The sequence below is a fragment of the Streptomyces netropsis genome, from assembly GCF_014203545.1.
Classification (GTDB): Bacteria; Actinomycetota; Actinomycetes; order Streptomycetales; family Streptomycetaceae; genus Streptomyces; species Streptomyces netropsis.
In genome coordinates, this window is sequence record NZ_JACHJG010000011.1 from 224,456 (window position 1) to 269,531 (window position 45,076).

Below are 45,076 nucleotides of genomic sequence, written 5' to 3' on the forward strand. Positions count from 1 at the left end.
CTGGACAACTTCAGCGGGCCCGGCCACGACGGCACGCCGCTGACCACCCGCCGGCGCAACGTCGGGGTCATCACCCAGCGATGGGACATCGAGTACGCCGGCAGCGGCGACAACCTCGTCCGTCTCAAGGGACGCGGCAGCGGAAGGTGCGTCGACCTCCTGAACGGTGACCGGCCCCGTCCCGGTGACCGTTCCGTGCTGCACGGCTGCACCGATCGCGGCAGCAAGATCGACGGCACGGGCCACCGCTGGCAGGTGGAGACCTACGCCGACGGCAGCCTCCGCTTCCGCAACGAGGCCGCGCACATGTGCCTGGTGGCACCACCGCGGGAGACGGGCTACGTGACGATCGACGCCTGCAGCGACGACGCGCGTCAGCGCTGGACGATCGTGCCGTGACTCCGTAGCCGCGAGGCGAACCGGGCCTGGGCCGACACGCGGCGGCCCAGGCCCGGGGAGAGGGGCTCCGCGACGATGTGCGCCGGCTCGACCAGGCCGACGACGACGTACAGAGGCAGCGGAGGAGCTCAGCCGGCGTTGGCGTGGTCGCGGCTCATGACTCCTCCATGTCCGGCACCGGCGAGAACTTTGCACCGGCCGACAGCAGTCTCTCCGCCAGCGCGCGACAGCGCCTTCCGAGCTCCGGAGGGTCGAGTACCTCGAAGTCGTGCCCCAGAAGGAGCACGTGCATGAGTACGAAGTCGAGGTTGTCGGCGCCACTGAGCACCTCGCAGAGCTCGCTCCCTCGCCGTCGCACGACGGCCGCCGACGCCGGGATCTGCTCGCGCACGGTGTCGGCCGACGCGTACACGAGGAAGCGCGCCTGGCGCGGGTAGACCCGACTCGCCACACCCTCCTGCACATATGGCGCCGCGTCGGGCGCCGCGCGCGGGCAAAAGCGCCAGGTCCGTGCAGACACATCGCTCATCCGGTCGACGCGGAAGCTGCGCCAGTCGTCGCGATCGAGGTCGAAGGCGAGGAGGTACCAGCGCCGGTCGGAGGCGACCAGGCGGTAGGGCTCGACCCGCCGCCGTCGTACCTCGCTCCCGGACGGGTAGTCGAAGCCGGCCTCGACCTCGTCGCGGCAGGCTCTGGCCAGCGTCATGAGCACCTCGGGGGCGACCGGCGTGCGGCCTCCGCCGAAGGACTCCACCGAGCCGGAGAGCACGCGCACCTCGTGCCGAAGCCGGGTGGGCAGCACCTGGTCGAGCTTGGTCAGCGCCTGGAGCGCGGCGTCGCCGGCGCCGGCGACCGCGCCACCCGCGCCGACGAGCAGCGAGACCGCGGTGGCGATCGCCTCCTGGTCGTCGAGAAGCAGTGGCGGCAGGTCCTGCCCCGGGCCGAGCCGGTAGCCGCCGCCGACACCCTGGCCGGCATGCACCGGATAGCCGAGCGTGCGGAGCCGCTCGACATCACGCCGCACCGTGCGCGGTGTGACCCCGAGCCGGTCGGCGAGCTCGGGTCCGGTCCAGACCCGGCGCTGCTGCAGCAGCCCGAGCAGGGTGAGCACCCGCTCCGTCGTGCCCCGCTCGTTACCGCTCGCCACGTCCATGTCGCCCACCCTGCCAGAGATAGCGGACCGATCCTGTCCGCCAGAGGTGTCAGGGTGGCGCCATGGACGCAAAGGAACTTGACTGGAACCGGACGCTGCGCGAGCAGTGGGAGGTCCACTGGAAACATCAGCTCCGAGGCCGGCTCGAGGGCCTCACCGACGACGAGTACTTCTGGTCACCCGTCCCGGACGCCTGGAGCGTGCGGCCGCGCGGCAGCTCGACGGCGCCCGTGCAGGTCGGTGCCGGGGAATTCACGATCGACTTCGCCTTCCCCCAGCCGGTCCCAGCGGCCTTCACCACGATCGCCTGGCGACTCGGTCACGTCATCGTCGGCGTGCTCGCCGCGCGCAACGCGGCGCACTTCGGCGCGTCGGCGGCGTCATACGAGAGCTGGGAGTACGCCGGCAGCGCGGCCACCGCGCTCGACCAGCTCGAGACCCAGCTCGACGTCTGGCTGGCCGGAGTGCGCAGCCTCGGCGACGCAGGGCTCCGGGGCCCGATGGGTGGGACAGAGCCCTTCCCCGAGGCGCCCATGGCCGATCTGGTGCTGCACATCCACCGCGAGCTGATCCACCATCTGTCCGAGGTCTGTCTGCTGCGCGACCTCTGCCTGCACATGAATCCCGCTACGAACGGAGCAACCCGATGAGCCGTCACATCCAGGTCACCTTCGACGCCCATGACCCGCGGGCGCTGTCGTCCTTCTGGCGCGAGGCACTGGGCTATGTCCACCCCGGCCCGCCCGGGGTCGACCTGCCCGAGGGCGCCGACCCGCTGGCAGCGTGGGACGACTTCCTCGCACGGATCGGTGTACCGGAGGAACAGCGCAACACGAGATCGGCCATCGAGGACCCGGACGGGCACGGCCCACGAGTGTTCTTCCAGCAGGTGCCGGAGGACAAGGTCGCCAAGAACCGCGTCCACCTCGACGTCCGTGCGGCTCCCGGACTGCAGGGAGAGGAGCGGATGGCGGCACTGGAGGCCGAGTGCGACCGGCTCGTCGCGCTGGGAGCGACGCGGGTACGTCGCGACGAGCCCGCTCCCCCGATGAGCACCGGCTACCTCGTGATGACCGACCCCGAGGGCAACGAGTTCTGCCTGGACTGACACCGCTCGGCTGTAGTCGCGCGGAGGTGATCGATGGAAGAAGCGTCGCCATAGCCGGGTATCGGCACGCCTGGAGGGCAGGCCACCCGGACCCCGTGGGTACGCCTACTCAGCCCGGCTTGAGCACGCCGCCCCTACCGACGCGTCACGTCCATACGGTGGGATCGCCTTTATGGAGACACACCCGCCCCAGGACCCGATCACCGACCCCGTGCCTGCCCCCACCGCCACGGTGAGCCGCAAGGTGGTCGTGCGGCGCTGGCTCATCGGTTTGGCCGCAGTCGGAGTGATCGGGTGGACGTGCTCGGCTGTGTCCGACTACTTCGAGAACCTCCAAGGCGGCCCCGTACGGTCCGCAGCGGACTACCGCAAGCAGGACATCAAGACCCGCGAGGCCGGAAGGCGGGCTGTCGGCGAACTACGGCCGGGCGCCGCCGACGCCAACCTGGAAAGCGAGGAAGACAGCACCTCATGTGCCGACGACCTGGGATATGACCGGGACGGCGTGACCCGGGAACAGCCCCGCTACGAGTGGGACCTCCGCTATGCCGGCAAGGCCGACTACCTGGCGGATCTGGGCAAAGTCCGTACCACCTGGGAACACCGCGGCTGGAAGACACACGACATACCGCCACCCGAGCCCACGAACCGCGAACGTCCCCTCCCGGACTGGCCGGGCATACGAACCACCGATGACGACGGCATCGCCATCAGGATCAGCGTCGACTGGTACTCAGGAAAGCCCACTCTGTCGACCGACGGCGGCTGCATCCGCTACGACCGCGATGACAAGGTCACCGCGCGCAAGCGCACCGGCGCCGCCGACGCGAAGCGACCCGGGGGGCGGGAGGGCACCATCACCTACGACGACGGCGTCCACGTCTCCATCGGTCCCGTCCAGCCCGTCACACCGACGCGGCAAATGACAGGCGACGCCCCACCGGCCGCGCACACCTACCGCGTCATCATCACCGTGACGAACCGAAGCGGGGCTCCGGTGGAGCTGAACAGTCACGACATCGGGAGCTACGAGGGGGCGAACCCGGGTGTCAAATGGCCTAGCGGCTACCCGGCAGAGCTCCACGGGGGCAGCCGGAACGAGGTGGCAGAAGGTGCGTCGACGCGCCTGGAGTTCGTATTCACCACCGCGCAGGCAAAGCCCGCACACCTGCAGATCACGTACGGACCCGGCGACCTCCACACGCAATACCTGTGGCTGCTCTCCATCCCGTAGCTCGCATGCGCGGTGAAAGGGGCGAGAAATTCCTCCCCCCGGCCCCGGACCCCAAGCAGCCCTGCACCGCGACCTCGGCCCCGAGCGCGATCAGCAGGGGACTTGCCGGCGCCGGAGTCCCGGTCAGGCAGAGCGGCTGTGGAGGACGAACAGCCGTCAGCAACGACGGCCTTGACAAGGTACGGGCGCCGGTTGCGCTTCGGTTCTCCCCTCACGCCGGGACAAGGCGACGAGAAAGGTCAGCGCGATCCCCGCTGCCACCACGAACAGGGTGGTGCTGATCCCCTGTGCCGTCTCGTTCTGCAGCCGCTCTCCAGCCAGGTCGTCCAAGCCGGCTGTCGCCACAAGCACCAGGATGGCGAGGCCCACAGCGGCACCCATCCCCGAGCCGGTGGACGCGATCCCTGAAGCGATGCCTTGCTCACGGTCGGACACACCCGTTCCAGCGGCGATGAACATGCTGGTGAACACGATCCCGTCGCCGATGCTGAGCGCGACGAGCCCCGGGATCAGCGAGCTGTACGAGCCGTCCGGGGCGATCGCCGAGCCGAGCAGGACGGCGCCGAGCGCACCGATGGCGAGGGCGCCGAGCAGCGTGCGCTGGAGACCGAATCGCGTCACCATCTGGCCGGCCGTGGTCGACCCCGCGACGACAACGGCTGTGGGAATCAGGAAGCCGGCCCCGGTTTTCAAGGCGTCATAGCCGAGGATCTCCTGGAAGTAGATCGAGAGGAAGTACAGAACGGAGCCGAATGTCGCCATGAACATGAACGCGATGACGAGGCTCGTGACGAGGTTGCGGTTGGCGAGCAGTCGCGGCGGCACGAGCGGGTCGCTGCTGTTCCGCTCGATGAGCGCGAAAACTCCCAACAGCAGGAGTCCCGCCGCCGCGCTGAAGAGAATGCCGGGCGAGAGCCAGCCCAGTCCCGGCCCCTGGACCAGTGCGAACACGATCAACGTAACCCCAAGGGTGACGCTGAGCGCACCGGGCAGGTCGAATGTGCGTCCTCTGTCGCGCTGCCGGTCCTTCGGGATCAGCACGAACGCGAGGAACAGGGCAGGACCTGCCAAAGCGACATTGACCAGGAACACCGCTTCCCAGCCGAATGCGTGGGTCAGCAGCCCCCCGAGGAGTACGCCGATCACCAGTCCGGCCGCACCGGCGCCGCCCCAGATCCCCAGCGCGCGGTTACGCACGCGGCCTTCGGCGAACGTGACGTTGATGAGCGCCAGCGTGGTGGGAAAGACCAGCGCGCCACCGAGGCCTTGAAACGCGCGAGCGGCGAGCAGCGTCCCGGGCGCGGTCGCCAGTCCGCCCGCAAGCGCCGCTCCGGCGAAGAGGCCAAGGCCGGTGGCCAGGACCCGGCGTCGTCCGATGAGGTCCGCGGCGCGTCCGCCGAACAGGAGAAAACCGGCGGAGGCGACTGCGTAGGCGCTGATCACCGATTGCAGTGTCTGCGCGGAATAGCCGAGGTCGCGTGCGATGTCAGGCAGCGCCACAACGACGATGTACTGGTCGAGCGAGACGATCAACATGGCGAACGACAGCAGCGCGAGTGTCGCTGTCTCACGGTTCCAGCCGAGCCCGCTTTGCGGAGACCCTCCGGCAGATGCCACAGCAGCACTCCTCGACGGGAGCCTTGAAAGTCTGATATTGCAAAGAATCTACCACTTTGCCCATCAGGAATGGGCGTGACGGCTCACCGGCTCTATGGGGTCGCGGTGATTTGACTGCCGATCAGTGGGCGGTGCTGGAGCCGTTGTTATCGCTGGGAAACCGCGCCGACCGCGCGAGGAAATGCCTAGACCTCGGGAAGGGAAGGATCGGGCGTCCAGGGAGATGGTGCGGTGATGGACCAACGTTCGTGGTCGCGCCAGGCCCCGTCGATATAGAGATAGGCGGTCGACATACCTTCGTAACGAAAGCCCAGGCGCCGGACCAAGGCCAAAGACGCCTTGTTTGCCGGCTGAATGTTCGCCTCCAGCCGGTGGAGCCGCAGGTCGTTGAAGGCGTGCTGCAGGGCGACGGTGAGCCCTTCGGCCATGTAACCCCGCCCCGCAGACGGGGCGAAAGCCGCATAGCCGAGGGACGCGCCCTGGTAACGGCCCCGGATGATCGAGTTGATGTTGACCATGCCGGCAGCTGCACCGGTCTCCTGAACGCGGATCACGAAGCCCCGGTTGGTGCCGTCGCTGAAGCGGCGCATCCACCCCTGGAACTCCTCCGCCGTCGCGGGCAGCTGCATCCACGGCGAATGGAGCTCGGTGCTGGCCCTCACGAGCGAGCAGAACTCATCCTGGTCGGCGAGGGTGAGCGGGCACAGTTCGACCCGTGACGGCGTATGGGGCATGGGCCAATGTTAGGGGCCCTCTTCTGAACAGAAGATCACATCCGAACGTGGCAGGCTGAGGGGACGGTGAGCAGGAACGACACACGAGTGAAGGAGCACGGACGCGGTGCAGGTCGAGGAGGCCATTTGGACCTGGGAGCGCGCGCTTCCGCTCAAGTACGTGCTGGTCAGCGAGGAGTGGGACGGTGAGCTGACCGTCTGGGCGCACTGCGCCGACGCCGAAGGCCTCTTCATCGACCCGGCCCCGCGCCGGGAACGGCTGACCTTCGTGGGCTGCGCCCCGACGGGGCGGCTGCGCAAAGCGGTCGAGCGTGCCCGCCACCAGTCGGTCGCACCGGACGGATCCATCGAGCCCGTCGACCTCGGGGAGCTCGCCGTCATCGTCGACTTCCCCGTGCCCGGGGTCGACCCCGAGGCCGCCTCCCACCACGCCTACGACTCGCACCACTGGGAGCTGCTCGCCCCCGTCCTGCTCGACTGCCGCCCCTCCGCCCTCGACGCCTCGCTGGTCGACGTGACCGTGGAGGCCGAGGTCGACGGCCGGGCATGGCAGCGCACCGAGCCCGCGGACGCCCGTTGGCTGCTGTTCAACGGCGCGGGCGGTGCCGACCTGGGCGACTGCCGTCGGATCGACGGCCTCTACGCCGAGCGCCCCCTTCGCGACGCGCCGCCGATGCGGCTGATCGGCTGCGAGCCCGGTGAGCGGCTGTTGCGCCGGCTGGTACGCCCGCGCGCCGACGGCGACTGGGTCACGCTGCTCGCCCTGGACCGGTCCGGTCGCGTGATGCGCCTCCAGGAGCACATGCCCCTGGAGGTCGTCGCCTCCCGCCCGTCGGCGCTCGGCGTGCCCCTCGTGGACCTCTGGCTGCGCAAGGGCCCGGCCGTGCGGCCCGTACCGGCGGTCCGCCCGGTGTGGGACGCCTGGTTCGAGGGGCCGCCGACCGAGCCCGGCTCGTGGGCCGCGTTCCCGCCCGAGGGCCGGGCCGAGTGGGCCGCCTTCGCCGCCGCCCGGCAGGGCGCCGGCCGGCCGCTGCCCGACCCCGTGCGGCACCTCGACGGCCGGCACGTCACGGATGTGTCGGCGCTGGCGTGCGCGCTGGGCGAGGCGGTCGCGGGCCCCGGCGGCCATTACCACCAGTGCTGGCGCGCGTTGCGCGGCTGCCAGTGCGGCGGGGAGTGGCCGCCCGCGCCGTTCACGCTGGTCTGGCACGACGCCGAAGTGGCCCGACGCGCGCTCGCCTCGGTGAGCGTGGACACGGCGGGCGAGACACCATACGTCGACGACGTCCTCCGACTGCTCGCACGGGTCGGCATCACCGTGGAACTCCGCTGATCCTCCCTCTGAACTCCTCACCCGATGACTTCAGGCGCCTCCGACGATGAGTGCGCATCCCAGTGGGTGTTCTGCGGGTGCTCGGCGGAGACGCAGTACTTGAGGGCGGTACCTTGATCGCCCGCTCGGGCAACACGTCGAGCGGGCGGGGTGCGGCGGTCGCCGGTCCGGGAGCGTGCTGCTCAGGAGAGGAAGTCGACGCGGTCGATAAGACCTCCGCGCACCCGGTAGGTCACCAGGACGGGGATCGGGTCGTCGGCCAGGCCGTGGGCGAGTTCGTGGTCGACCACCCAGTCGCCCTCGCTGAGCCGGCCCAGGATCTCCGCCCGGCAGCGGCCTTCGGCGAACTGGGGCGCGTACGAGTCACGCAGAGCGTGACGTCCCTGCAGTCGGCTGCCGTCACGCCGGCGGACCAGGACGTCCTCGGCATAAGTGGCAACGAAGGCGTCGATGTCGTGGCTGTTGTAGGCGGCGAGCTGCTGCTCGACCACTTCGCGAGGATCGGTCACGCGTGCGATCATGCCCTGCCCGAACTTCCCTGTCACGCCCGACCGCCGTCTCCGGTGAATCCCCCACGCCCCTGGAGAAGGCCTGCCTGCAGACCGTTGAGGGTCAGGTCGAGAGCCGCCAGGAATGCCCGAGGGTCAGTCGCCGGCCCCGTCGGACACGCCTCAGCAGGCCCCTCCTTCGACGGCGGGCGGGTTGGCTGAGCCGGCTCCTTGACTGAAATACACTCTCTCGGTGACCGACACCCTGCCGCCGTGCCCCGAGTGCTCCAGCACGTACACCTACGAGATGGGCGCGCTCCTGGTCTGCCCTGAGTGCGGCCACGAGTGGTCGCTCGCCTCCGCCGAACCCGCGGGCGGCACCGAGGCCGGGGTGATCCGGGATGCCGTCGGCAACGTACTCGCCGACGGCGACACGGTGACGGTGATCAAGAGCCTGAAGGTCAAGGGCAGCCCGACCGGGATCAAGGCGGGCACCAAGGTGCGCAACATCCGCCTCGTGGAGGGTGTGGACGGCCACGACATCGACTGCAAGGTCGACGGGTTCGGTCCCATGCAGCTCAAGTCCAGCGTGGTGAAGAAGGCCTGACCCGGCACATCGGCGTTCCGGAGGGTTCGCCGGGGCGGACCGACGGGCGGGGCCGCAGCCGGAGGGCCGGCCTCCCGCCCGACCCGTGGGCTCAGCGCTCCGACAGCTCCGCCGGGGCCTCCTGGACCACCCAGCCGTTGCCGTCCGGGTCCTCGAAGGACATGAACGAGTTCCAGGTCTCGCCCTTGCCGTCCTCCCAGCCCGTCGCGCCGACGTGGCGGACAGGGGAGACCTCGACACCTCGGCCCACCAGTTCCTCGCGGGCCGCCTCGATGTCCGTGACACAGAGTTGCAGACCCTGCAGAGTGCCCGGTGCCATCGACTTCATACCGGGCGCCTCGGGCATCCCCTGGAGCATCACGATCGAACAACGCGAGCCGGGCGGGGTCATCTGGATGATGCGCATACCGGGGGCGACCTCGTCGTCCAGGTCGACCTTGAAGCCGGCCTTGTCGGCGTAGAACTCCTTCGCCCGGTCCATGTCGGTGACAGGGACCGGGACGACTTCGAGTGTCCAGTTCATGGAGGGTCTCCTCACAACGCAGTGGGTCTGGCCGAGCGGATCGCCCGTGGCGAGGCCGAGGACCGCACGGGACGCGACCGCGAACACCAGGGCGGGTCCACCGTCACCCACGAAGAAGCCGCCGCGCACGTCGAAACGCCCGACCCGTCACGAACTCGTCCGTGTGCCTGCCGGCCAGGCCGTGCGGCCGCGTGCATCGCCTCTTCCGAACGGAACGCGACGGCGTCGCCCGCGCCTACCCCTGGCCGCTGCTCACCTCGACCAGACCCGTCTCGTACGCGGCGATCACCGCCTGGGCCCGGTCACGGGCGCCGAGCTTCCCGAAGACGCTGGTGATGTGGTTCTTCACGGTCGACACGCTGATGTCCATCGCCCCCGCGATCTCCGCGTTGTCGAGCCCCGTGGCCATCAGCCGCCACACCTCCAGCTCGCGCGGTGTGAGTTCGCCCGCGCTCACGACGGGCGGCTTCGGGCGGTGCGGGGCCCTGACGTAGGTGGAGATCAGCCGGGTCAGCAGCCGAGGCGCGACCGCGGCCTCCCCGGTGTGCACCACCCGGACCGCCGCGACCAGCTCTTCCGGCGAGATGTCCTTGGGCAGGAACCCGTAGGCGCCCGCGCGCAGCGCGGCCACCACGTACTCGTCCATGTCGAAGGTGCTCAGCGCCAGAACCCGGCACCCGGGCAGCTCCCGCGCCAGCTGACCCGTCGCGGCGACCCCGTCCAGCACCGGCATCCGGATGTCCATCACCACGACGTCGGGCCGCAGCCGGTGCGCGAGGGTCACCGCCTCCGCGCCGTCCCCCGCCTCGCCCACGACCTCGAAGGCCGGGTCGGGCCCGAGGATCAGCGCCAGGCCGCGCCGCACCAGCGGCTGGTCGTCCGCGATCAGCACCCTGATCGTCCGCCCGCCCATCGCGTCCCCCATCGCGTTCCCCGTCACTTCGCTCATCGCAGTGCCCCCTCATCTGCCTTCAGCGGCAGCCGGGCCGACACCAGGAACCCGCCCTCGTCCAACGGCCCCGTCTCCAGCGTCCCGCCGTGCAGCACGACCCGCTCCCGCATCCCGACCAGGCCGTAACCGGAACCCGACCCGAATCCCGAATCCGCACCCGCGCCGTCGTCCGTCACCTCCACCGCCACCTCGTCCGGCCCGTACGTCAGGCGTACGGACGCCCGCGCCCCGCCCGCGTACTTACGCGCGTTCGTCAGCGCCTCCTGGACGATCCGGAACACGGTCAAGCCCACGCTCGACGGCAGCGGACGCTCCTCGCCCCGCACGTCGAGTGCGGTGGGCAACCCGGCCCGGCACGACTCGGCGACGATCCGCTCCAGGTCCCCGACCCCGGGCTGCGGGGCGGTCGGCTCCTCCTCCACCTCGTCCCCGGCCCGCAGCACGTCCAGCAGTTGCCGCATCTCCCGCAGCGCCATCCGCCCGGACCCCTCCAGGGTGACCAGCGCCTCCCTGGCCACCTCCGGGTCACGGGCGAGGTTGGCCCGGGCACCCCCGGCCATCAACTGCATGGTGGTGATGTGGTGCGCCACGATGTCGTGCAACTCCCGTGCGATGCGCCGCCGTTCGTCGGCCACCGCGCGGTCGGCGAGCAGCCGGCGGTTGGCCTCGATCTCCCGGTGCCAGCGGTTCATCACGATCGCGGCGATGGCGACGAGCACCCCGGCGGACCCGTTGCCTGCCAGGTCCACGATCCTCGGCCGGGGCCACGACGTCTGCCCCACCAGCGGCATCGTCACGGCGACGAGCGTCGCCGACACCGCCACGGCCGCGCCCTTGGACCGTATGACCGTGTAGAGCGCGACCACGACCGTGGCGTTGAAGTGCTGCTCCACGGGCACGCTCAGATTCAGCACCAGGCCGAGCAGCAGGACGGCCGCGAGCGTCAGCACCGGGGCCCGGCGGCGGGCCAGCAGGGGCAGCGCGGACACCACCAGCAGCACGCAGCCGACTGCCGGGACGGAGCCCCGCTCGACCTGGCTGGTGAGGGTGAAGCCGATCAGGTCCACGGCCGCCGCCCCCACCGCGACCAAGGCGTCGTTGCGTGTCCACGGCAGCGCGTCGCCGCCCGACAGTGCCCCGGGTATCCCGGGTGTCCCGGAAACAGGGCGCGTCGTCGACATGATGGTTCCTCCCCCCAGCCGCCCCGCCGACCGGTGCCGGTGCGCCACGACTGTCATCTCTTGATCCATTCTGGCACCGGTCCCCGGCCCCGACCCGGGCCCCTGAGCCGATCCCCGAACCAGGACCACGGTCCTGGTCAGCGGCTCCTCCCGGCCCCCGCTCCCAGGCCCTTTCTCGTCCGGCACTCGGACGATTCGCACGTCCGGCGCTGATGAGCTGGACACCGGCCGGGAGAACCCGGCGCTCCACCCACTGCCGGAGGACGACGTGATCCGCGCCCTGACCGGGTTCTCCACCCGCAACCCATGGAAGGTCATCGCCCTCTGGGCGGTGCTGGGCATCTTCCTGACCATGCTCAGCCAGGCGCTGATCTACCGCGTCACCCAGACCCAGAGCGGTGACTTCCTGCCCGCGAAGTACGACTCGGCCGCCGCGCTGAAGATCGCCGAGGAGCGGTTCGGGGTGAAGCCCGACGCCAACGCCGTGACCGTGCTCGTCGCCCGCGCCGACGGCAAGCCCCTCACCGGCCCCGACCACCACCGCGTCGTCGCCGTCGCCGAGCAACTGGGCCACCGGCGCGTCCAGATGCCCGAGCCCAAGGAGGACGACGACCCCGCCTTCCTGCGCCGGGACCACTCCCAGACGCCCAAGGTCAGCCCCGCCATGGTCGCGCCCGATCGCAGCTTCGAGCTGCTCTCCGTACAGCTGACCGGCAACTCCACGGACCCCGCACTGCACGACCTCTACCGTGCCTTCCGCGACCAGGCGAAGGACGCGTTCGCCGGGGCCGGGATGCGCACCGGCTTCACCGGGGGACTGGCCGACCTCGTCGACACCGCGGAAGCCGAGGAGACCACCCAGATGGTCGTCGGCATCCTGATGGTCGGTCTCATCGTGCTGATCAACATCCTGGTGTTCCGCAGCGCGCTGGCCGCCTTCGTGCCGCTGTTCGCCGTCGTCATCATCGGCGGCGCGGCCGCTGGCGTGGTCGTCGGCACGGCGATGCTCACCGGCATCAAGCTCGACACCTCCACCCCGAGCATGATCAGCGTCGTGCTGATCGGCATCGGCGTCGACTACTTCCTCTTCCTCCTCTTCCGCTTCCGCGAACAACTGCGGGCCCGCCCCGACCTGCCCCCACGCGTCGTGTCGGCCGAAGTCAGCGCACGGGTCGGCACCGCGATCACCTCGGCCGCCCTCACCATCGTGGCCGCCTTCGCCACCCTCGGCGTCGCGACCTTCGGACAGTTCCGCGTGCTCGGCCCCGCCATCGCCGTCTCGGTACTCGTCATGCTGCTCGCCAGCCTGACCCTGATGCCCGCGCTGCTCGCGGTCACCGGACGCAAGATGTTCTGGCCCTCCCGCTCCCTCAAGCGCGAGCCCCGCCCCGGCACGGCCGCGCGCGTCGGCGACCTGGTCGCCCGCCGCCCGTTCACCCTCGTACTGGCCTCCGTCGCCCTGCTCGGCGCGCTGGCGGCCGGACTGGTCGGCATCCGGATGGACTTCGGCCAGACCGCCGGAACCCACGACACCCCGGCAGCCGCCACCTCCGCCGAGATCTCCCGCGCCCTGCCCGCCGGAGTGTCCGACCCGGCCACCGTCTACGTCACCGCCAAGGACGGCCGTACCCTCACCGTCGCAGGACTCGACGCCCTGCCCAAGGCCCTCGCCGAGGTCCAGGGCGTCGGCACGGTCGGCAAGACCACCCTCAACAACGACCGCACCGCCGCCCGCATCGACCTCTACCTCACCGCCGACACCCAGAGCCAGCAGGCCCGCGACCTCGTCTCGGGCCCCGTCCGTGACACCGTCGCCCGCCACACCCCGACCGGCGCGGAAGCCCACGTCGGCGGCACGGCCGCGATCTTCGCGGACATCTCCACCGCCGTCGACCACGATTTGAAGATCGTGTTCCCGGTCGCCGCCGTGCTGATCTCCCTCATCCTGCTCGTCCTGCTGCGCAGCCTGCTCGCCCCGGCCGTCCTCATGATCGCCGTCGGCCTCGGCTTCGCCGCCACCCTCGGCGCCTCCGCCCTCTTCTTCCAGCACATCCTGGACAAGCCGGGCGTCAACTTCGTCCTGCCGCTGGTGCTGTTCCTCTTCGTCGTCGCCCTCGGCACCGACTACAACATCCTGATCAGCGACCGCATCCGCGAGGAGATGGAACGCCCGGGGCCGGCCCGCGCCGCCGTCGCCCGCGCCGTGCGCCACACCGCACCGGCCATCGCCACGGCGGGCGTCGTCCTCGCCGCGTCCTTCGGCAGCCTCGCCGTCAACGCGGCCCCCTCCACCCAGCAGATCGGCTTCGCGACGGCGCTCGGCATCATGCTCTCCGCCTTCGTCCTTTCCATCGTGCTGGTGCCCGCGCTCGCCGCGATCCTCGGCCGGGGCACGTGGTGGCCGGTCCGCCCGGGCCGCGACCGGGGCCGCCACCACGCCGGATCCCCGGAGGCCCAGCCGCACCGCGAGCACGTCACCGTCCACTGACGGGCCCGGCTCGATCACCAGCCTGACGTGCTGGAAGGAGAAGCCCCTGGTCTAGCCTCTGTGCATGCGCATCGACGAGATCTCCACCTGGCTCGACGAGCATGACGCGAGCGCGGGACCGGGGGCTCTCTCAGCCGAGTTCGATGCGTACCTCTGCTCGCTCGCGTGGGCAGGGTGCGGCATCGACTGGCGGGAACTCCCGCACCGCTCGCTCGTACTGGACGGTGTCTCGGACGACGAGGCAGTGGCGTGGGCCCGCCGGACAGCCATGGCCCGGCACGACCACGTGCTGCTGATCGACTCGGCTTCCGAGCCGGGAGTGATATGCCGGTTCGAGGACGCCATCAGGGACTTCGAGCTGCTCTCGGGCCGCCCGGAGCTGTACATGTGCGGTGTCGACCTCGTGGGCGGCGAAGTGAGACCGGCCTTCGACCGCTTCATCGAGCGACGGTCCTTCATGACTCTCAACGCCCGCGTCTGAGCTGCCGCTGAGGCGTAGGGGTCCCTGCCGGAGCACCGCCGGGTCCGGGGGACCGGGTCGTCGCTGCCTGTGGACGGCCGAGCAGCGCGGGCATCTGCTGCCCGCGCTGCCGGTGGCCTACGTCGTTCCCGGCCCGGTGTCGTGCTCTCCGGCACCGTATCCGGAGGTGGTGCGGCGACTCGTCGAGGGCCTGCGCGGTGCCGGGATGCCGGGCCCCGTGTCGGGGCCCGGCGCGGTCTTCACGGCCTCCGGCCCGGGCCGGGGCTGTTTCAGAGCGTCAGGAACGGCTTCTCGCCCGCGATGTTCATGCGGTGCATCAGCCGCTCGTGCGGGAAGTAGTCCGCCACCGCGAGGTGCTGGGTGCAGCGGTTGTCCCAGACGAGGAGGTCACCGGTGCTCCAGGCGTGGCGGTAGATCAGCTCGTTGGTCTCGATGTGCCGGTAGAGGAACTCCAGGATCGCCCGGCTCTCGGTCTCGCTGAGCCCGTTGATACGGGTCACGTACGGGGACGAGATGTACAGGGCCTTCCGGCCGGTCACCGGGTGCGTACGCACCAAGGGGTGCTCCACCGGCTCCTGGTCGGCGAACTGCTCGTCCGGGTCGATTCCCTTCTTCTTCAGCGACCGCTGGAGGTTGCCGTAGTCCGCGCCGAACGCCTTGCGCACGTCGTGCACCGCGGTGAGCTTGAGCAGCATCTCCCGCATGGGCTCGGAGAGCGTCTCGAAGGCGAGGTACATGTTGGAGTACAGCGTGTCGCCGCCGACCCTGGGCGTGGTCCTGGCGTGCAGCACGGTGCCGAGCGGGGGCTCGGCCCATCCGCTGTTGTCGGTGTGCCAGGAGTTCAGGCCCGGCGGCTTCTGCTCGTTGTTGTGGAGCACCATGCACTCGGGGTGCCCCTCCACCGTCATGGGCAGCAGGTGGTCGTGCGTCAGGAGCCGGCCGAACCGCCCGGCGAATCGTTTCTGCTGCTCGACGCTGAGGTCCTGGCCGGGGAAGACCAGCACGTTGTACTGGTGGAAGGCGTCGTGGACGGCCGTCCACACCTCGTCGGTGAGTTCCTGCGACAGGTCGATGTCGAGGACCCGGGCCCCGAGGGCGGGGCTGACCGATTCGATGGTGGGCAGGGACGTACTCATGCTTCTCCTTGTGGGGAATTAGGAATGCTGTCCTGCGGGTGTGGCCAGGGACGCGGTGGTGGCCAGAATGCGTACGAGGACATCCGGGTCGATCACGCCGCCGCTGACGATCGCGCACGGCCGGCGCCAGCCGTGGGTGCCGGAGTGCTTGATCGCGGCGGCGTACGCGGCCGCGCCGGCGCCCTCGCAGACGATCTTGTCGGTGAACGCCAGCGACGCCAGCGCACCCGCGATCTCCTCCGGGGTCACGGTGAAGACCCCGGCCAGCTTGTCCTTGAGCCGCTGGAACTGTGCGGGGAGGACGAAGCTGGCGCCGATGCCGTCGACGAAGGACTTCTCGTACGGCACGTCCGTGGGGCGGCCCGCCCGCATGGAGGCGGTCAGCGGCGCGCCCGTGCTGACCTCCACGGCGTACACCGGTATGTCCCTGCCCGACGCGCGCAGCAGCGAGGTGATGCTGTAGGCGAGGTGTCCGCCGCCGTAGGGGACGAGCACAGCATCGACGTCGGGCAGGTCTTCCAGGATCTCCAGCCCGATCGTGGCGCAGCCCAGCGCGACGTAGGGGTTGCTCTCGGACGCCAGGAAGAATCCGGGGAGTTCGGGGTAGCGCGAGGTGGTCATCGTCTGCCGCCAGGTGGCGTACGGGACCTCGCTGATCTGTGCCATCGGGTTGTAGCGCGTGATCTGGTCCCGCTTGGCGCGCGGGATCCCCTCGGGCACCACGACCGAGTAGGCGAGGTCCAGTTCGGCGGTCGCGTGGGCGAGGCCCTGTGCGAAGTTGCCGGAACTGCAGGTCACCACTCCGTGCCGGGTGATGTGGCGCCAGGTGTCCGGCTCGAACCGACGGTATCCGTGCAGCGCGCTGAGCGCGCCACGGATCTTGAAGGAGTCGGTGAGCTGGAGGTTCTCGCACTTGATGTACACATCGGCCGGGCTCTGCGCCTTGGAGCGCAGCAGCGGCGTGTGCCGCATGTACGGGCGGATGAGCCGGTGCATGCGCTCCACGGCCGTGGGCGACACGGCGTGTACGTCCTGGGAGGTCAGCACGTCAGTTCCGCGACCGGGTAGAGGAAGTCCTCGGTCAGACCGAGCTTGCGGGCGAGGGAGATGCTGGCGTGCTTGTCCTCGGCGCAGGTGATGACGACTTCCAGGCCGTTCTTCGCGCTCCAGCGGGCCACTTCGGCGAGCAGCGCCGAGGGCAGTCCCCGGCCGCGGTAGTCGGGGTGTGCGAAGGTGCCCAGTTCGGCCAGGCCGCCGCCCACGACGCCATGCGCGTCGGCGACGATCTGCCCGTCCTTGCGAAACCCGAAGCCGATGGCGTGCTCGGCGTAGTCGGCGCCGGAGCCGAAGATGCTACGGGCCATCGGCGAGTCGAGCCGGTCGAAGAGGGCGGCGTCGATCCGGATGAGTTCGAAACCGTCCGGCAGCGCCTGCTCGGGGGCGCTCCATCCGGTACGCGGCTGGCTGAACTGCCGTCGCAGGGCCGGGGTGAAGCCGCTGTCGGCCGCTTGCTCGCCGATGCCCGGCTCGGGTGGATGGACGATCTGCACCGGGCCGTGTCCCTCGAGGAGGGTACGGGCCTGATCGAAGAAGGCGCGGGTCAGGGTTCCTGCGGCGAAGCAGAAGGGAGAACGGGTGGCGATCAGACACGCGACCACGACACCGTTCTCTTCGTGCACCCATACGCGGCCGGGTAATTTCTCGTCGAGAACGCCGTGCACGAATGCCAGATTCGGGTACTGCGGCCCGAATAACGGCTCCACGCGCGCGTAGTCCTCCTTAGCCAACTCGACCAGCACCGGGCGGTCCGCCTTTCTCACGTCATACGCCGGGGATTCGTCATTCCTGCGGCATGGCGGGGCGGCAGGGCAATTCAGCGTGCATCACGGCGACAGCCCCGCAACAGAATGCATCCGGTCATGATCGGCCCCTGGCGTCCGGAAACCGCCCTTGGGGAAGTCCGGGCCAGGGCACTGCCGTTACGTGACGGTCTGGACGGAGTTGGGCGGTGGCCGGCGACGCCTTCGTCGGGTGGCGCAGACCACGGCGAACACGCGCGGATCGACGGACGTATCGCCGGGCACCGCGGGCTTCCTTGCCGCTGGTCCGCGCCCCAGGGGCCGCCGGGCCGCCGGGCGGTCAACGCGCCCGGCGGCCCGTGCGGCAGCCCCGACCGTCCGCTACTCCGGCTGCGGCACCGGCACGGACGCCCGCACCGTGTGCAGATGCACCACGACGTCGAAGGCACGGCCCAGCGCGAGCGGCGGCGTCGGCTGGTTGGGGTACCGGCCGGGGATGACGAACGTCGGACGCGCCGCGTCCAGCCAGCCGCCCACCGCCGGATCACGGCGCGCCGCGCGCAGGTCGACGTAGAAATCGCGGTGACGCACCTTGTCGAGGGTGTACTCGTTGCTGCCGGGTGCGGCGGGACCGACGCTGTAGGTGCCCGCCTCGCCCGTCGCCGTCCTGGCGCGGTAGTCGCCGCCGTTCAGCGAGGTGCCGACGGCGAGGTAGGCGCGGCCCACGAGCTCGCGCAGGTCCGCGCCCATCGTGACCGGGTAGTACTCGGGCACCGCGGACTCGTAGGCGGCGTGCCCGTTGTGGGCCGAGACCACGATCCGCCCGCCGGTCTGCCGCTGCCACCACACGGCGGTCTCGGCCATGGTCCGGTCGCGGTGGCGGCTCGCGGCCTTGGCCTGGGCCGGGTCGCTCCAGTCGACGGTGTACTCCGTGGCCATGTGCGAGATGACCCGGGCCTCCTGCAGCACCCAGGGGTCCTGCGTCCCGGCCTCGGACAGCAGCCGGTAGGCGGCCGCAGCGTCCTGCGCGATCGCCTTCCGTTCGGCGAGCGGCAGGGCGTTGTACGCCGCCATGCGCGTGGCCACCCCGGTGGGCAAGGCGCGCAGTGCGGCGTAGCGGCGGCGCAGTTCGGGCACGAGAGCGGGCTCGTTGCCCGCTGCCCAGGTGAGGATGCGCTCGTACTGCTCCGGTGCGGCGTCGGAGAAGTCCAGGCCCACGACACGGACGGGGCGCGCGCTGGTGCGGTTGTGCTCCCGCACCCAGCCGAACAGGTTCAGGAACTCCTCCGTGTTCAACAGGGAGTACCCGTCCTGGAACTCCTCACGCAGGATCTGCCGCAGGTCGCCCTCGCCGGTACGGACGTAGGCGTCGATCCGGGCGGCCGCCGACCAGCTGATCTCCATGGCGAAGGCGGAGAACCCCTCCCGCGTCACCAGCTGCCGGAGCAACCGGTCCTTCACGGTGAACAGTTCCTTCGAGCCGTGCGAGGCCTCGCCGATCCCGACGATGTCCGCCCCGCGCGTCATCGAGGCGAACGCGGCCAGGTCGGCCCCGGACCCGCCGGGCTCGGCGGTGCGCAACCGGTGGGCGTACCGCTCCAGTCCGGTCACCACATCGTGGTCCGAGGCCGAGAGGGCGGGGGACCGACCGCCCTGAGGCCCGGCCGCTGTCGCGGTGGCGGAAACCGGGCCCAGGAATGCCGTCAGAGCGAGCGTCAGAGCCAACGCCCGTGCAACGGGTCGGCGTAAAGATGGGTGCGTCATGCAGGGATGTTATCCAGGCCGCCGTCCGGGCTTATGTAGCCGGCACCCACCCACAGCACAGACGCTACGTACCCGCACCCCATCGATCCGCCGGCATCGTCTCCCTAGGCTTTCCTCATGACCGGTCCCACACCCATTCCCCACAACGTCCCCCTCGACGTCTCTCTCAACGCCTTCGATTTCGCGGGACGTAGCGCTGATTTCGCGGGGCGTACCGCTCTCGTCACCGGCGCCGCCAGTGGCATCGGCGCGGCCTGTGCCCTGCGGCTCGCCGCCGCCGGGGCGACGGTGCGCGCCCTGGACCTCGACGCCGCCGGCCTCGAGGCGCTCGGCCGGAGGACGGAGGGCCTGCCCGGAAGCGTCGAGGCCGTGGTGCTGGACCTCAGCGACCTCGACGCGGCCGAGCATGCCGCGGTGGCAGGCACCGACATCCTCGTCAACAATGCCGGTATCCAACTGGTCTGCCCCATCGAGGACTTCCCGCCCGATGCCTTCCACCGGATCATCACCGTCATGCTGGAGGCCCCCTTCCGGCTGCTGCGGGGCGCTCTGCCGCACATGTACGCGCAGGGCTGGGGCCGGATCGTCAACATCTCCTCCGTCCACGGGCTGCGCGCGTCCGCCTACAAGTCCGCCTACGTGGCCGCCAAACACGGCCTCGAAGGACTCTCGAAGACCGCCGCCCTCGAAGGAGCGCCCCACGGCGTCACCTCCAACTGCGTGAGCCCCGGCTACGTGCGGACACCGCTGGTCGAGAAACAGCTCGCCGACCAGGCCGCCGCGCACTCCCTGCCCGTCGAGCGCGTTCTGACGGAGGTGCTGCTGGCTGGACAGGCACTCAAGCGGCTCATCGAACCGGAAGAGGTCGCCGAAGCCGTCGCCTACCTCTGCGGGCCGCATGCCTTCTCCATCACCGGCAGCACGCTGACCATGGACGGCGGATGGACCGCCCGTTGACGGGCCGTCCGGGACCGGGTCGTCCGTGGACGGACCATCCGCGGACGGACCACCCGCGGACGGACCACCCGTCGTCGGGCCGTCCACCGTCCGGCGGTAAGCCTGTCCCCATGTCCGACGACCACACCGAAAGCCCCTTCGCCGCCTATCTCGCACTGCTCGCGGGCGGCGCGCCCGCCGACGCCTACGAACGGCCCGTCCTGCGCGCCCGCGCCGACGGGGAACCACCGGCCCGGCTCGCCGCCGTGGAGCGTGCCAAATTCCTCGCCCTGCGCGTGCGGGCCGAACTGGAGGACCGCAGACGACGCGAGGCCGAACTCTCGGCGCTCTTCGCCACCGCGCACGACCTGGCGGGGCTGCGCGACGTCGACGCGGTGCTGCAGGCCATCGTGCGACGCGCCCGTTCGCTGCTGGGCACCGACGCCGCGTACCTCACCCTCCACGACGCCATCGCCGGAGACACCTATATGCGGGTCACCGACGGATCGGTCTCCGCACGCTTCCAGGAGCTGCGGCTGGGCATGGGGGAGGGGCTGGGCGGGCTCGTCGCGCAGGCGGCACGCCCGTACGCCACCGACAGCTACCTGGACGACCCCCGCTTCCAACACACCACGGTCATCGACTCGGGCGTGCGCGACGAAGGACTCGTCGCGATCCTGGGCGTCCCGCTCCAGCTCGGCAGCGGTGTCATCGGTGTCCTCTTCGCCGCCGACCGGCGCTCCCGGGTCTTCGACCGGCAGCAGATCGCCCTGCTCGCGTCCTTCGCCGCCCACGCGGCCATCGCCATCGACACCGCCAACCTCCTCGCGGAGACCCGCTCCGCGCTGGCCGAACTCGAAGCCGCCAACGAGATCATCCGCGACCGAAGCGCCGCGGTCGAGCGCGCGGCCGACATCCACGACCGGCTCACCGAACTCGTCCTGCGCGGCGGCGGAGTCCACGACGTCGCCGCCGCGGTCACCGAAGTCCTCGACGGACGCGTCGAGTTCCTCGAACCCGGCCACGGGCCCGCGTCCGCCGTGGAACGCTCCCGTGCCGAAGGGCGCGCCGTCCGCCAGGGAGACGACTGGATCGCGGCCGTATCCGCCGGCGACGAACTGCTCGGCGCCCTGCGCCTGCGTGACCGCCCCGGCCTCGACCCCGTCGACCGGCGCACCCTGGAACGCGCCGCCATGGTCACGTCACTCCTGCAACTGGCACGCCGCTCGGCAGACGAAGCCGAACAGCGTGTGCGCGGTGAACTCCTGGACGACCTGCTCGACGCCCCGGAGCGCGCCCCGCGCCTCCTGCGCGAACGCGCCGTACGCCTGCGCGCGGACCTCGACACACCCCACATCGTCCTTGCCGCCCGCATCGCGGACGAGCGTGCCGATGCCCTCGCCGACCGGCAGCGCCTGTGGTCCGCCGCCTCCCACCTGGCCGCCACCGGCCACGGCCTGGCCGTCGCCCGGGACGGAGGCGCCGTCCTGCTCCTGCCCCACGGCCCGAGCGACAGCGCCACGACGACCGCACGGAACACCGCACGTCGCCTCAGGACGGCGGTCCACGCACCCGTCACCGTCGGTGCCTCCACGCCCGTCCCCGCACCGGCCGCCCGCCCCGGCGACGTCGCCACCGCCTACGCCGAAGCCCGCCGCTGCCTGGACGTGCTGCACGCACTCGGCCGCGGCGGGGAGGGCGCGGCGGCCGAAGACTTCGGGTTCCTGGGCCTGCTGCTGACCGGGACGCACGGGGGAACCCACGTAGGGGAGTTCGTCACCCGGACGATAGGGCCCGTCGTCGACTACGACGCCCGCCGCGGCACCGCGCTCATCCGCACCCTCGACGCCTATTTCGCCGGCGGCATGAGCCCGGTCCGCACCAAGGACGCGCTGCACGTGCACGTCAACACCGTCGCGCAGCGGCTGGACCGAGTGGGCCGACTCCTCGGCGCGGACTGGCAGTCACCCGCCCGCACCCTGGAGATCCAGCTCGCCCTGCGCCTGCACGGCCTCTCACCGACGCTCGGTGGCGGCAGCAGCTGAAGGCGAACCCTGCCCGGCGGACTCCTCGGGGTTGTCTGCGAGATCGCGGTTCCGGGTCTCGCGGGCACATCCGACCGCGACGAGGGTGAGTAAAGCCGCGGCCATCACATACAGGGCGATCGGGGTCGCGCTGCCGTAGTCGGAGAGCAACGCAGTGGCGATCAGCGGAGCCGGGGCACCGGCGGCCACGGACGAGAACTGGGCCCCGATCGACGCGCCCGAGTACCGCACCCGGGTCGCGAACATCTCGGAGAAGAACGCGGCCTGCGGTGCGTACATCGCACCGTGGAAGACCAGCCCCACTGTGACAGCGACGATCAGCGACGGGAACGACCCCCGGTCGACCAGCGCGAAGAACGGAAACGCCCAGGCCCCCACACCCGCGGCTCCCAACAAATACACGGGCCGCCGCCCGACCCGGTCCGACAGGGCACCCCACGCGGGGATGACCACGAAGTGCACGGCCGAGCCGATCAGAACGGCGTTGAGCGCACTCTGCTTGGACAACTGTGTCTGCTCGGTCGCGTACACGAGGATGAAGGCGGTGATGACGTAGTAACTGATGTTCTCCGCCATCCGCGCACCCATGGCGATCAGGACGTCCCGCCACTGGTCACGCATGACGGCCACGAGCGGCATCCGCTCGGCGACGTCCCCCTGCTTCTCGTTCGCTTCCGCCCGGGCGAGCGCCGCCTTGAACACGGGGGACTCGTCGACGGACAGCCGGATCCACAGCCCCACCATCACCAGCAGCCCCGACAACAGGAACGGCACCCGCCATCCCCACGACAGGAACGCCTCGTCCGACAACAAGGCTGTCAGCGCGGACAGCACCCCCGTGGCCAGCAACTGCCCGGCCGGCGCCCCGGTCTGCGGCCACGCAGCCCAGAACCCCCGCCGCCGCGCGTCCCCGTGCTCGGACACGAGCAGTACCGCACCACCCCACTCGCCCCCGAGCGCAAAACCCTGCACGAGCCGGAGAACGGTGAGCAGCACGGGCGCGAGGGCCCCGACCGTGGCATGAGTCGGCAGTACCCCTATGGCGCAGGTGGCACTCCCCATCATCAGCAGACTCACCACCAACAGCCGCTTACGCCCCAGCCGGTCACCGAAATGCCCGAACACCAACGCCCCGACCGGCCGCGCGGCGAACCCGACGGCGTAGGTCAGGAACGACAGCAACGTCCCGACCAGAGGATCGGAGTCGGGGAAGAAGAGCTTGTTGAAGACGAGAGCGGCGGCGGAACCGTAGAGGAAGAAGTCGTACCACTCGATAGTGGTCCCGATGAGGCTCGCGACGACGATTCTGGGGAGCGAGTTGGGAGTTGGTGTGCGTGGGGAGGGGCTGGCCATGGTCATCACTTCCGGGTGGGTGAGGGGCGCGCCATCGCGTCGCCATACCGTAGGAAGATGCAGGTCAGGGGCCTATGTGGTGGGGGACCATACTTCGTGGGCGGGGTGTGAGGGCAGCGCCCATGAGGGGCTCTGCGGGCCCTGTAGATCACTCAACTCGATTTAGGAATTCGGCGCGGAATAATGTCGCGATTGGGATGATCTGGCACTCGGGTGCTGACTCCCGTGCTGACTTGGTGCTGACTAAAATCCCACGTCAGCACCCCTGGTCACCCCTCCCGTGCTGACTTGGTGCTGACTACGCAGCGTTGAATTAGGCCAGGTTTCTCGGATCTCCTGACGTGGGTGGGGTGTTGGGGTCAGGTTTGTTGTATGGGCCGTGGGGATCTGACGAATGCGGAGTGGTACCGACTGGAGTCGTTCTTACCTCCTGGTGGTGTGCGTGGGGGCCGGTGGAGTGATCACCGCCGGGTGATCGACAGGGTGCTGTACCGGGTGCGGACGATCGTGCAGTGGCGGGACCTGCCGGAACGGTTCGGGCCCTGGGAGACCGTCTACAAGCGGCATCGCCACTGGTCAGCCGGTGGAACGTGGAGGATGCTGCTCTCGCGAATCCAGGCTGCCGAGGGCGCGATGGGCTCGATCGACTGGGACGTGTCGGTGGACTCCACCGTGGTGCGGGCTCACCAGCACGCCGCCGGCGCGAGGAAAGCACCACCCGCCGCAGCTCCTGAAAAAAGGGGGGCCGCCCGGGGGACGAACCAGGTCGATCCGGTGTTGCGGAAACTGGCTGTCCAGCTGGAGGAGGTGGTCCGATCGGTGAGTGTCTGGGACGTTCCCGTGGCGGCTTCACCACCAAAATCCACCTCGCGGCCGGCGGACGGTGCCGGCCCCTCGCTCTCGTCTTGACACCCGGGCACCACGGCGACGGACCCAACTCGAGCGCGTCCTCGGCCAAGTCGCGGTGCCCCGCAATGGAGTCGGAAGGCCTCGCACCCGCCCCGACCATGTCCTGGCGGACAAGGCCTACACGTCCCGGAAGAACCGCGGCTACCTGCGACGACGCGGCATCCCGCACACCATCCCCGAACGCCCCGACCAGAAAAGACACCGGCAGAACCGAGGCTCCCGAGGCGGCCGGCCCACCGGCTTCGACCGCGAGGCCTACAGGAAACGCAACACCGTCGAACGCGCCATCAACCGCCTCAAAGGCTTCCGCGCCGTCGCCACCCGCTACGAAAAACGCGCCTACACCTACCTCGGCACCGTCACACTCACAGCCCTCGCCATCTGGCTCCGAACATGATCCGAGAAACAGTGCCTAGCCCCGTACCTGACCCTGCGGCGTCAGGTATCGAGCCCGACAGGACACGGCTGACCCGCACTTCCGCAGCGCAAGCCTTCCGCGCTCTGCATGCCAGCCAGCTCAGAGACCAGAGCCTGCCCCAGGCAGCTGAAGGTCGCGCCACCTTGGCGACGTACTGAGCACGGCGAGGCCGCGTCTGACTTCGCGGGCTGCTACGGGTTTTCGACGGGAAGCCCGTTCGTGTGAAATGGCTTGAACTTCGTCAGTTCAGCGCAGGGTAGGGGTGACCCTGAGGCCCCACGTGACACCCACGGATGGGGGCATCATGACGAAGTCGCGGAAGCGGAGAGCCGCAGCGGTGATCGCGGCGACTCTGCTGGTCGGTGGGCTCGACGCCACGCCGGCGCAGGCCGCCTCTCAGATCTATGAAACGCCGGGCTACTACGAGCTCAAGCTGCCGGCTGGCGTGACCGGGTTCAGCTTCTTCCTGATCGGTGGCGGAGGCGGCGGAGGGGGCGGAGGCTGGTACGCCGAGCTCTACGGCACCGGTGGCGGCGGTGGCGGCGGTGGCGGCGGGGCCATCGTGCAGTGCACCGTCACGGGCATGTCATCGGGGTCGACGATCGGTGTACGGGTCGGAGGCGGTAGTGGAGGCGGCCCCAAGGGGCACCAGGGTCGCCAGGAGAGGGGAACGGGCGGTTCGGCGGGCTACGGGGGTACCCAGGGCTCCCCGGGCAACCAGAACGATGGCGGCGGCGCCGGTGGCGGAGGAGGCGGCGGAGACTCGGCGATCTTCACTCCGGATGCCAGCCCGCTCGGATACGCGGGCGGCGGGGGCGGAGGCGGCGGGGGCGGCGGCTTCCAGAACGGTGTCGGAGCCCGGCCCGGGGGAAGCGGGGGCAGCGGAGGCGGTCGCACCTACGGCGGTCGCGGTGGCGCGGAAGGCTACGGAGACAGGCCTGGCACGATCGGCGGTCACGGCGGCGGAGGCGGCAAGCACTGGTGCGGTGCTCCGAGGGGGCTTCGCTCGCAGGGGAGGGGCGCGGAAGGCCGGAACGGCGGCAACGCCCACAACCTTGCCGCCGGTGATGCTGGCGCGCGCGGCTACAGCCCCGGCCTACCAGGGCCCGTGAGGAAGAACGCGGGCAACGGTGGCGCGGGCGGCCCCGGAGGCAACGAGCGGAACGACGGCAAGAGCGGCGCCGACGGGTACGCAGTCGTGTCATGGAGCTCCGACTAGTCAAGCCGGCTACTTCACGTCGAAGAGCGCCGTTTCACGGTGACGCGACAACACCTCATTCACCGTCCGACCCCGATAGCGTGGGTGGCAGCCACTGCATCCCAAAGGAGGGGAGTAGCCGGTGAGTACGAAGGCTCGTCGGCACCGTGGCCGGCGGCTAGGAGGACGAGATCGACCTTGAGGGCAGACGGTTCTTCTGCGCCTGTGTGAGGGTGTTCGCTGAGCAAAGCGGAGCAGCTCGTCGGCCGCTATGGGTGGCGCCGCTACGGGCGAGGGCCTCGCCGCTGCCACCGCCGGGCTCGCCGTGGCCTGCAGCTCCGGGGCCGTCGAAGGGCATGGGAACCGGATCAAGGTGCTCAAGCGTCGGCACTATGGATGCGCCGGATTCATTCTCTTCAGGCGTGCCCGGCCTCGAACTCGGTGCGCCGCAAGCCGCAACCGTCGGAACAGGCCCCGGACAGATCGCAGAGGGCGAACGAAGCCTCTGCCAGGGAGCACTTCGAGACGATCACCGGCCCTGCCGCGCGGGCCCGGTGGAAGGTGGCGTAGTAGAGCTTGCAGTTGGACAAGACGACACAGGACAGCTTGCCACCGGTGCAGCGCAGCGCCCCAGATCGCAGCCGGAGACTTCACCGAGTCCGCGCGCAGGTCCTCGAGCGCGGTCCGCAGCATCCTTATCCAGGACCGCTGCATTACTGCCTGCGTGTGCGCATTCATCGGCGCACCAGCCGAGGCACCCGGTCGAACGCGAAAATAGGCTGCCGCAACGGCGTTGCCGGCCAGGGCAGGCCGAACCGTACATGCGCCGCCGCGACTGAGCAAGGCCCCATCCTGTACGTCGTCGATCACGAGAGAGCCGGTGTGGACGACTTCCACTGCGGCAAGCAAGGGACCAAAGCCCTGGCTGTCCCCGCCCAAGGCATCAATCGTCGCAGCTATGAGGTAGGGACGTCAGCGACTGCTGTCGGGGGCAGGGCGTTGCGGGTGCGTCGGTGGAAGGCGAAGAGTGCCATCAGCGCGGCTGCGGTGAACCACAGGAACTGGACACCGAGGCAGTGTAGTGGGGCGGTCGTGGAGAACGCGCCGGCCGACGCTGCTTGTACGGCGCCGAAGGCAGGCAGGTAAAGCACGATGGAGTTCCCGGAATTGGAGCTGATGACGGGGTTCTGCAAGACGATGTCGACGACGCTGATCATCGCGATGGCGAACATACCTTCCACTTCCCGGTCCAGCAGGGAGGCGAGTGTGACCCCGAGGGCGCCATAGGTCATGGCGGCGCAGAACAGCGCGGCGGCGACCAGAAGTGGTTGCTGGAGTGTCGTGGTGGCGCGGATGGCGGCTGTGGCGTAGGAGGCCACGCCAGCAGCGGCGATTGCCAGGGAGGCCAGCTTGGCCAAGGCGAGGTAGGTACGGGAGTAGCCAGCCATAGCTAGGCGGCGGTCGAATGTGCCGCTGGCGAATGTAGCGGCGAACATCATGAAGCCCGTGATCAGGCAGACGGCGTTGAGGGCGCCGGAGATCTGGGTGAGGTCGTTGCCGCGATGCACCAGAAGCTGTCCCGTTTCCCACAGTCTGAAGCGGACGGGCGCTGGGGAGACGGACAGGTGGGCAAGGGTGACCCATGCGGGGACGTAGAGGGCGATCAGCACCATGGCCAACCGGTTGTGGCCGTGTTCGACCAGCGCGTAGCGGGTGGCCGTGGTGAACCACCTGAGGTGAAGCCTCATGACGGCAGCGCGGTCCGCGGCCGCAGCACGCCCTGACTCAACTGCCATACTTCGTCGAGGCGCTCGGCGTCGTGGGCGAGGTGGGAGACCACCAAGACGGAGCGCCCGGCATCCCGCAGGTGGGAGGCAAGGTCCCAGAACCGCTGATAGGTGTCCCAGTCGAAGCCCTGGTAGGGCTCGTCCAACAGCAGGACCTGCGGATCATGCATGAGAGCCAGGGTGAGGTTCAATTTCTGTCTGGTGCCGCCGCTGAGCACACCGGCGCGTTCGTCGAGGTACTGAGAGAGGCTCAGCGTCTCCATGATCTCCTCGGCTCGCCGCAGGTCCGCGAGTGCGAAGGCGACCTTGAAGAAGGCCAGGTGCTGGCGGACGGTGAGGGAGTTGTTGAGCACCACGTCCTGCGGGCAGTACCCGATGCGGCCGCGGTGGTGGACCACGCCATGGTCGGCCCGTAATTCGCCCGAGAGAATTCTCAGGAGGGTGGTCTTGCCGGCGCCGTTCTCGCCGACGACACCGGCCACCATCCCCGTGCCGAGTTCCAGGCTGACGCCGCGCAGCACCATACGCCGGCGGAAGGCGTGATGGACATCCATCACCTTCACGGGTAGCGGTAGGTGGTGTGGGAGGGATGCAGCACCATGTGGGTGGGGAGTGAGCTGTTCAGGGGAAGCCGGTGTCCGTTGAAGCGGGGGCTGGTGAGGGCCCAGGCGATGTTTCCAGCCAGTGCGTCCCGCCACCCGTGTACGTACCTGGCGATGTCGGCGTGTGCGTTGGGGTCGTTATGGGTGAAGAGGCGGACTTGCTCGGCGAAGGCTTCCTCAGCGGCTGCGATCCGGCTGCACACGGTATCGACCGCGGATTGCAGTGTCATGCCTTCCGTGTCCGTGAGCACGCTTACCGCGTTCATGCCGTACCCGGCCTGCTTCTCCTTGCGGTAGGAGAACAGATCGTTGACGAGTACGGAGTGCTCGAAGCAAGCGGTGTGAAGGTCGTCCAGAAGCGACGACTCCTCCAGGTCGGTGAGGTCGACACCTGCGCAGTACTCCACGACCACACGCACGCCGCCGAAGCCGGCGTCGACCCATCGGCGCTTGAGATAGTCGTCGATGCCGTCCCAGCTGGACACTGCCGCATTCGCGGTCGCGGTGCTGTTCGCCCACTTCTCAAGGCTCTTGAGCGTGCGGGCGTACAGCCGTGGCCCGATGGCCTGCCGCGCCCGCTCCATCGCCCGGGCGAAGATCACGAGGTCCGCATTCCGGTCGATGGCGGCACCGTCTGCATGTGCCACCGCGAGATATGAGTTCAGTTCGACTTGCGGCCCGGTCTCGAAAAGGTCGTCGATCGCGAAGGCCATCGACGCCATCAGGGCCGCCTCCAGCACCCTGTCCGCAGGCGCGTGCGGCATGCCGTGCAAAAACAGGCTGACGGCGTCGCATTTGCGCACCACGTTGATGCCTCCTGAAATGCCGGAGGCGGTGAACTGCTCATCAAGCCACTGGTCATGCATCGTGCGCAGCCACGAGCTCCGAGGGTGCACGGACGCGATGGAGAAGAGTTGCCGAGGCAGGGAAATGACCACCGTCATGCCATCGGCATCGGGGGAAGCGTCCGGCGTGGAGGAGGTTTCAGAAGGCCCCATGGTCACGACAACGAGACAGTCATGGTTGGCGTCACGGTCAAATCTTCGTTCGGAGCCTCACTGGACCGGAAGGTTAACTGTCCTCGGTGCGATGTGAGTTGGGCCGGGCGCGACGAGCAAGGACCACGCCGACGCACAAACGGGTGATACGTAAGCCCGTGACCCGCACGGCCGTTGGGCTGGCGTGCAGAATAGTGAGGCGGACGACGCGAAGCCGCTGCGAAGGCGCACTGCAGAGCAGATCCCACGACGGAGAGGGAACTGTTCCCGATGACGCGCGACACAATCCCCGGTCTCGGGGACATGCAAGACCTGATCAGCACCGAGATTGAGCGGTGGCTGTCCTCCTGCGAGCGGGATCCGCTGGCCCCTGTGCACCGATGGGGGCTGTCTCCGCGGGGCAAACTACTGCGGCCCGTACTCGTGTTGCAGTCGGCCGCAACGGTAAGCGGCCCCCGTGAGCAGGTGCTACCACGTGGGCAGCTGCTGCCGGTGGCAGTTGGCATCGAACTCGCCCATGTCGCCAGCCTGGCACATGACGATGTGATCGACGGTGACGCAATGCGGCGTGGCCGGGCGTCCGTACCCAGTCGGTTCGGCACGGCGCACGCAGTCCTGGGCGGTGACGCCCTGTTCTTCGCCCTGGTTCAGTCGCTGGCCGTCTGCCACCAGCACGGAGCCACGGCGGAGGCGGTCGTGGAGGCTGTCCGCATCGTCGGTGACAGTGGGCGCGACCTGAGTGCCGGTGTTGCCATGGAGCTGATGCTGAGCGGGTGTGGGCAGGGACTGCCGTTCGGTGGTGCCAGCGGCACCACCGCCTACGTGGAGATGGTGCGGCTGAAGACCGCCGCGCTCATGAGCGGCGCGTGCCAGATCGGAGCGGTGCTGGTCGGCGGTTGCCCGCAGGAGGTGGCAGCACTGGGGAAGTTCGGGGAGGCGCTCGGCATCGCCTTCCAGATCGGCGACGACCTGCTGCCCTATGAACCTGGACCGATTAGCGCGGCCAAGCCGGTCGACAGTGACCTGCGCAACCTTCGTCCCGCGCTCCCCCTGATGCTCGCCGTCGACTCAGCGAATCCTCTGGACCGGACCCGGTTGGCCTCGGGCGACATGCGCTGGGACGAAGTGCGTGCTCTGGTGCGGGACAGCGGTGCCGTACTGCGTGCTCGGGAGTTGCGCGACGAGTATGTGGGTCGCGCCCTTACTGCACTGAACGCGCTGCCGGCCACCGAGCACCGTCGCCACTTAGCCGCGCTCGTCGACTATGCGCTAGGCGGCGGCTAACTTGCATCTGTAACGTCCGACGTCGAATGGTGTGTCAAACTCAATCACTCTGCTCGGAATCCGGCGTGGCGAGACGCGTCGTGCGCTGCGAGGCCAGCGCGTCCAGCGCAGCGTTCTACGTCGTCCACACGAGCCCGGCAGCTCAGGGTCGCCCGCCAGCCGGTCACCGGAACGTACAAGGGACGGCCGCGACCAGCTCCGCCTCGTCCGCACGCCACATCACCGCGCCGCCTTCCTCCCGCCACGCACATCTGCCGTGTCACTGGGGCGCCGCGATGCCGCTCCAGCCCTGACCGTCGATCCTGCCAGACGGGCGCCGCTTGACTCGCACCCACATGCCGTGCTCGGTGCGCGCACCGACCGAACGGTGCTTGCACACCACCGTGTCCCGGACCAGCCGAACCTGGAGCGCCTTCTCGACGTGGTCGAGCACGCCGTCGGCCGGGTCGCGGCGCAGGTCCACGACAGGAAGTGACGAGCTGGTCGTGGAATTCCCTCTGGGAGACGCGGCAGCGGCAGGCCGCCGGGAACGAGAGCGTGCCCCCTGGTCTACCGCCGCATGGGCAGGCGGGAGTCGCCTTCATCGGAGGGCGGCGAGGTGATTCGCCGCGAGGAGGAGCAGCGCGCCAAGTCCCGTGGCGATGGACGTCACGATGAAGCGCCGGTACTTGAGCCTGGCGATCCTGCACAAGATCGCCACCTGGTGCGGGCGGGTTTCCTCCTGGGCGGCCTGACGAATCTCCTCCGGGCTCATCTACGCCCAGGTCGGGAACGATGTTCCCTCATCGCCGAGCCGCGGCAGCACCGCAAGCACGATGAACGCCAACGAGATCGCGAGGAATCCAGAGGCCAGGCCGACCGCGACGCGCGGCAGCGGGCCCTCGGACAAGGCGCTGCGGAGCAGGGCGGTCAAGCCCCCGTCGAGGGCGAACAGCCCCCCCGGCCTTGACGTCGGTCTTCGCAAGCGCCTCCGTGACGCCCTTCAAGGCCCGATCGAGACCGCTGTCGGCCGGCTCCCCCGGGGGTACGCGAACTGGTCACTGTTCTCCTTGTCGATCGGCATGGCGAAAGAGCCCGAGCAGGTGCTGCTCGGGCTCGCTTCGTTGGGCAGCCATGGAGGGAGGACGGTCTTCGGTGGAGCGGGAAGACCGGTGTGGTGCGGCCGCCCCGCGTTGCTGTACGGCTCACTCAGACGCTGTGGGCGGACGTCTTCAATACCTCCTCCGCCGGGAGGTGCCACCTCCAACAGAGGCTCGGGCTGCCGCCGGCCCTGGCGCGGCCGCCGACGTATCGCCCCTGTGGAGGTGACTTCAGCTGTGGACCGCCCCCGTGCGTACCGCGAACTCCCGGACCTGGAAGGCTGACAGACGAGCACATCAGATCCGTCGTGAGCGCTCGCACGGATGGCCGACGGGCCTCCTCCGGCGCTTCGTGCTCGATCGCCCGCAGCTCGGCCCAGGTGCGCCGGGGGTCGTCGAGCTGGTGCCACATCCGGGCGGCGTCCGTGTGAAAGCGCGCGCGCCGCTCAGCGGTCGGGAAAACCCCGGGACGGATGCGCCGCAGCACCGCGACGCCTTCGTCAGGGGTGCCGAGCTTGTTGAAGACGCTCATCCGGAAGCTGTCGCACTGCTCGGATGTGGCCTGCACAGTCACCTGGTCCAGTCCGGGCCCGTACGGGATCTGCTGGCCGATGCTCTCCGCCTCGCCGAGCATGTCGAGCGCGGCCGTGCGGTCCCCGTAGTGCGCTGCCGTGTAGCCGCAGGTGAGGAGCATCGCTGCGCGTACAGCCTGCGCCTCCGGGGCGTGGTCATCGGCAAGCTCGCGGCTGGTGCGGGTGAGCAGGCCCACGGCTTGCTGGTGACGGCCGGCATGCCGCATGGCCACTGACAGAACACGAGCGGCTTCCCCCAGCGGCGCGGGCAGCCCGGACGCTCGGGCAGCGGTCAGGGCCCGGTCGGCGGCTACCCACGATTCTTCGGAGCGCAGCTTGATCGCCAGCTCACCCGCCAGGCTGTAGGCGCCCGCTGCCACGGCGCAGGCGCGTTCCCGCGGGTGGCCGTCCAGGGCCTCGCGGGTCGCGTCCACGGCCGCCAGGAGCACCGGCAGGTCGGATGCGAGGCGGGTGTAGCGGACCTGCCGGAAGTCCTCGCGCGCCCGGCGCAGCGCGCGGGTGAGCTGTTCAAGCGGCACAGGGCTCACGACCGGGGGCTGGAACAGTGCGGCTTCGAGCATGCTGCGCGGGTCAGCCGCAGGTCCTCGCCCGTGAGCGGCGGCCGGGCTGCCAGCGGCTACGACCGCGCCAATGCCAACTGTCCCGGTAAGAAAGCGCCTGCGCCGCACCATGTCCTGCTGGCCCTCGACGTGCCCTCCCGTCACCGTAGCGGCCACAATCAGGGTGGCATCGGGGCTTCCCATATCCCGTACCTCGTCTCGCTGAACCGGGTGAGCGACGTTCGTCAGCTCATCAGCAGTGATGTTGATCCGCAGCCGCCGGAACGGCCGCCAGCCCCGCGGATGGCCCCGGCGACGCGGGTGGCTACCGTGGACGCGCCCTCGGGCGATCGCCTGGTCAGTATCTCGGCGCGGATCTGCGGATTCGTGTCCATGCAGGGCGCCGGAGAGCGCGATGCCCAACTGCTGTTGGTCAACGGTACCGAAGAAATCGTCCTGCGGTTCGATGACGGACTTCCCCCCCCCGAGCCGAGCATGCTGGCCAACGCGGTACGCAGCCCACGGACCGAATCCTGGACGGGAGTGACCGTCAAGCGAGGGGTGCCCGTGGACACGCTCCAGATGTACATGGCCACCGTGCTGCCGGGATTCTGCACCATGGCCGTGGACCCGGACCTCGACACCGGCCTGGTCTCCCCGTACAACAAGCGGTTCTCGATGGCCAGCGTGGACGGCCCCAACTTCGCCTACATCACCCCCGTGTCACCGCCGATGAGACGGCCTTCGAATACGGAGTCCATGCCTTTGGCCCGGATGGCCCCGCCTTCGCCGAGATGATCGCCGACCACCTGCGTACCTGGGACCGGGAACACCGTGATGGACCCGGCCCGCGCATCGCCGTCCACCCGGCCGGCACTCCCGATGGCCAGATCCCCGAACTTCCCGGCGGCCGGGTGATCGACAAGATCCATTGCCGGGTCACGCTCTCCTGGCCCCTGTCCGCGACCGCGGCCGAGGAGAGGTGGCCGAGGACCTGGTGGGGGCCACTCCCGCTGTTCCTCGAACCGGTGCTCAGTGTGCTGACCAGAGGAAACGGCCTAGAGGGGTGAGTACTCCGGCAGGCGTTCAGTCTGTGGGGGCGCCGAGGGCGGTCAGGATGTCGGTGAGGGTGTGTTCGAAGAGGGGGTCCGGGTCGGTGAGGGCGAAGTCGAGGTGGCCGAAGACCTCGACGGCGACGGTCCCGTAGAGCCGGGTCCAGCAGGCAACGAAGACGTAGATCACCTCCAGGGGGACCGGCTCGCCGGCCAGGTGTTCGCGTACTTCTTCGAGCTGGGTGATCCAGGTGTTGTCGAGTGTGGTGGGCGGCTGGATTCCGCCGCGGTGCCATAGCTGGACCATCAGGTCCAGGATGATGCCGCCGAAACGCCAGCTGGGATCGTGGGCGGCGGTTCCGGGGGCGGTGTCGGCGTCCGTGAGCGGCTTGGTGAACAGCAGGCCGAACTCGCGGGGATGGCTCAGCGCCCAGCGGCGGAGTTCCCGGCTCACCGCCCGCAGTCTCCTCCCTGGTTCGGAGGCGGGTTCCTGGTCGCGTGCGGTGGCCAGGGCAGTGGCGAGCTCCTCGTACAGGTGGGACGTCAAGGCCTGGATCAGGTCGCGGTGGCTGGGGTGGTAGCGGTACAGGCCGGGCGCACTCATACCCATCTCGCGGGCGATGGCCCGCAGGGTGATGGCGGCCGGGCCCTGTTCGACGAGCAGGTGGCGGGCGGTGCGCAGGATCTCCTCCAGCGCGTCCTCGCGGACCCGGTGCCGACGGCTCGGGGAGGGATTGCCTGTGCTGGTCACGGTGGCCTTTCGGTGTGTGCCTTCTCGGGGTCCGGGGCGTGGACCCGCTTGACAAAGTGAACACCTGTAACTTTAGCTGACCCCTCGAAAGTTAACACCGTTAGCAATAGCTCGCGGCTGTGATCCGGGGGGACCCATGAAGTACGGCATCGTCTTGACCTACACGTTCGCCCCGCGCTGGCTGGCGCTGTCGCGCCCGGAGCGGGGCGCGATGCGCGCCGAGCACATCGAGCCCGTGTTCGCCGCGTACGCGGACCGGGTCTCGGCCCGCTTCTTCGACGCCGAGGCGTTCCACGGCCGCTTCTCCGACTTCGCCGTGCTGGAGACCGAGGACCTCGGCGCCTACTACTTCCTGGTCGAGGCGCTGCGCGACACCCCGCTCATCGCCGAGGGCTACCTGTCCTTCGGTGAGATCTTCCTGGGCGTCGCCGACGGTTTCGCGGAGTACGAGCGCACGCACCCCGCCGGGCTCCGATAGCCCGCGCCGCTGAGCGGTCCCCGAGACGACCAGGCCAGGAATACAGGGAGTTCAGTCATGCCCCATGCTGTCCCCGAGCTCATACCCGCCCCTGCTCCGGCGGCTCCGCCCGAGCCCCCGCCCCGGCGGCGTTGGCCGCTGCGCCTGCTGCGGGCCAGCGCGGTGCTGGTGCTTCTGGACACCCTCGTACAGGCGGCCCTCGCGGGCCTGTTCGTCACCGGCGACCTCGATCTGCTGGCCTGGCACGCGGCGAACGCCGCCGCACTGGGCGCGCTCACCGTCGTGCAGACGGCGGCGGCCGTGCTGGTGTGGCGGCTGTTGCGAGGGCCGGGCTGGCCGGCCGCGGCGAGCGCCCTGCTGGTCGTGCTCGTCTCCGTGCAGCAGGGGCTGGGCGAGGCGCGCGTCCTGGCCGGGCACATGCCGCTCGGCATGGCCGTCTTCGGCTGCGCGACGGCCCTGACGTGCTGGGCCCACACCTACCGGCCGACTGCTCACGTCGCGGGCGGGGCGCGGTGAGCCCGCGGCGTACGGGCAGGCTGAGCCGCCGGGGGTTTCTGGGACTGACCGCCGGTGCGAGTGCGGCCATCACCCTGGGGGCGGCCGGCTACTCCCGCCTCGCGCCGCCCTCCACCGGACGGATCCTGCGCACGGTGGGTCCTGTGCCCGAACCGTTCCGGGTGCCGCTGCCGGTGCCGCCGGCGGCACGACCGGCCCGTACGGAGGCGGGCGCGGACTTCTACGAACTCGACCAGCGGGAGGGCCAGGTAGAGATCCTGCCCGGCCGCAAGACCACGGTCTGGGGTTACAACGGGATCTTCCCCGGCCCGACCTTCACCACCCGCTCCGGAAGGCGCACGGTGGTAGGCGTACGGAACATGCTCACCGTACCGACCGCGATGCACCTCCACGGAGGCGTCACCCCGCCCCAATCCGACGGATACCCCACCGACCTCGTGCTGCCCACACGCTGCGCCCCCGGCCAGAACCGCTACGACGCGGCCGCCGCACCGCCGGGGGCTCACTCGATGGGCGCTGAGCGGATGCAGGGCGACACCACCACGGCGGTGCGCACCTACGACTACCCGCTGCCGCAGCGGGCCGCGACGCTCTGGTACCACGACCACCGGATGGACTTCTCCGCCCCTCAGGTCTGGCGCGGTCTGGCCGGCATCTTCATCGTCCGCGACGAGGAGGACGACCGACTCCCCCTGCCCGGCGGCGACCGAGACATCCCGCTGATGCTCGCCGACCGCTCCTTCGAAGCGGACGGCTCCTTCCGCTACCCGGCCCTGGACCCCACCTGCACCCGGCGGCCCGGCGTCGAGGACGCCTACATGGACGGGGTACTCGGCGACGTCCAGCTCGTCAACGGCGCACCCTGGCCCGAACTGGAAGTCTCCAACACCCGCTACCGGCTACGGTTGCTCAACGCCTCCAACGCCCGCCGCTACCAGCTGCGCCTGGACACCGAGGACGGCGCACACCCGCCGTTCATCCAGATCGGCAGTGACGGCGGCCTGCTGGCCGCGCCCCAGCGCCTGGCCACCCTCGCGATGGCGCCCGCCGAACGCCTCGACGTCGTCATCGACTTCTCCGAGCATCCGGTCGGCACCCGCATCACCCTGGTCAACACGGCGGCCGACGGCAGGATGCGCCAGGTAATGCGCTTCCACATCGTGCGCGCCGAGAAGGACGACAGCCGGGTACCCGCCCGCCTGTCCGCCTTCGACAAGCTCACCGCGACCCGGGCGATGCCGGTGCGCTCCTTCGACTTCCGCCGTACGGGCGACGGTGAGGAGCGGCAGATGTGGACCATCAACGGGAAGCCGTTCAGCACCTCGAAGGTGTGGGCCGCCCCGCGGCTGGGCAGCGTGGAACGCTGGCGGTTCAGCAGCGACTTCCACCATCCCGTCCACCTGCACCTGGCCCAGTTCCAGGTCGTCGCCCGCGGGAACAGGACGCCGGATCCCTGCGACGCCGGGTGGAAGGACACCGTTGACGTGCGCCCGTACGAGGTCGTGGAAGTCCTCGTCCGGTTCGACGGCTACCGGGGCCGCTACATGCTGCACTGCCACAACCTCGAACACGAGGACATGGCCATGATGGCCAACTTCGACGTGGTCTAAGAGCCGTTGGCCCCGCCGGCGTGGTGCCGCCGGGTCCACATCCGGTGACCGAGGTCGGCGGTGATGAGGGTGAGGGCGGACGCGGCGCCGAGGGCGAAGCCGGCGGTGACGTCGGTGGCCCGGTGGACGCCGAGGTAGACCCGGCTTGACGCGACGAGGCCGGACAGGGCGAGCGCGCCCGCCCACCAGGCGATGGCGAGGGAGCGGGCGCGGGTTGGTGACCAGGGAGCCGGCCACCCGCAGCATGTCCGGCCAGGCGGTGAGCACCTTCTTCACGTTCACCTTGTTGCGCGCGATCGCCTCCAGCGGCCCGTAGCCGCCCAGGGCCTCACCGCCGGGCATCTGGGCCTTCCAGAACCGCTGGTCTTCAAGGTCCTTGAACCGCGGGGAGAACCGGTAGCCGAGCATCTTGAAGATGCCGAAGACCATGTCGGAGTAGGAGGCGTTGTCGGTGGCGACCATCTCCGGCTTCACCCCGTCGTCCAGGTTCAGCAGCGCGTCCAGGATGAAACAGGGAGTCGCGCGGGGTGCCGGGCACCATCTGCCCGATCCCGATGACCTGGTCATTGATCGCGTTGAGCCAGGTGATGCCCTTCTTCTTCGCGAAGTACTTGGGGCTCGGCGCGGCGTCGATCGTGCGGACCGGCACGACCAAGCGCAGGCCGTCGACGGAGGCGAGCATGCCCTTGCCCCAGTGCTGGACGATCGGCACCTTCCCCTGGGCCTCGATCAGCGCCGCGTTGGCCGCGGCGATGGTGTCGGCGCGCAGGCAGTACTGGTCGACGTGGACCAGGCGGGAGCGGGTGAGCGCCTCGATCTTCGGGTTGATGACCGGGGTCATCCCGATGTTGCACGCCGCGCTCACCAAGAGCGCCACGACCGAGGTGGTCAGGTCGTTCATGCGGGTCTTCCCGTCGCCCAGGTGCACGAAGGCGTTCAGGAATCCCGTCCAGGAGTGCACCTCGAACAGCAGGTCCGGCAGGTCGATCTTCGGGAGCATCTTCTCGACCCGTTTGCGCAGCCAGGCAAGCGACTTCGGTTCACCCAGCGCGTGGAGCTTCTCCACGTTCAGCTTCGCCCGCCCGTTGGGCTGTACCTCGATGCTGATCTTCGCGTCGGCGCCAGCCTCCTTCAGCCGCTCGACCATCTGCTTCCACGCTGCGTCCAGCACGGCGACCAGGTCGCGAAGGTGTGGTGTTGTCGTTGTTGGTCCGGGGGTCTTCGCAGCGGAAGATCACTGATGGGTCTCCCGGGCGGGCATGGTCGCCGGCACGGGCGCCCATGCACGTGTTGCTGCGGAGGTCGATGAGGCGGGCCAGGCTGTCGCTGTAGCCGGTGTACTGGAAGTACCACCGCTGCTGGTAATCGGGGTCGTAGCGTCGCTGGGTGACGAGGCTGGTCCCGTCGCCGGTACCGCTCGCCCCGGTGCGCAGCAGGGAGCGAAGGCATGGAATGCGTCCTCATCGAGCGGATCTCCGTGCTCGATGCCCCGCGTGTGATGTACCGGGTCGGTGGCCGGATGCCGCTGCATGCCACCGCTCCCGGGCTCATCCTGCCGGCCTTCGCGCCCCCCCCAGGTGCAAGAGGACTTCCTTGACTCTGACCGGTCGGTCGGCGAGGACGATTTGATGGGAACGGCCGAGGAGCTGCGGTCCCGGCTTGCGGCCATCCGACGCGATAGATCGCGGTGTACTCACGCCTCCAATGGGACACCTTCTTGACCTGCGTCTCCGCCCCCGTCCATGACCGGCACCGGGCCGTCATCGCTGCCATCTTGGTCGTCACCCCCTCTGAGCAGATCCACCCCTCCGCGCACATCCCCGCCGTGATCTCCATGGCCCGCGCGATCACTCGGGCCATGAACACCGAACCACCTGCGGGCCGTAGCGCGCTGCGTCTCCGCCGCATTAGAGGGCCCCACCACCTCAGGTAACCCCTTAATGCGTCAGCTCCGGATCAGGTTCGCGACTGTCAGCAGTGGACTGGCGAGCACGCCGAGCAGTTCCAGCGGCGCTGACCGGTCTCAGCGGAACGCGGCGATATTGCGGGCGGCCCAGTCGGCGAACGGACGCGGGGCGTGGCCGAGGGCCCGCTCGACGTCGGGGCTGAGGCGCAGCTCGGCAGGGCTCGGGGAGCCGAGGATGGCCAGGGTGTCCTCGGCGAGCTCCGCCGGCATGCTCTGGTTCATGGCGGTCTTGGCCTCGTCGTGGGTGAGGTCGTGAAACCGCACGGGCGAGCCCAGCGCGGCGGCGATGGCCTCCACCTGCTGGCGCGGAGTGATCACTTCCGGGCCGGTCAGCTCGTACACGCCGCCGGTGTGCCGGTCATCCAGCAGGCAGGCTGCCGCGACCTCGGCGATGTCCGCCGGGTCGATGACCGGCACACCGACGTCGCCGAAGGGCGCGGCGGCGACCTGCCGCGCGCGGATGGACTCGGCCCACCATAGGGCGTTGGAGGCGAAGCCGCCCGGCCGCAGGATGGCCCACTCCAGGCCGGAATTCCGCAGCGCGTCCTCCAGTGCGCGCATTGCGATCCGCGTCGGGCCGAAGGGCCTGGTCGCCACGCCCTGCGAGGAGAGCAGGACGACCCGGCGGACCCCGCTGGCCGCGGCTTCGCCGATGATGAGGGCCGGGCTGGCTCCGGTGGCGTGCAGGTCGCCGGACAGCAGGAGGAACAGCGCCTTCGCCCCGGCCAGCGCGGGCTTGAGGCTGCCCGGTTCGGCGAGGTCGGCCACCACGTGGCGGACGCCGTCCGGCACCGCCGCCGCGTGCCGTGACACCGCCGTCACCTGCCTGCCCGACTCGGCCAGAGCCCGCGTCAACGGCCGGCCCACATTCCCGGTAGCCCCGGTTACCACGATCATGTTCAGCTCCTCGTCAGATGCCCTTTGGTGGCCTTCACGCTAGGAGCCGGGCTAACTTTTAGTAAGGGCATACCCTGAGGTAAGCTCGTCACGTGGCGGGAAGCGTGCAGCACACACAGGCCGAGACGGGGCAGCGGTATGACGTGTTTCACACGGACTGCCCCGCGCGCGATGTGGTCGACCATGTGACCAGCAGGTGGGGCATCTGGGTGTTGATCTCCTTGCGGAGCAACGACCTCCGGTTCTACGAGCTGCGCGAGAGCATCCAGGGCATCAGCGAGAAGATGCTCGCTCAGACCCTGCGCGCGCTGGTCCAGGACGGCCTGGTCTGGCGGGAGGTCGAACCCACGACGCCGCCGCAGGTCACCTACGGGCTGACCGAGTTCGGCCGGGACGTCGGCGAGCCACTGACGGAGCTGTTCGACCGGATCACACGGCGCCTCTCGCCGCGCAACGCGGGATAGCGCGGTAGCGGCTGACCAAGAAGGTGAGTAGCCGCCTCCGACTCCCCTCCCGCAGGAACCGGCCCCCGAGCCCGCTGCGGCCTGAAATAGCGTCAGGGGACCGACTGGTTGGTGCGCTGTGCGTTAGCGGCACCCTACCGACGGAAGCTACGTCCCCGTAGCCCCACCCTGGCCAACCGCATGGCCCCGCCCTGGCCTCCGCTGCACCAGCAGAGTCGTTAGACGCCATCGTGTCGGGTCGGTACTGCGAGGCCGAGTACGGTGCTGGTGTCCCGCGGTTCTTCAAGGAAGTGTGCCGCCGCCCCGGCACCCCGCCCGCGGTCCAGCCGCTGCCGCAGGCTCAGCGCGAGACCCAGGTCCATCATGACCTCGGCGCCCTCCACGAGGTCGCACAGGAACAGCGTGCGATCGTCGAGCGGGCTCGCCCCGTAATGGGCGGCGCGGAGCTGTTCGTGGTCCTGACTGTTCACGGTGTCATCCTCGTGTCATCCTCCACTGTGCGCCGTGCCCGCGAGCACCATGGCGGCGCAATCGGCACAAAGGCATCCGTCCCTCTACGTTCGGTGTCGTATGAAGTGCGGTGACATGAAAGGCTGTTCGCCCGCCACTGCCGTGCTGACTGCCGCGCCCCGGCGCAGGCCGCGCGAAGGACGGGTTCGTGACTCCGAACAGCTCCCGCTCACCTCCGTTACTTCGCACCGACGGGGTATTAGGCATACTCCTCACGCCACAACCACCGTTACCTGCGGCGACGTCAGATCCGGCACGTCATTCCCGATCGCCGCGACCAGCGGGCCCACCGACGCGACCGCGGCAGTGCGGGAGGTAGGCCCAGCGGCTTCAACCGAGACCCGTACGCACGCAGGAACGAAGTCGCACGTACCGTGAACGCCCTCAAAGGCTTCCGGGCAGTGGCCATTAGGCTTCGGTCTCCGGCGGGCCGGTCTCCTCTTCGGCGGGGAACCGGTAGCGGACTCCGGTCACCCGCTCGGACAGGTCCCAGAGGCGGCGGGCGGTATCGAGGTCCTTCGCGGATTCGGCCGGCTGCACGAGTGCGGGGTATCCCTTGGATTCGTTGCGTCCGTTCGGTCCGATGAACTGGCCGCCCTCGGCGCGTGGTTCGACGGCCGCGTAGAGCTGGTTGAGGGCACCCGTCTCGACGTCCTGGGCCATGAGCCGGTTGGTGACCTTGAGGATTGCGTTGAGCATCCCGGTCGGGCCGGTGGACTGGAGGTTCGTGGCCGAGTAACCGGGATGGGCGAGGAGGCTGCGCACCGGGCTGCCGGTGGCGCGCAGTCGCCGGTCCAGTTCCAGGCCGAACAGGACGTTGGCGAACTTGGACTGGGCGTAGAACGCGCGGGGTGAGTAGGAGCGTTCGCCGTTGAGGTCGTCGAAGCGGATGGACCCGTTCTTGTGCAGGGTCGAGCTGACGGTCACCACTCGTGGATCCCGGCCGGCCCGGAGTCTGTCGAGCAGCAATCCGGTCAGCGCGAAGTGGCCCAGATGGTTGGTGCCTAGCTGGGACTCGAACCCCTGCGCGGTCAAGGACCGGGGCGGCATCATGATCCCGGCGTTGTTGATCAGTATGTCCACCGGCGTGTCGACGGTACCGGCGAAGACTCGGACGGAGTCGAGGTCGGCCAGGTCCAGCGGGCGTAGTTCGACAACGGCGCCAGGCTGTTCGTCACGGAGTCTGCCCAGCGCCGCTCTGCCCTTCTCCGGGTTCCGTGCTGTAAGTACGACACGCGCGCCGCGGCGGGCGAGTTCGCGTGCGGTGACGTAGCCCAGCCCGCTGTTGGCGCCGGTGACGATGGCCGTGCGACCACTCTGGTCCGGGATGTCGGCGGCGGCCCACCGGTCGGCGATCGTTGGTGCGTTGGTCATGACGTGGCTCCTCGCGGGTTCGACGTGCCACGGGTCAGGTCGGCAACGCTTGCTGAGAGCAGTTTGTGCAGGTGTGCGCGGTCCACGGGGAGTTTGCCGATCGCGTGCAGCGCGGCGAGTCCGTGCGCGGTGGCCCAGAGCCGGGCGATGCGGTCGTCGTACGGGTCGGTGACCCCGAGGATGCCGGCGATCACGGCGCCGACCCCGGCGCCCTCGTCCTCGGTCGCTGCGGCGGGTACCCGGACTCCGCCCAGGCCGTACATCACTTGATAGAGGTCCGGCTCGTCCAGCGCGAAGTCGAGGTAGGCCGCCGTGGCGGCTTCCAGCGAGCCGCCAGCCGCGCTCATGGCGTCGGCGAGGCGGGCGAAGCCGTCCCGGACGAAGGCGAGCAGGATGTCGTCGCGGCCTTTGAAGTAGCGGTAGGCGAAATTGGCGGAGTAGCCGATCCGGTCGGCCAGCCGCCGCATGCTCACCGCGTCCCAGCCTTCGGTGCGGGCCAGGTCGCGGGCGGCGGCGAGGATGGTGGCCCGGGCCTCGGCGCGTTCCCGGTCCCGGCGCTGCTGGGACGGGGAGGGCTCGGGCCGCTGCGCGTCGGGGGCCATCAGCGACCGGCCCCGTCCGCCTGGCTGCCGGGCATCTCCACCGGCGGGAGCAGGCCCAGCCGACCGAAGAACTCGATGGTGTTGAGCTCGTCCCAGTGCTCGACGGCCATGCCGTCGACCACCCGCCAGATGTCCAGCGACCGCATCTCCACCTCGCGGCCCGTGGGCTGCTCGCCCAGGAGCGACCCGAGGTGCGTGGCGCGGTACGTGAACCGGCCGGCCACCCGGTCTCCGGACACCAGGACGTCTTCCAGGGTCACCCGGGTGTCCGGGAACGCCGCGAACCAGCGGGTCCAGAAGGCCCGGTTGGCCTCCCGGCCGTCCTCCACATAGGGGTTGTGGTTGATGTAGTCCTCGGCGACGAATCCGTCCACGGCGTCGGGGTCGTGGCTGTTCATCAAGGCTGCGAAAGCGTGCGCCACGGTCTGATGGGTCATCGGTTCCTCCGAATCAGCGATCTTGGTTACATCGTACACAGAATGTACGGTGTAACCAAGGGGGTGGAGGGGGGTAATCGATCACGACCACCGGCGGCACCCGCTGGACCGGGCAAGGCAGCTCGAAGGCGCATCGCGGCGATCGCCTCTGTCGCCACCGCCGGGGCACTCCTGCTCACTGCCTGCGGCCACGGCAAGAGCGGCTCAATGTCCGTTTCCTCGGCGGTCACCGTAGCCGCGGGCCAGGACGCATCGGCTGTCGGCAGTCCGTCGGCCGGGCAGGATCGGGCTTCCCCGGTGGCTCCGCCAAGGCGAACGACGCCTCCCCAAACGGATGACTGGGCGAACGGTCCGGTGAAGCCGACGGTGAAGCCGGAGGCGCAGCGGTGGGCGCAGCTGTCCGCGTCCAAGGCGGGCAGCCTGAACCCGGTGGTGGTCAACGGCGCCGGCTTCACTCTCCACCGTTTCGACAGAGGCGCCGCGAACCCGTCGAAGTCCGCCTGCAACGGCGACTGCGCGGTGACCTGGCTGCCGGTCGTCGTCGCACCGGGCGGCAGATCGTCCTCGATGGCGTCGGCAAGTCGAAGGTCGGCACCGCCAAATGGGACGACGGCACCCTTCAGGTCATGGTCGGAGGCTGGCCCGCCTACCGCTTCACACGCTTGACCTCAATCAGGGTTGAGGTGTGATCATGATCCACATGACCACGGAATCCACATCCCGCGCAGCAGACATCGAAGCGATCAGCCGGCTCGTCGCCACCGTCGAGCACTCTCAGCAGAACAAGGATCCCGAGGAGTTCCTCGGCCTCTTCCACTCGGACGCGATCTGGACGACGGCTCATGGCAAGGTCCTCATCGGCCTCGACGCGATATCGGAGTTCACCCGCAAGGTCCTCCCCGCGGCGAACTGGGACGGCAAGGTCACCTACGAGGTGGTCCACGTGCTCTTCATCCGCCCCGACGTCGCGGCGGTCAAGGTCCGTCAGCGTTACCTGGCCCCGGGCGAGGAGAGCGAGGGTGCCCCGCTGTACGTGCTCTCGAAGCAAGCCGATGGCCGCTGGCTGCTGACCGCCTGCCAGAACACGGCGGTCGTCGCCGACTAGTTTGCCCGTCGATCATGTTCGGAGCCAGATCGTGAGGGCTGCCACAGTGGCGGTGCCGAGGTAGGCGTAACGGTGTCGGTCGTAGCGGGTGGCCACCGCCCGGTGCTGCTTCAGTCGATTGATGGCCCGTTCGGCGGTGTTGCGCCTCTTGTGCCGCTCCTCGTCGAAACCGGGCGGCCGCCCGCCACGTGAACCTTTGCGCAAGCGGGCGGCCGGGCTGTCGTCGGCCGCCCGTCGAGGCGAGTCGGCTCCGGGTCCTCGGAGAAGCGGCCGGACCACCTGGCGGCGAGATCCTTCGTACCCCCGGTGCCTGCGCCAATGGTGGTGTGAGGGCGGCAGCCATGCCGGGATGTGAGGGGTGACGTCAGGAGCCCAACTCGTATGAGGAAATCCGAGAGAGCCTCAGAGAGCGGCTGCCCTGATTTGGGATCATTTGTTGAAGCGGTGCTGACTCCCGTGCTGCGATCGAGCAAAACACCCAGGTCCCCGAGGCCGGGCTCGGAGTAGGGACGCGGAGGGCCCCGCACGGAACCGGGAGGTCGGGGGTTCACGTGCGGGGCCGCTCACGGGGTGTGG

At 69.6% G+C, this 45,076-nt stretch carries 47 protein-coding genes and 4 pseudogenes (1 of these 51 only partly in view); 22 read left to right on the forward strand and 29 right to left on the reverse strand.

The genetic code is table 11. The annotated features are described in order from the left end of the window. Positions 1 to 399, forward strand: partial view of an endonuclease/exonuclease/phosphatase family protein gene (locus FHS38_RS25030; protein WP_184737075.1) — the 3' portion only. Its footprint begins 1,497 nt before the window's first position; only the last 399 of its 1,896 coding nucleotides appear in the window; its start codon lies beyond the left edge, outside the window; it ends in the stop codon at positions 397 to 399. A gap of 154 nt (positions 400 to 553) precedes the next feature. On the opposite strand, the gene FHS38_RS25035 is transcribed toward FHS38_RS25030, so the two are convergent. Beyond that, entirely contained in the window at positions 554 to 1,552 is a 999-nt protein-coding gene (locus tag FHS38_RS25035) for a helix-turn-helix transcriptional regulator (RefSeq protein WP_184737077.1), read from the reverse strand. 62 nt (positions 1,553 to 1,614) lie between these two features. On the opposite strand from FHS38_RS25035, the gene FHS38_RS25040 reads away from it, so the two are divergent. From FHS38_RS25040 to FHS38_RS25050, 3 genes are all read left to right on the forward strand, one after another. Further along, on the forward strand, positions 1,615 to 2,202 hold the full coding sequence (locus tag FHS38_RS25040; protein WP_184737079.1) for a DinB family protein: 588 nt from the start codon (positions 1,615 to 1,617) through the stop codon (positions 2,200 to 2,202). After that, complete coding sequence (locus tag FHS38_RS25045) at positions 2,199 to 2,660, forward strand: VOC family protein (RefSeq protein WP_184737081.1); 462 nt, start codon at positions 2,199 to 2,201, stop codon at positions 2,658 to 2,660. Before FHS38_RS25040 ends, FHS38_RS25045 begins: the two co-directional genes overlap by 4 nt. 172 nt (positions 2,661 to 2,832) lie before the next feature. Continuing rightward, the gene (locus FHS38_RS25050; RefSeq protein ID WP_184737083.1) at positions 2,833 to 3,894 is read left to right on the forward strand and encodes a hypothetical protein; all 1,062 of its coding nucleotides are present in this window, start codon (positions 2,833 to 2,835) and stop codon (positions 3,892 to 3,894) included. 156 nt (positions 3,895 to 4,050) lie between these two features. Here FHS38_RS25050 and FHS38_RS25055 read toward each other — a convergent pair whose 3' ends face one another. Continuing rightward, positions 4,051 to 5,511 carry an MFS transporter gene (locus FHS38_RS25055; protein WP_229822043.1) on the reverse strand — a complete coding sequence of 487 codons (1,461 nt, stop codon included), beginning with the start codon at positions 5,509 to 5,511 and terminating at the stop codon, positions 4,051 to 4,053. Between the two features lie 185 nt (positions 5,512 to 5,696). Continuing rightward, positions 5,697 to 6,245 (reverse strand): GNAT family N-acetyltransferase, encoded by a 549-nt coding sequence (locus FHS38_RS25060; RefSeq protein WP_184737085.1) that lies wholly within the window; start codon positions 6,243 to 6,245, stop codon positions 5,697 to 5,699. 106 nt (positions 6,246 to 6,351) lie between these two features. Here FHS38_RS25060 and FHS38_RS25065 point away from each other — a divergent pair, with 106 nt between their 5' ends. Continuing rightward, positions 6,352 to 7,578, forward strand: coding sequence for a barstar family protein (locus FHS38_RS25065; protein WP_184737087.1), 1,227 nt, complete (start codon positions 6,352 to 6,354; stop codon positions 7,576 to 7,578). Positions 7,579 to 7,760: 182 nt separating this feature from the next. Here FHS38_RS25065 and FHS38_RS25070 read toward each other — a convergent pair whose 3' ends face one another. Further along, complete coding sequence (locus tag FHS38_RS25070; protein WP_229822041.1) at positions 7,761 to 8,087, reverse strand: nuclear transport factor 2 family protein; 327 nt, start codon at positions 8,085 to 8,087, stop codon at positions 7,761 to 7,763. A gap of 232 nt (positions 8,088 to 8,319) precedes the next feature. Between FHS38_RS25070 and FHS38_RS25075 the strand changes: the two genes are divergently transcribed. Next, the gene (locus FHS38_RS25075) at positions 8,320 to 8,673 is read left to right on the forward strand and encodes a zinc ribbon domain-containing protein YjdM (protein WP_184737091.1); all 354 of its coding nucleotides are present in this window, start codon (positions 8,320 to 8,322) and stop codon (positions 8,671 to 8,673) included. A 91-nt stretch (positions 8,674 to 8,764) separates the two neighbouring features. Here the strand turns inward: FHS38_RS25075 and FHS38_RS25080 are convergent, their stop codons facing one another. From FHS38_RS25080 to FHS38_RS25090, 3 genes are all read right to left on the reverse strand, one after another. Further along, positions 8,765 to 9,196, reverse strand: coding sequence for a VOC family protein (locus tag FHS38_RS25080; protein ID WP_184737093.1), 432 nt, complete (start codon positions 9,194 to 9,196; stop codon positions 8,765 to 8,767). A gap of 235 nt (positions 9,197 to 9,431) precedes the next feature. Then, on the reverse strand, positions 9,432 to 10,145 hold the full coding sequence (locus FHS38_RS25085) for a response regulator (RefSeq protein WP_184737095.1): 714 nt from the start codon (positions 10,143 to 10,145) through the stop codon (positions 9,432 to 9,434). After that, positions 10,142 to 11,329 carry a sensor histidine kinase gene (locus FHS38_RS25090; RefSeq protein ID WP_184737097.1) on the reverse strand — a complete coding sequence of 396 codons (1,188 nt, stop codon included), beginning with the start codon at positions 11,327 to 11,329 and terminating at the stop codon, positions 10,142 to 10,144. The genes FHS38_RS25085 and FHS38_RS25090 overlap by 4 nt, the downstream gene beginning before the upstream one ends. Before the next feature lie 268 nt (positions 11,330 to 11,597). Here FHS38_RS25090 and FHS38_RS25095 point away from each other — a divergent pair, with 268 nt between their 5' ends. Together FHS38_RS25095 and FHS38_RS25100 are read left to right on the forward strand one after the other, a co-directional pair. Next, positions 11,598 to 13,817, forward strand: coding sequence for an MMPL family transporter (locus FHS38_RS25095; protein WP_184737099.1), 2,220 nt, complete (start codon positions 11,598 to 11,600; stop codon positions 13,815 to 13,817). A 64-nt stretch (positions 13,818 to 13,881) separates the two neighbouring features. Further along, positions 13,882 to 14,298 (forward strand): hypothetical protein, encoded by a 417-nt coding sequence (locus tag FHS38_RS25100; RefSeq protein ID WP_184737101.1) that lies wholly within the window; start codon positions 13,882 to 13,884, stop codon positions 14,296 to 14,298. A gap of 269 nt (positions 14,299 to 14,567) precedes the next feature. Here FHS38_RS25100 and FHS38_RS25105 read toward each other — a convergent pair whose 3' ends face one another. The 4 genes from FHS38_RS25105 to FHS38_RS25120 all read right to left on the reverse strand — a co-directional run bounded on the left by FHS38_RS25105 (position 14,568) and on the right by FHS38_RS25120 (position 18,844). Continuing rightward, positions 14,568 to 15,434, reverse strand: a complete 867-nt coding sequence (locus FHS38_RS25105) for a TauD/TfdA dioxygenase family protein (RefSeq protein ID WP_184737103.1) — start codon at positions 15,432 to 15,434, stop codon at positions 14,568 to 14,570. Positions 15,435 to 15,452: 18 nt separating this feature from the next. Then, the gene (locus FHS38_RS25110; protein ID WP_184737105.1) at positions 15,453 to 16,481 is read right to left on the reverse strand and encodes a pyridoxal-phosphate dependent enzyme; all 1,029 of its coding nucleotides are present in this window, start codon (positions 16,479 to 16,481) and stop codon (positions 15,453 to 15,455) included. Beyond that, on the reverse strand, positions 16,475 to 17,254 hold the full coding sequence (locus tag FHS38_RS25115; RefSeq protein WP_184737107.1) for a GNAT family N-acetyltransferase: 780 nt from the start codon (positions 17,252 to 17,254) through the stop codon (positions 16,475 to 16,477). The genes FHS38_RS25110 and FHS38_RS25115 overlap by 7 nt, the downstream gene beginning before the upstream one ends. A gap of 360 nt (positions 17,255 to 17,614) precedes the next feature. Further along, the gene (locus tag FHS38_RS25120; RefSeq protein ID WP_184737109.1) at positions 17,615 to 18,844 is read right to left on the reverse strand and encodes an erythromycin esterase family protein; all 1,230 of its coding nucleotides are present in this window, start codon (positions 18,842 to 18,844) and stop codon (positions 17,615 to 17,617) included. A gap of 270 nt (positions 18,845 to 19,114) precedes the next feature. Between FHS38_RS25120 and FHS38_RS25125 the strand changes: the two genes are divergently transcribed. Together FHS38_RS25125 and FHS38_RS25130 are read left to right on the forward strand one after the other, a co-directional pair. Beyond that, on the forward strand, positions 19,115 to 19,954 hold the full coding sequence (locus FHS38_RS25125) for a 3-hydroxybutyrate dehydrogenase (protein WP_184737111.1): 840 nt from the start codon (positions 19,115 to 19,117) through the stop codon (positions 19,952 to 19,954). Between the two features lie 110 nt (positions 19,955 to 20,064). Further along, complete coding sequence (locus FHS38_RS25130) at positions 20,065 to 21,978, forward strand: helix-turn-helix domain-containing protein (protein WP_184737113.1); 1,914 nt, start codon at positions 20,065 to 20,067, stop codon at positions 21,976 to 21,978. Here the strand turns inward: FHS38_RS25130 and FHS38_RS25135 are convergent. Next, positions 21,949 to 23,337, reverse strand: coding sequence for an MFS transporter (locus FHS38_RS25135; RefSeq protein WP_373301771.1), 1,389 nt, complete (start codon positions 23,335 to 23,337; stop codon positions 21,949 to 21,951). The genes FHS38_RS25130 and FHS38_RS25135 overlap by 30 nt on opposite strands. A gap of 366 nt (positions 23,338 to 23,703) precedes the next feature. Between FHS38_RS25135 and FHS38_RS25140 the strand changes: the two are divergent. Beyond that, positions 23,704 to 24,637: pseudogene (locus FHS38_RS25140) on the forward strand (IS5 family transposase). Between the two features lie 1,635 nt (positions 24,638 to 26,272). Here FHS38_RS25140 and FHS38_RS25145 read toward each other — a convergent pair. The 5 genes and pseudogenes from FHS38_RS25145 to FHS38_RS25160 form a co-directional block, all read right to left on the reverse strand. Further along, positions 26,273 to 26,446, reverse strand: a complete 174-nt coding sequence (locus FHS38_RS25145) for a hypothetical protein (RefSeq protein WP_184737117.1) — start codon at positions 26,444 to 26,446, stop codon at positions 26,273 to 26,275. A gap of 250 nt (positions 26,447 to 26,696) precedes the next feature. After that, positions 26,697 to 26,795, reverse strand: a pseudogene (locus tag FHS38_RS35585) (hypothetical protein); the annotation flags it as partial. Positions 26,796 to 26,812: 17 nt separating this feature from the next. Beyond that, the gene (locus FHS38_RS25150; protein ID WP_229822037.1) at positions 26,813 to 27,604 is read right to left on the reverse strand and encodes an ABC transporter permease; all 792 of its coding nucleotides are present in this window, start codon (positions 27,602 to 27,604) and stop codon (positions 26,813 to 26,815) included. Next, positions 27,601 to 28,197: an ATP-binding cassette domain-containing protein gene (locus FHS38_RS25155; RefSeq protein ID WP_260420896.1), complete on the reverse strand. Its 597-nt coding sequence runs from the start codon at positions 28,195 to 28,197 to the stop codon at positions 27,601 to 27,603. Before FHS38_RS25155 ends, FHS38_RS25150 begins: the two co-directional genes overlap by 4 nt. 5 nt (positions 28,198 to 28,202) lie before the next feature. Then, positions 28,203 to 29,243: a terpene synthase family protein gene (locus FHS38_RS25160; protein ID WP_260420911.1), complete on the reverse strand. Its 1,041-nt coding sequence runs from the start codon at positions 29,241 to 29,243 to the stop codon at positions 28,203 to 28,205. Positions 29,244 to 29,513: 270 nt separating this feature from the next. Between FHS38_RS25160 and FHS38_RS25165 the strand changes: the two genes are divergently transcribed. Continuing rightward, on the forward strand, positions 29,514 to 30,527 hold the full coding sequence (locus tag FHS38_RS25165; RefSeq protein WP_184737122.1) for a polyprenyl synthetase family protein: 1,014 nt from the start codon (positions 29,514 to 29,516) through the stop codon (positions 30,525 to 30,527). A 259-nt stretch (positions 30,528 to 30,786) separates the two neighbouring features. Here FHS38_RS25165 and FHS38_RS25170 read toward each other — a convergent pair whose 3' ends face one another. The 4 genes from FHS38_RS25170 to FHS38_RS25185 form a co-directional block, all read right to left on the reverse strand. After that, positions 30,787 to 30,990: a hypothetical protein gene (locus FHS38_RS25170; RefSeq protein WP_184737125.1), complete on the reverse strand. Its 204-nt coding sequence runs from the start codon at positions 30,988 to 30,990 to the stop codon at positions 30,787 to 30,789. A 117-nt stretch (positions 30,991 to 31,107) separates the two neighbouring features. Continuing rightward, positions 31,108 to 31,281 carry a hypothetical protein gene (locus tag FHS38_RS25175; protein ID WP_184737126.1) on the reverse strand — a complete coding sequence of 58 codons (174 nt, stop codon included), beginning with the start codon at positions 31,279 to 31,281 and terminating at the stop codon, positions 31,108 to 31,110. Next, positions 31,282 to 31,440 carry a hypothetical protein gene (locus FHS38_RS25180; RefSeq protein ID WP_184737128.1) on the reverse strand — a complete coding sequence of 53 codons (159 nt, stop codon included), beginning with the start codon at positions 31,438 to 31,440 and terminating at the stop codon, positions 31,282 to 31,284. A gap of 275 nt (positions 31,441 to 31,715) precedes the next feature. After that, on the reverse strand, positions 31,716 to 32,759 hold the full coding sequence (locus tag FHS38_RS25185; RefSeq protein WP_184737130.1) for an XRE family transcriptional regulator: 1,044 nt from the start codon (positions 32,757 to 32,759) through the stop codon (positions 31,716 to 31,718). Positions 32,760 to 32,789: 30 nt separating this feature from the next. Here FHS38_RS25185 and FHS38_RS35590 point away from each other — a divergent pair, with 30 nt between their 5' ends. Next, positions 32,790 to 33,536, forward strand: coding sequence for a class I SAM-dependent methyltransferase (locus tag FHS38_RS35590; RefSeq protein ID WP_229822036.1), 747 nt, complete (start codon positions 32,790 to 32,792; stop codon positions 33,534 to 33,536). Then, on the forward strand, positions 33,533 to 33,808 hold the full coding sequence (locus FHS38_RS35595; protein ID WP_229822029.1) for a hypothetical protein: 276 nt from the start codon (positions 33,533 to 33,535) through the stop codon (positions 33,806 to 33,808). Before FHS38_RS35590 ends, FHS38_RS35595 begins: the two co-directional genes overlap by 4 nt. Positions 33,809 to 33,824: 16 nt before the next feature. Here the strand turns inward: FHS38_RS35595 and FHS38_RS25195 are convergent, their stop codons facing one another. Beyond that, complete coding sequence (locus FHS38_RS25195; protein WP_184737131.1) at positions 33,825 to 34,541, reverse strand: TetR/AcrR family transcriptional regulator; 717 nt, start codon at positions 34,539 to 34,541, stop codon at positions 33,825 to 33,827. Positions 34,542 to 34,695: 154 nt separating this feature from the next. On the opposite strand from FHS38_RS25195, the gene FHS38_RS25200 reads away from it, so the two are divergent. The 3 genes from FHS38_RS25200 (at position 34,696) to FHS38_RS25210 (ending at position 37,145) form a co-directional block, all read left to right on the forward strand. Then, positions 34,696 to 35,019 (forward strand): darcynin family protein, encoded by a 324-nt coding sequence (locus FHS38_RS25200; protein ID WP_221495330.1) that lies wholly within the window; start codon positions 34,696 to 34,698, stop codon positions 35,017 to 35,019. 57 nt (positions 35,020 to 35,076) lie between these two features. Beyond that, complete coding sequence (locus tag FHS38_RS25205) at positions 35,077 to 35,535, forward strand: hypothetical protein (protein ID WP_221495331.1); 459 nt, start codon at positions 35,077 to 35,079, stop codon at positions 35,533 to 35,535. A gap of 143 nt (positions 35,536 to 35,678) precedes the next feature. Further along, positions 35,679 to 37,145 (forward strand): multicopper oxidase family protein, encoded by a 1,467-nt coding sequence (locus FHS38_RS25210; RefSeq protein ID WP_229822027.1) that lies wholly within the window; start codon positions 35,679 to 35,681, stop codon positions 37,143 to 37,145. Here FHS38_RS25210 and FHS38_RS25215 read toward each other — a convergent pair. Continuing rightward, on the reverse strand, positions 37,142 to 37,339 hold the full coding sequence (locus tag FHS38_RS25215) for a phosphatase PAP2 family protein (RefSeq protein WP_184737183.1): 198 nt from the start codon (positions 37,337 to 37,339) through the stop codon (positions 37,142 to 37,144). The genes FHS38_RS25210 and FHS38_RS25215 overlap by 4 nt on opposite strands. Continuing rightward, positions 37,311 to 38,343: pseudogene (locus tag FHS38_RS35605) on the reverse strand (Tn3 family transposase); the annotation flags it as partial. The gene FHS38_RS25215 and the pseudogene FHS38_RS35605, both read right to left, overlap by 29 nt. A 249-nt stretch (positions 38,344 to 38,592) precedes the next feature. Here FHS38_RS35605 and FHS38_RS36560 point away from each other — a divergent pair. Further along, on the forward strand, positions 38,593 to 38,742 hold the full coding sequence (locus tag FHS38_RS36560) for an IclR family transcriptional regulator domain-containing protein (RefSeq protein WP_444545768.1): 150 nt from the start codon (positions 38,593 to 38,595) through the stop codon (positions 38,740 to 38,742). 426 nt (positions 38,743 to 39,168) lie between these two features. Here FHS38_RS36560 and FHS38_RS25230 read toward each other — a convergent pair whose 3' ends face one another. Beyond that, positions 39,169 to 40,008 carry an SDR family oxidoreductase gene (locus tag FHS38_RS25230; protein ID WP_184737138.1) on the reverse strand — a complete coding sequence of 280 codons (840 nt, stop codon included), beginning with the start codon at positions 40,006 to 40,008 and terminating at the stop codon, positions 39,169 to 39,171. Positions 40,009 to 40,100: 92 nt separating this feature from the next. On the opposite strand from FHS38_RS25230, the gene FHS38_RS25235 reads away from it, so the two are divergent. Then, a complete protein-coding gene (locus FHS38_RS25235; protein ID WP_184737140.1) occupies positions 40,101 to 40,472 on the forward strand; it encodes a winged helix-turn-helix transcriptional regulator in 372 nt (123 codons plus the stop codon). A 218-nt stretch (positions 40,473 to 40,690) separates the two neighbouring features. Here the strand turns inward: FHS38_RS25235 and FHS38_RS25240 are convergent, their stop codons facing one another. After that, complete coding sequence (locus tag FHS38_RS25240) at positions 40,691 to 40,942, reverse strand: hypothetical protein (RefSeq protein WP_184737142.1); 252 nt, start codon at positions 40,940 to 40,942, stop codon at positions 40,691 to 40,693. 243 nt (positions 40,943 to 41,185) lie between these two features. Between FHS38_RS25240 and FHS38_RS35610 the strand changes: the two are divergent. Further along, a pseudogene (locus FHS38_RS35610) lies at positions 41,186 to 41,395 on the forward strand (IS5/IS1182 family transposase); the annotation flags it as partial. On the opposite strand, the gene FHS38_RS25250 reads toward FHS38_RS35610, so the two are convergent. Genes FHS38_RS25250 through FHS38_RS25260 form a run of 3 tightly spaced genes read right to left on the reverse strand, consistent with a single transcriptional unit; the run spans position 41,391 to position 43,395 of the window. Then, positions 41,391 to 42,356 carry an oxidoreductase gene (locus FHS38_RS25250; protein WP_184737144.1) on the reverse strand — a complete coding sequence of 322 codons (966 nt, stop codon included), beginning with the start codon at positions 42,354 to 42,356 and terminating at the stop codon, positions 41,391 to 41,393. The pseudogene FHS38_RS35610 and the gene FHS38_RS25250 sit on opposite strands and share 5 nt — an antisense overlap. Beyond that, entirely contained in the window at positions 42,353 to 42,958 is a 606-nt protein-coding gene (locus FHS38_RS25255; protein ID WP_184737146.1) for a TetR/AcrR family transcriptional regulator, read from the reverse strand. Before FHS38_RS25255 ends, FHS38_RS25250 begins: the two co-directional genes overlap by 4 nt. After that, positions 42,958 to 43,395, reverse strand: coding sequence for an ester cyclase (locus FHS38_RS25260; RefSeq protein ID WP_184737148.1), 438 nt, complete (start codon positions 43,393 to 43,395; stop codon positions 42,958 to 42,960). Before FHS38_RS25260 ends, FHS38_RS25255 begins: the two co-directional genes overlap by 1 nt. A gap of 207 nt (positions 43,396 to 43,602) precedes the next feature. On the opposite strand from FHS38_RS25260, the gene FHS38_RS36405 reads away from it, so the two are divergent. Next, positions 43,603 to 44,061, forward strand: coding sequence for a hypothetical protein (locus tag FHS38_RS36405; protein ID WP_376700065.1), 459 nt, complete (start codon positions 43,603 to 43,605; stop codon positions 44,059 to 44,061). Positions 44,062 to 44,086: 25 nt separating this feature from the next. Next, the gene (locus tag FHS38_RS25265; protein WP_373301770.1) at positions 44,087 to 44,500 is read left to right on the forward strand and encodes an SgcJ/EcaC family oxidoreductase; all 414 of its coding nucleotides are present in this window, start codon (positions 44,087 to 44,089) and stop codon (positions 44,498 to 44,500) included. Positions 44,501 to 45,076 lie beyond the last annotated feature (576 nt).

Bases quoted from the DNA above. Each gene is read 5' to 3' on its own strand.
- FHS38_RS25035 (WP_184737077.1), bottom strand. From the start codon at position 1,552: ATGGACGTGGCGAGCGGTAACGAGCGGGGCACGACGGAGCGGGTGCTC.
- FHS38_RS25040 (WP_184737079.1), top strand. From the start codon at position 1,615: ATGGACGCAAAGGAACTTGACTGGAACCGGACGCTGCGCGAGCAGTGG.
- FHS38_RS25045 (WP_184737081.1), top strand. From the start codon at position 2,199: ATGAGCCGTCACATCCAGGTCACCTTCGACGCCCATGACCCGCGGGCG.
- FHS38_RS25050 (WP_184737083.1), top strand. From the start codon at position 2,833: ATGGAGACACACCCGCCCCAGGACCCGATCACCGACCCCGTGCCTGCC.
- FHS38_RS25060 (WP_184737085.1), bottom strand. From the start codon at position 6,245: ATGCCCCATACGCCGTCACGGGTCGAACTGTGCCCGCTCACCCTCGCC.
- FHS38_RS25080 (WP_184737093.1), bottom strand. From the start codon at position 9,196: ATGAACTGGACACTCGAAGTCGTCCCGGTCCCTGTCACCGACATGGAC.
- FHS38_RS25085 (WP_184737095.1), bottom strand. From the start codon at position 10,145: ATGAGCGAAGTGACGGGGAACGCGATGGGGGACGCGATGGGCGGGCGG.
- FHS38_RS25090 (WP_184737097.1), bottom strand. From the start codon at position 11,329: ATGTCGACGACGCGCCCTGTTTCCGGGACACCCGGGATACCCGGGGCA.
- FHS38_RS25100 (WP_184737101.1), top strand. From the start codon at position 13,882: ATGCGCATCGACGAGATCTCCACCTGGCTCGACGAGCATGACGCGAGC.
- FHS38_RS25105 (WP_184737103.1), bottom strand. From the start codon at position 15,434: ATGAGTACGTCCCTGCCCACCATCGAATCGGTCAGCCCCGCCCTCGGG.
- FHS38_RS25125 (WP_184737111.1), top strand. From the start codon at position 19,115: ATGACCGGTCCCACACCCATTCCCCACAACGTCCCCCTCGACGTCTCT.
- FHS38_RS25130 (WP_184737113.1), top strand. From the start codon at position 20,065: ATGTCCGACGACCACACCGAAAGCCCCTTCGCCGCCTATCTCGCACTG.
- FHS38_RS25135 (WP_373301771.1), bottom strand. From the start codon at position 23,337: ATGACCATGGCCAGCCCCTCCCCACGCACACCAACTCCCAACTCGCTC.
- FHS38_RS25150 (WP_229822037.1), bottom strand. From the start codon at position 27,604: ATGAGGCTTCACCTCAGGTGGTTCACCACGGCCACCCGCTACGCGCTG.
- FHS38_RS25155 (WP_260420896.1), bottom strand. From the start codon at position 28,197: ATGGATGTCCATCACGCCTTCCGCCGGCGTATGGTGCTGCGCGGCGTC.
- FHS38_RS25160 (WP_260420911.1), bottom strand. From the start codon at position 29,243: ATGGGGCCTTCTGAAACCTCCTCCACGCCGGACGCTTCCCCCGATGCC.
- FHS38_RS25165 (WP_184737122.1), top strand. From the start codon at position 29,514: ATGACGCGCGACACAATCCCCGGTCTCGGGGACATGCAAGACCTGATC.
- FHS38_RS25175 (WP_184737126.1), bottom strand. From the start codon at position 31,281: ATGAGCCCGGAGGAGATTCGTCAGGCCGCCCAGGAGGAAACCCGCCCG.
- FHS38_RS25185 (WP_184737130.1), bottom strand. From the start codon at position 32,759: ATGCTCGAAGCCGCACTGTTCCAGCCCCCGGTCGTGAGCCCTGTGCCG.
- FHS38_RS35595 (WP_229822029.1), top strand. From the start codon at position 33,533: ATGATCGCCGACCACCTGCGTACCTGGGACCGGGAACACCGTGATGGA.
- FHS38_RS25205 (WP_221495331.1), top strand. From the start codon at position 35,077: ATGCCCCATGCTGTCCCCGAGCTCATACCCGCCCCTGCTCCGGCGGCT.
- FHS38_RS36560 (WP_444545768.1), top strand. From the start codon at position 38,593: ATGGAATGCGTCCTCATCGAGCGGATCTCCGTGCTCGATGCCCCGCGT.
- FHS38_RS25230 (WP_184737138.1), bottom strand. From the start codon at position 40,008: ATGATCGTGGTAACCGGGGCTACCGGGAATGTGGGCCGGCCGTTGACG.
- FHS38_RS25250 (WP_184737144.1), bottom strand. From the start codon at position 42,356: ATGACCAACGCACCAACGATCGCCGACCGGTGGGCCGCCGCCGACATC.
- FHS38_RS25255 (WP_184737146.1), bottom strand. From the start codon at position 42,958: ATGGCCCCCGACGCGCAGCGGCCCGAGCCCTCCCCGTCCCAGCAGCGC.
- FHS38_RS25260 (WP_184737148.1), bottom strand. From the start codon at position 43,395: ATGACCCATCAGACCGTGGCGCACGCTTTCGCAGCCTTGATGAACAGC.
- FHS38_RS36405 (WP_376700065.1), top strand. From the start codon at position 43,603: ATGTCCGTTTCCTCGGCGGTCACCGTAGCCGCGGGCCAGGACGCATCG.
- FHS38_RS25265 (WP_373301770.1), top strand. From the start codon at position 44,087: ATGATCCACATGACCACGGAATCCACATCCCGCGCAGCAGACATCGAA.